At 53.7% G+C, this 57,387-nt stretch carries 55 protein-coding genes and 1 tRNA gene; 33 read left to right on the top strand and 23 right to left on the bottom strand.

Features of this window, described 5'->3' with window-relative positions; translation table 11 throughout:
* The 14 genes from B5D39_RS14215 to B5D39_RS14150 all read left to right on the top strand — a co-directional run.
* The coding region (locus B5D39_RS14215; RefSeq protein WP_139366729.1) for a transposase at positions 1 to 314 on the top strand (314 nt) is incomplete at its 5' end.
* 70 nt (positions 315 to 384) lie between these two features.
* The gene (locus tag B5D39_RS14210) at positions 385 to 1,395 is read left to right on the top strand and encodes a FecCD family ABC transporter permease (protein WP_078791114.1); all 1,011 of its coding nucleotides are present in this window, start codon (positions 385 to 387) and stop codon (positions 1,393 to 1,395) included.
* A complete protein-coding gene (locus B5D39_RS14205) occupies positions 1,395 to 2,162 on the top strand; it encodes an ABC transporter ATP-binding protein (protein WP_208610597.1) in 768 nt (255 codons plus the stop codon). The genes B5D39_RS14210 and B5D39_RS14205 overlap by 1 nt, the downstream gene beginning before the upstream one ends.
* Complete coding sequence (locus B5D39_RS14200; RefSeq protein ID WP_078791112.1) at positions 2,150 to 3,169, top strand: ABC transporter substrate-binding protein; 1,020 nt, start codon at positions 2,150 to 2,152, stop codon at positions 3,167 to 3,169. The genes B5D39_RS14205 and B5D39_RS14200 overlap by 13 nt, the downstream gene beginning before the upstream one ends.
* 182 nt (positions 3,170 to 3,351) lie before the next feature.
* A complete protein-coding gene (locus tag B5D39_RS14195; protein ID WP_078791111.1) occupies positions 3,352 to 5,622 on the top strand; it encodes a TonB-dependent receptor in 2,271 nt (756 codons plus the stop codon).
* Positions 5,623 to 5,844: 222 nt separating this feature from the next.
* Positions 5,845 to 6,831: an ABC transporter substrate-binding protein gene (locus tag B5D39_RS14190; protein ID WP_139366782.1), complete on the top strand. Its 987-nt coding sequence runs from the start codon at positions 5,845 to 5,847 to the stop codon at positions 6,829 to 6,831.
* Positions 6,822 to 7,508 (top strand): GTP-binding protein, encoded by a 687-nt coding sequence (locus B5D39_RS14185; RefSeq protein ID WP_078791110.1) that lies wholly within the window; start codon positions 6,822 to 6,824, stop codon positions 7,506 to 7,508. The genes B5D39_RS14190 and B5D39_RS14185 overlap by 10 nt, the downstream gene beginning before the upstream one ends.
* A gap of 5 nt (positions 7,509 to 7,513) precedes the next feature.
* A complete protein-coding gene (locus B5D39_RS14180) occupies positions 7,514 to 8,515 on the top strand; it encodes an ATP-binding cassette domain-containing protein (RefSeq protein WP_078791109.1) in 1,002 nt (333 codons plus the stop codon).
* A gap of 10 nt (positions 8,516 to 8,525) precedes the next feature.
* Positions 8,526 to 9,542 carry an ABC transporter substrate-binding protein gene (locus B5D39_RS14175; protein WP_078791108.1) on the top strand — a complete coding sequence of 339 codons (1,017 nt, stop codon included), beginning with the start codon at positions 8,526 to 8,528 and terminating at the stop codon, positions 9,540 to 9,542.
* Between the two features lie 255 nt (positions 9,543 to 9,797).
* Positions 9,798 to 10,661, top strand: a complete 864-nt coding sequence (nifH, locus tag B5D39_RS14170) for a nitrogenase iron protein (protein ID WP_078791107.1) — start codon at positions 9,798 to 9,800, stop codon at positions 10,659 to 10,661.
* 62 nt (positions 10,662 to 10,723) lie between these two features.
* Positions 10,724 to 11,092: a NifB/NifX family molybdenum-iron cluster-binding protein gene (locus B5D39_RS14165; protein ID WP_078791106.1), complete on the top strand. Its 369-nt coding sequence runs from the start codon at positions 10,724 to 10,726 to the stop codon at positions 11,090 to 11,092.
* Positions 11,086 to 12,741 carry a sigma-54 interaction domain-containing protein gene (locus B5D39_RS14160; RefSeq protein WP_078791105.1) on the top strand — a complete coding sequence of 552 codons (1,656 nt, stop codon included), beginning with the start codon at positions 11,086 to 11,088 and terminating at the stop codon, positions 12,739 to 12,741. Before B5D39_RS14165 ends, B5D39_RS14160 begins: the two co-directional genes overlap by 7 nt.
* A 20-nt stretch (positions 12,742 to 12,761) precedes the next feature.
* On the top strand, positions 12,762 to 13,550 hold the full coding sequence (locus B5D39_RS14155) for an NAD(+)--dinitrogen-reductase ADP-D-ribosyltransferase (protein WP_078791104.1): 789 nt from the start codon (positions 12,762 to 12,764) through the stop codon (positions 13,548 to 13,550).
* Positions 13,551 to 13,780: 230 nt separating this feature from the next.
* Positions 13,781 to 14,830, top strand: coding sequence for a virulence RhuM family protein (locus tag B5D39_RS14150; RefSeq protein WP_078791103.1), 1,050 nt, complete (start codon positions 13,781 to 13,783; stop codon positions 14,828 to 14,830).
* Positions 14,831 to 15,067: 237 nt separating this feature from the next.
* Here B5D39_RS14150 and B5D39_RS14140 read toward each other — a convergent pair whose 3' ends face one another.
* The 7 genes from B5D39_RS14140 to nifH (B5D39_RS14110) all read right to left on the bottom strand — a co-directional run bounded on the left by B5D39_RS14140 (position 15,068) and on the right by nifH (B5D39_RS14110) (position 21,235).
* On the bottom strand, positions 15,068 to 15,562 hold the full coding sequence (locus tag B5D39_RS14140; protein ID WP_078791101.1) for a pyridoxamine 5'-phosphate oxidase family protein: 495 nt from the start codon (positions 15,560 to 15,562) through the stop codon (positions 15,068 to 15,070).
* A gap of 18 nt (positions 15,563 to 15,580) precedes the next feature.
* Positions 15,581 to 16,162 carry a gamma-glutamylcyclotransferase family protein gene (locus B5D39_RS14135; protein ID WP_078791100.1) on the bottom strand — a complete coding sequence of 194 codons (582 nt, stop codon included), beginning with the start codon at positions 16,160 to 16,162 and terminating at the stop codon, positions 15,581 to 15,583.
* A gap of 33 nt (positions 16,163 to 16,195) precedes the next feature.
* Positions 16,196 to 16,933, bottom strand: a complete 738-nt coding sequence (gene anfO / locus B5D39_RS14130) for a Fe-only nitrogenase accessory protein AnfO (protein WP_078791099.1) — start codon at positions 16,931 to 16,933, stop codon at positions 16,196 to 16,198.
* Between the two features lie 104 nt (positions 16,934 to 17,037).
* A complete protein-coding gene (anfK, locus tag B5D39_RS14125) occupies positions 17,038 to 18,426 on the bottom strand; it encodes a Fe-only nitrogenase subunit beta (RefSeq protein WP_078791098.1) in 1,389 nt (462 codons plus the stop codon).
* Positions 18,427 to 18,440: 14 nt separating this feature from the next.
* Positions 18,441 to 18,779 (bottom strand): Fe-only nitrogenase subunit delta, encoded by a 339-nt coding sequence (anfG, locus tag B5D39_RS14120; protein WP_078791097.1) that lies wholly within the window; start codon positions 18,777 to 18,779, stop codon positions 18,441 to 18,443.
* A gap of 15 nt (positions 18,780 to 18,794) precedes the next feature.
* Positions 18,795 to 20,357, bottom strand: coding sequence for a nitrogenase iron-iron protein, alpha chain (gene anfD, locus B5D39_RS14115; RefSeq protein ID WP_078791096.1), 1,563 nt, complete (start codon positions 20,355 to 20,357; stop codon positions 18,795 to 18,797).
* A 50-nt stretch (positions 20,358 to 20,407) separates the two neighbouring features.
* Positions 20,408 to 21,235, bottom strand: a complete 828-nt coding sequence (gene nifH / locus B5D39_RS14110; protein ID WP_078791095.1) for a nitrogenase iron protein — start codon at positions 21,233 to 21,235, stop codon at positions 20,408 to 20,410.
* Positions 21,236 to 21,685: 450 nt separating this feature from the next.
* Between nifH (B5D39_RS14110) and B5D39_RS14105 the strand changes: the two genes are divergently transcribed.
* The 6 genes from B5D39_RS14105 (at position 21,686) to modC (ending at position 26,776) form a co-directional block, all read left to right on the top strand.
* Complete coding sequence (locus tag B5D39_RS14105; RefSeq protein WP_078791094.1) at positions 21,686 to 22,492, top strand: TOBE domain-containing protein; 807 nt, start codon at positions 21,686 to 21,688, stop codon at positions 22,490 to 22,492.
* Positions 22,493 to 22,604: 112 nt separating this feature from the next.
* Positions 22,605 to 23,453: a ModD protein gene (gene modD, locus B5D39_RS14100; protein WP_078791093.1), complete on the top strand. Its 849-nt coding sequence runs from the start codon at positions 22,605 to 22,607 to the stop codon at positions 23,451 to 23,453.
* 15 nt (positions 23,454 to 23,468) lie between these two features.
* The gene (modA, locus tag B5D39_RS14095) at positions 23,469 to 24,224 is read left to right on the top strand and encodes a molybdate ABC transporter substrate-binding protein (protein ID WP_078791092.1); all 756 of its coding nucleotides are present in this window, start codon (positions 23,469 to 23,471) and stop codon (positions 24,222 to 24,224) included.
* A gap of 54 nt (positions 24,225 to 24,278) precedes the next feature.
* Complete coding sequence (modA, locus tag B5D39_RS14090) at positions 24,279 to 25,031, top strand: molybdate ABC transporter substrate-binding protein (RefSeq protein ID WP_078791091.1); 753 nt, start codon at positions 24,279 to 24,281, stop codon at positions 25,029 to 25,031.
* An 8-nt stretch (positions 25,032 to 25,039) separates the two neighbouring features.
* Entirely contained in the window at positions 25,040 to 25,717 is a 678-nt protein-coding gene (modB, locus tag B5D39_RS14085; protein ID WP_078791090.1) for a molybdate ABC transporter permease subunit, read from the top strand.
* 6 nt (positions 25,718 to 25,723) lie between these two features.
* Positions 25,724 to 26,776, top strand: a complete 1,053-nt coding sequence (gene modC / locus B5D39_RS14080) for a molybdenum ABC transporter ATP-binding protein (RefSeq protein WP_078791089.1) — start codon at positions 25,724 to 25,726, stop codon at positions 26,774 to 26,776.
* 5 nt (positions 26,777 to 26,781) lie between these two features.
* Here the strand turns inward: modC and B5D39_RS14075 are convergent, their stop codons facing one another.
* Both B5D39_RS14075 and B5D39_RS14070 read right to left on the bottom strand, forming a co-directional pair.
* The gene (locus tag B5D39_RS14075) at positions 26,782 to 27,825 is read right to left on the bottom strand and encodes a potassium channel family protein (protein ID WP_078791088.1); all 1,044 of its coding nucleotides are present in this window, start codon (positions 27,823 to 27,825) and stop codon (positions 26,782 to 26,784) included.
* Positions 27,826 to 27,951: 126 nt separating this feature from the next.
* Entirely contained in the window at positions 27,952 to 28,530 is a 579-nt protein-coding gene (locus tag B5D39_RS14070; protein WP_161947514.1) for a thermonuclease family protein, read from the bottom strand.
* 93 nt (positions 28,531 to 28,623) lie between these two features.
* Between B5D39_RS14070 and B5D39_RS14065 the strand changes: the two genes are divergently transcribed.
* The 7 genes from B5D39_RS14065 to mqnB are packed head-to-tail and all read left to right on the top strand — an operon-like array spanning position 28,624 to position 35,823.
* A complete protein-coding gene (locus B5D39_RS14065; RefSeq protein WP_078791086.1) occupies positions 28,624 to 29,787 on the top strand; it encodes an aminotransferase in 1,164 nt (387 codons plus the stop codon).
* A 13-nt stretch (positions 29,788 to 29,800) separates the two neighbouring features.
* Entirely contained in the window at positions 29,801 to 31,624 is a 1,824-nt protein-coding gene (locus tag B5D39_RS14060) for a FlgO family outer membrane protein (protein ID WP_078791085.1), read from the top strand.
* A 23-nt stretch (positions 31,625 to 31,647) separates the two neighbouring features.
* Complete coding sequence (locus B5D39_RS14055) at positions 31,648 to 32,532, top strand: FlgO family outer membrane protein (RefSeq protein ID WP_078791084.1); 885 nt, start codon at positions 31,648 to 31,650, stop codon at positions 32,530 to 32,532.
* Complete coding sequence (locus tag B5D39_RS14050; protein ID WP_139366781.1) at positions 32,529 to 33,647, top strand: hypothetical protein; 1,119 nt, start codon at positions 32,529 to 32,531, stop codon at positions 33,645 to 33,647. The genes B5D39_RS14055 and B5D39_RS14050 overlap by 4 nt, the downstream gene beginning before the upstream one ends.
* 54 nt (positions 33,648 to 33,701) lie before the next feature.
* Positions 33,702 to 34,304: a ribosome biogenesis GTP-binding protein YihA/YsxC gene (gene yihA / locus B5D39_RS14045; RefSeq protein ID WP_078791082.1), complete on the top strand. Its 603-nt coding sequence runs from the start codon at positions 33,702 to 33,704 to the stop codon at positions 34,302 to 34,304.
* Positions 34,305 to 34,312: 8 nt separating this feature from the next.
* On the top strand, positions 34,313 to 35,101 hold the full coding sequence (folE2, locus tag B5D39_RS14040) for a GTP cyclohydrolase FolE2 (protein WP_139366783.1): 789 nt from the start codon (positions 34,313 to 34,315) through the stop codon (positions 35,099 to 35,101).
* Positions 35,098 to 35,823 (top strand): futalosine hydrolase, encoded by a 726-nt coding sequence (gene mqnB, locus B5D39_RS14035; protein ID WP_078791080.1) that lies wholly within the window; start codon positions 35,098 to 35,100, stop codon positions 35,821 to 35,823. Before folE2 ends, mqnB begins: the two co-directional genes overlap by 4 nt.
* A gap of 6 nt (positions 35,824 to 35,829) precedes the next feature.
* On the opposite strand, the gene B5D39_RS14030 is transcribed toward mqnB, so the two are convergent.
* The 5 genes from B5D39_RS14030 to B5D39_RS14010 are packed head-to-tail and all read right to left on the bottom strand — an operon-like array spanning position 35,830 to position 39,323.
* Positions 35,830 to 36,372, bottom strand: a complete 543-nt coding sequence (locus tag B5D39_RS14030; protein WP_078791079.1) for a DUF4124 domain-containing protein — start codon at positions 36,370 to 36,372, stop codon at positions 35,830 to 35,832.
* A gap of 19 nt (positions 36,373 to 36,391) precedes the next feature.
* Positions 36,392 to 37,081, bottom strand: a complete 690-nt coding sequence (locus B5D39_RS14025; protein WP_078791078.1) for a YggS family pyridoxal phosphate-dependent enzyme — start codon at positions 37,079 to 37,081, stop codon at positions 36,392 to 36,394.
* Between the two features lie 2 nt (positions 37,082 to 37,083).
* Positions 37,084 to 37,668, bottom strand: a complete 585-nt coding sequence (locus B5D39_RS14020) for a Maf family nucleotide pyrophosphatase (RefSeq protein ID WP_078791077.1) — start codon at positions 37,666 to 37,668, stop codon at positions 37,084 to 37,086.
* Complete coding sequence (locus B5D39_RS14015; RefSeq protein ID WP_078791076.1) at positions 37,655 to 37,933, bottom strand: hypothetical protein; 279 nt, start codon at positions 37,931 to 37,933, stop codon at positions 37,655 to 37,657. Before B5D39_RS14015 ends, B5D39_RS14020 begins: the two co-directional genes overlap by 14 nt.
* Positions 37,923 to 39,323, bottom strand: coding sequence for an FAD-binding oxidoreductase (locus B5D39_RS14010; RefSeq protein ID WP_078791075.1), 1,401 nt, complete (start codon positions 39,321 to 39,323; stop codon positions 37,923 to 37,925). The genes B5D39_RS14015 and B5D39_RS14010 overlap by 11 nt, the downstream gene beginning before the upstream one ends.
* Positions 39,324 to 39,503: 180 nt before the next feature.
* Between B5D39_RS14010 and B5D39_RS14005 the strand changes: the two genes are divergently transcribed.
* Positions 39,504 to 41,807: a sigma 54-interacting transcriptional regulator gene (locus tag B5D39_RS14005; RefSeq protein WP_078791074.1), complete on the top strand. Its 2,304-nt coding sequence runs from the start codon at positions 39,504 to 39,506 to the stop codon at positions 41,805 to 41,807.
* Positions 41,808 to 42,021: 214 nt separating this feature from the next.
* Complete coding sequence (locus tag B5D39_RS14000) at positions 42,022 to 42,204, top strand: ribbon-helix-helix protein, CopG family (protein WP_078791073.1); 183 nt, start codon at positions 42,022 to 42,024, stop codon at positions 42,202 to 42,204.
* 96 nt (positions 42,205 to 42,300) lie between these two features.
* Here the strand turns inward: B5D39_RS14000 and B5D39_RS13995 are convergent, their stop codons facing one another.
* The 5 genes from B5D39_RS13995 to B5D39_RS13975 form a co-directional block, all read right to left on the bottom strand.
* On the bottom strand, positions 42,301 to 43,812 hold the full coding sequence (locus tag B5D39_RS13995; RefSeq protein ID WP_078791072.1) for an Rne/Rng family ribonuclease: 1,512 nt from the start codon (positions 43,810 to 43,812) through the stop codon (positions 42,301 to 42,303).
* Positions 43,813 to 43,851: 39 nt separating this feature from the next.
* Entirely contained in the window at positions 43,852 to 46,341 is a 2,490-nt protein-coding gene (locus B5D39_RS13990) for a TIGR03960 family B12-binding radical SAM protein (protein WP_078791071.1), read from the bottom strand.
* Positions 46,342 to 46,405: 64 nt separating this feature from the next.
* Positions 46,406 to 46,492, bottom strand: a tRNA-Leu gene (locus B5D39_RS13985).
* Between the two features lie 123 nt (positions 46,493 to 46,615).
* Entirely contained in the window at positions 46,616 to 48,106 is a 1,491-nt protein-coding gene (locus tag B5D39_RS13980; protein ID WP_078791070.1) for an ammonium transporter, read from the bottom strand.
* 42 nt (positions 48,107 to 48,148) lie between these two features.
* Positions 48,149 to 48,487 (bottom strand): P-II family nitrogen regulator, encoded by a 339-nt coding sequence (locus B5D39_RS13975; protein WP_078791069.1) that lies wholly within the window; start codon positions 48,485 to 48,487, stop codon positions 48,149 to 48,151.
* Between the two features lie 357 nt (positions 48,488 to 48,844).
* On the opposite strand from B5D39_RS13975, the gene B5D39_RS13970 reads away from it, so the two are divergent.
* The 4 genes from B5D39_RS13970 (at position 48,845) to B5D39_RS13955 (ending at position 53,450) form a co-directional block, all read left to right on the top strand.
* A complete protein-coding gene (locus B5D39_RS13970; RefSeq protein WP_078791068.1) occupies positions 48,845 to 49,144 on the top strand; it encodes a Rieske (2Fe-2S) protein in 300 nt (99 codons plus the stop codon).
* A complete protein-coding gene (gene cls, locus B5D39_RS13965; protein WP_139366780.1) occupies positions 49,131 to 50,582 on the top strand; it encodes a cardiolipin synthase in 1,452 nt (483 codons plus the stop codon). Before B5D39_RS13970 ends, cls begins: the two co-directional genes overlap by 14 nt.
* A gap of 100 nt (positions 50,583 to 50,682) precedes the next feature.
* Entirely contained in the window at positions 50,683 to 51,279 is a 597-nt protein-coding gene (locus tag B5D39_RS13960; RefSeq protein ID WP_078791067.1) for a peroxiredoxin, read from the top strand.
* Between the two features lie 110 nt (positions 51,280 to 51,389).
* Entirely contained in the window at positions 51,390 to 53,450 is a 2,061-nt protein-coding gene (locus B5D39_RS13955; RefSeq protein ID WP_078791066.1) for a 3'-5' exonuclease, read from the top strand.
* Positions 53,451 to 53,502: 52 nt separating this feature from the next.
* On the opposite strand, the gene B5D39_RS13950 is transcribed toward B5D39_RS13955, so the two are convergent.
* The 4 genes from B5D39_RS13950 to B5D39_RS13935 form a co-directional block, all read right to left on the bottom strand.
* Positions 53,503 to 53,730, bottom strand: coding sequence for a hypothetical protein (locus tag B5D39_RS13950; protein ID WP_078791065.1), 228 nt, complete (start codon positions 53,728 to 53,730; stop codon positions 53,503 to 53,505).
* A 174-nt stretch (positions 53,731 to 53,904) separates the two neighbouring features.
* A complete protein-coding gene (locus B5D39_RS13945) occupies positions 53,905 to 55,749 on the bottom strand; it encodes a polysaccharide biosynthesis protein (protein WP_244161423.1) in 1,845 nt (614 codons plus the stop codon).
* A gap of 65 nt (positions 55,750 to 55,814) precedes the next feature.
* A complete protein-coding gene (locus B5D39_RS13940) occupies positions 55,815 to 57,044 on the bottom strand; it encodes an O-antigen ligase family protein (protein WP_078791064.1) in 1,230 nt (409 codons plus the stop codon).
* Between the two features lie 54 nt (positions 57,045 to 57,098).
* On the bottom strand, positions 57,099 to 57,387 hold a 289-nt coding region (locus B5D39_RS13935; protein WP_139366779.1), incomplete at its 5' end, for a transposase.

The following is a 57,387-nucleotide window of genomic DNA, read 5'->3' as shown; positions in this document are numbered from 1 at the left end:
TACCTGAGCTTGGCACGCTGAACCGTAAAAAAATCAGCGCACTTGTCGGTGTCTGCCCCTATAACCGAGATAGCGGACACTTCAGAGGCAAACGCTGTATCAGTGGTGGCAGAGCCGATATACGAAGCGTACTTTACATGGCCACTCTTGCGGCAACACGTTTCAACCCGGTTATCAAGGCATTCCATAAGCGACTGAAAGAGGCTGGCAAAGTGCCAAAAGTAGCGATAGTAGCATGCATGAGAAAGCTACTGACCATTTTAAACGCCATGATTAAAACCAGTCAAAAGTGGAAGCCAGCTATGGCTAACTAAATGTTACTACTTGACAGAGAACACAGTTGCTCTGTGGCAAAGTTTTTATGGAATTAAAACAGGAGAGTCGATGAAACCATTGCCGTTACTCCTTTCCCTGGTGGGGCTGCTGGCCATCATGGTGGTCTCGCTCTGTCTGGGTAAATACCCGCTGCAGCTGGCAGAGATCAGCAGTTTCTTCCGCCAGGAGTGGTTTGGCGGTACGGCACTGCCAACAGAACGGATGGAGCTGCTGCGCAACCTGCTACTGGAGATCCGGTTGCCGCGCATTCTGGCTGCCGCCCTGATCGGGGCTGCCCTGGCAACCTCCGGCGCTGCATATCAGGCTATGTTTGTGAACCCGCTGGTCTCCCCAAGTTTGCTGGGGGTGCTGTCCGGTGCTTCCTTTGGTGCAGCACTGGGGATGGTCTTTTTCAAAAACTGGTACGAGGTGCAGCTGGCCAGCTTTCTGGGTGGCGTGGCAGCGGTGCTGGTGGCGGTGGGGCTGGCCAGGGTCTACCGGATCAGCGGCACCATCATGCTGGTGCTGGGCGGGGTGATCAGCGGGGCGCTCTTTGCAGCACTGTTGTCGTTGGTCAAGTATCTGGCTGATCCCTACAACCAGCTGCCTGCCATTGTTTACTGGCTGATGGGAAACCTCTCCCTGGCAGACCGGACCACGGTGTTGCGGGTCAGCCTGCCGATCTGTCTGGGGCTGGGCATTCTGATGCTATCGGCCCGTAAACTTAATGTGCTCAGCATGGGGGATGAAGAGGCCGCAGCACTGGGGATCAACGTACAACAGGTCAGGCTGCTGGTGATCACCGCCGCAACCCTGATCAGCGCCCTGACCGTGGTGATTGCCGGTGCTGTGGGCTGGGTTGGGCTGATTATCCCCCATATTGCCCGGATGCTGGTGGGGCCGGATAACACCACCCTGCTGCCGGTGTCGGCTCTGCTGGGTGCCGGGTACCTGATTGTGGTGGATGACGTGACCCGGCTGGCCTTTGCCTTTGAACTGCCGATCGGGATTGTCACCGCCCTGGTGGGGATTCCGTTTTTTATGCTGGTGCTGGGCAATGCCCGGAAAGGCTGGCAGTGATGGCGCTGATTTCACTTGAAAATATCTCGTTCCGCTATCGCCGCCAACAGGTGATCCAGCAGCTTGATCTTGAGCTTGACGACGGTGGCGTGCTGGCCCTGCTGGGCCCCAACGGCAGCGGCAAGACCACCCTGCTGAAGCTGATGCTGGGCATCCTGCATCCCCATGGTGGCACGGTCCGGCTTGATGGTCAGGATATCCGCCGGATTCCGGCAAAGGAGCGGGCCCGGCGGCTGGCATATGTCCCCCAGGTCCACCGCGAGGCGTTTGGTTACCGGGTCTTTGATGTGGTGCTGATGGGACGGATGCCCCATGCCGGGTTTTTGGGACGTTATGGCGCTGAGGATCGACGACTGACCGACGAGGCGCTGGAGCGGATGGGGATCAGCCACCTGAGCGAACGGCCCTACACCGAGATCAGCGGCGGTGAACGTCAGATGACCCTGATCGCCCGGGCCCTGGCCCAGGGGGCACGGGTACTGGTGCTGGACGAACCGACCAACGGGCTGGATTACGGTAATCAGCAACGGCTGCTGGATCGTCTGATGGCCCTGAAACAGGACCACTACACCTGCCTGTTCACCACCCACCACCCGGACCATGCCCGCCGGGTTGCAGACCGGGTGGTAATGCTGCAGCAGGGCGCCATTCTGCGGGACGGCTCACCAGCAGAAACAGTTACCCCGGCCAATGTAGCCACGCTGTACGGCCTGGAATCATGCACTGAACATCACCATACCCAAGGAGAACACCTATGCTGCCCTTAACAACTGCACCAGACAGCTATGACACCCGTTTTGGCGACCTGGACCTGTTTGCCGGGTTTCCCTGCCCCCTGAAGGTGCCAATGGAAACTGAGCTGGCGCGGTTGCTGGCAGATCAACAGCAACAGGGGATTGCCCTGCAAACCACCCTGGATGCCTGCGATCAGCTCTCGCTGGTTGATCAGGCCGACAGTATCGAGCAACTGAATGACCTGCCTGACCTGATCTTTTCCGGCGGTCTGAACGGTTTCCTTTCCCAGCCATTCCGTCAGCGTTTTCTTGATACCGGCCTGTTCCACCGTTGGGAGAATACGCCGGTACATCCTCGCCTGGCTTCACTGGGGCTGACCGATCCAACCGGTTTTTTCAAGGTGATTGCAATCAATCTGTATGTGCTGGCCGTGGACAAATCCCGCATTGGTGACCTGCCGCTGCCCAAGCGCTGGGCAGACCTGCTGGACCCCTGCTACGGCGGCACCACCGCCATCTGCGCCCACGGCGGCAGCTTTAACGAAAGTGCCCTGCTTTCCCTGCATGCCTTGTTTGGCGATGACGGCCTGCGTGCCCTGGGGCGCACCATCGGCTATGGCCTGCATCCTTCCCAGTTTGTCAAACATTTGGGGTTGGCCAAGGCTGATACCCCGGCCATTGCCATGCTGCCGCTCTTCTTTGCCAAGACTGCCAAGAATCAGGATGACCTGACCATTATCTGGCCAGAAGAAGGGGCCCTGGCCACGCCGCTGTTCATGCTGGTGAAGGAGTCGGAACATCAGCGGTTGCAGCCGCTGATTGATTTCTTTGCCGGCACCAAGGTGGCCAACATCTGCAGCGGCGCCATGTTTCCGGCCCTGCATCCAGAAGCGCAACAGGCCATACCGGATGACGCACCACTCAGCTGGCCCGGCTGGCCGTTTCTGCTGGAACATGATCTGGCTGTACTGCGGCAGGCCACCCAGCAGATCTTTGTGGAGGCGTGGAAGGCTGAGCATCAGGGCAAGCAGATCCCCTGAACAAACCTGAAAACCGGTCGCACGCAAGACGCGAAGAGCGCGGAGGAGAGGTAGCAGACAAGTGCGATAAACAAGACGTTCAGCAGATCTGTCGTCACATTCAGGTTGTCTTGCTCCGCGGCACCGCGACTCCGCGTGAATGACTCTTGTTGTAAGGATTATTAACCCAAGGAGGTTATAAGATGCGATTAACCAGCAAAGCAGTGATCCCGTTGCTCCTGTTAAGCAGCGGGCTGGCCTATGGTGCAGAAGAACAAGGTGCGGTCACCATGGAAAGCCTGGCGGTCAAGGCAAGCAAGGAGGCAGACTTCGTTGAACAACCAACAGCCGAGACCGCCAGCAAGAGCGTGATGCCGAAAAAAACGGTTGATCTGCTGACTGGACCGTCCCGCACCAACCCGTACAAGGCGCTGGATCTGTTGCCGTCGGTGCATACTGAGGGCACCGATGCCTTTGGCCTGAGCATGGACCAGAATCCGCTGCGGGTCAGAGGCCAGATCGCTGATACCTTTACCCGACTTTCCCGTACCATTGAAGGACTGCCACTAGGGGTTAACGTGGGCCAGGGGGCCATGGGCAACCTGATCGATCTGGATAACCTGTCCGAGCTGTCCCTGATCCGTGGGGCCATACCGGCCGATAAAGGTCTTGGCTTCGGCAACACCGCCGGCGCCCTGGAGCAGTCACTTGATTGGGGTAGCAACACCATGGGCCTAAGCCTGCTGCGCAGCGATGGCTCAGAACATTTCAACCGCACCTTTGTGCGGCTTGATTCCGGCGAACTACCCACCAAGACCAAGCTGTTTTCTTCCGCCTCCTACACAGGGGCTGACAAATGGCGGGGCGCCGGTACCGGCGAGCGGAGCAACGTCAGTGTGGGCATTACCCAGCCATTGCCCGGCAACACCACGGCCTCTGTCTTTGGTGTCTTTAACACCTTCCGCCAGCATGCCTACCGGCCGCTGGATTATAGTCAGACAAGGTCTGGCAGCTATTACCGTGGGTATGATTATAACACCGCACTGGTTACGCCAATCGGCAATCCTACGCTTCTACAGAATATCAATTACTATGACTACAACCGTCAAAAATTCAATGAGTACGCCATTCTGTCAGTAATCGAGTTCAAACCGACCGATACAAGCACCCTGACCTTCAAACCGTACTTTGCCGGCACCGAAGGATACCGCTATGCTGCCAACGGCAGTACGGTTGCAACCGCATCTGTTACCCGTTCAGACATCACCCAGGAGCAGATCGGTTTCACCGGCGAATATGCCGTAAAGCTGGGTACTGCCCAGGTCAAGGTGGGCTACTGGTACCAGGATGCCGACACCATGCCGCCCCCCACCAGCCAGAAGGCCTACAACATCACCAGCAGCGGTCTGGCCTTTAAAAGCTGGATGATGTTGAGCAAGGTGGAGGATCGTATCTTCCATGAACCGTACCTGATGCTAAGTAACACCTTTGGCAAGCTGAAACTGGATGTAGGGGTCAAGTACGTGCGGATTGAACTGCCGTCAGTAACCGGCTACAACACCACCGGCCTGGGTGATATTTCCTACGATGCCGCCATAGCAGCCAGTTCCGGCCCTGCTGTCGGCCTGCATGCCGATGGAGCAACACAGGATGCCCTGCTGCCCAACATCGGCTTCCGCTATGACTTTGACGAGTACACCAATCTGCGCTGGACCTATGGCCGCAACTATGCTGAAGGCTGGCTTGGGCCGTTGTATTCCACCTTTAAGAGCAATCAGGCTGCCTTTACCTCAAAGGGGATCACCCTGCAGAACCTCTGGGACGATGTGAAGCTTGAGATCTCGGATAATATCGATCTGGGGGCTCGTTTTGGCAGCAGTACCTGGCATATTGCACCGACCCTGTTCTACGGCAAGTTTTATGACAAACAGGTCATGATGTATGACCCGGTGGTGGGTGTCAGCTATTACCGCAGCAATGCCACAGCAGAATCCATGGGGGCTGAACTGGAAGTCGGTATCAAGCCCCTTGAGTGGCTGAGTCTCTTTGGCTCTGCTTCCTACAACAGCTTCAAGTTCGACAGCAACATCCGTACAAAATCAGGTACGACCGTGCAGTCTCAGGGCAAACAGGTGGCTGATGCCCCGGAATGGCTGGGCAAGATCGGCGCTACCGCCAGTTTTGCCGGTTTCAGCGTAACCCCGGTGATGCGCTACGTTGGTGAGCGGTATGGCGATATCGAGAATAAAGAGAAGATCAGCGACTACGAGGTGGTTGATCTGACCATTGACTACCGCAAGAAAAAGGTCTGGGGCTTTGATGAGCTAAGCGTCAGCCTGAACCTGATGAACCTGTTCGACAAAAAATATATCAGCACCATCAAGAACGATCAGGATGTTTCTGAGGCATTGTCCACCAGCTACTATCCCGGTGCCCCGTTTACGGTGGTGGGTAGTGTAGGGGTGAAGTTTTAGCAGACTTACCTGATTTGTCGCCTCCTGTGGACAGCAGATTCCGCACCGTTGTCCGCAGGAGTGCTGCATTTATGATCAGAACAAAGCAATACGTGTTGCCAAGTCAGGATAGATAACAGGTTCCTGCTTGAAATTACAGGCGGTTATGTCTTGCTTGGTTTTGGCTTGTGTTATGCACCCTTCACAGAGCTATGAAAACTCTCAGCGAAGAGGGAGTACCCCATGATTGGTGCTGGATTGAATCTGCTGGCATTACTGCCTTGCCCGGTCAAGGTGCCGATAGAACAGGCCTTTGACGAATACCTGGCCACTTTGCCACCTGAGCGTGCAACCGCGCTGCGCTGCCAGCTGGAAGGAAATGCCAACATTGAGTCGGATTATTACGACACGGTGGAGCAACTGACACAACTGGAACAGTTCCCGGACATTATCATCTCCCCCGGTTTTAACAGCCTTTTTGAACCGCCTTTTGTGGAGCGGTTTATCAAGACCGGCCAGTTTGTCAGTGTCAACGAGTATGCCGGTGACCGGCACCTTTCCGCGCTGGGGGTCTGCGACCCAACCGGGCATTACACCATGCTGGCCATGAACCTGCTGGTGCCGGTGGTTGATCACCGCCGCCTGGGTGATCGTCCCGTGCCCCGCTGCTGGGCTGATCTGCTGAAGCCGGAGTATGAAAACAGTCTGGCCATCCGTGGCCACAAGGACGGCACCTTTTGTGAAACCCTGCTGATGACCATCTACAAGGATACCGGTGTTGCCGGGTTGCGCAGCATGGGCAGAAATGTGCGGTATGGCTGGCATCCTTCCCAGATGATCAAGGCAGCCCTGGGCAGCAGCCCTGACGCACCGGCCATCAGCGTTATGCCGCTCTTTTTTGCACAAACCCTGGTTGGCAAGGAACAGTACAGCATCATCTGGCCCGATGATGGTGCCCTGATCAGCCCGGTTACCATGTTGGTCAAGACAGAGAAACGGGCAGAACTGGATGACCTGCTGGCCTTTTGGGCTGGCCCCCGGGTGGCGGCCATCTTTAGCGGGGCCTTTTTCCCGGCAGTCCATCCCCAGGTGGATAATCAGCTGCCAGAGGCTGCCACCTTCAAATGGATCGGCTGGGATTACATCATCAACAATGACATCAAAAAGCTGATCAGCGCCATAAACGCCGCATTCCGGCAGGGACGGGGAGAGAACATCCGATGCGCCTGATAACCGTGGCAGGGCCGCCCTCTTCGGGCAAGACCGCCATCATCTGCAAGACTGCCGAGGCGTTGCAGGCAGATGGTGTTTCCGTTGGTGTGATAAAGTTTGACTGCCTCTCTTCAGGGGATCAGGTGCTGTATGAGCGGCGCGGCATACCGGCCCGCACCGGTCTGTCCGGCAACCTCTGCCCGGATCATTTTTATGTCAGCAACATTGAAGAATGTCTGGATTGGGGCCTGCAAAGCAATTTTGATCTGCTGATCAGCGAGAGTGCCGGCCTCTGTAACCGTTGCGCGCCCCATATCAAGGATGTCTGCGCGGTCTGCGTGATCGATAACTTAAGTGGTGTAGAAACCCCGCGCAAGATCGGGCCGATGCTGAAAATGGCCGATATCGTGGTGATTACCAAGGGGGATATTGTCTCCCAGGCAGAACGGGAGGTCTTTGTCCACCGCATCCGCCAGGTCAACAGCAGCGCGGTGATCATCCATGTCAACGGCCTGACCGGCCAGGGTGGCCATGAGCTGGGGCGGTTGCTACGGGATGCTGCTGCGGTTGATTCGCTGCAGGGCAAGCTGCTGCGCTTTTCCATGCCAGCCGCACTCTGCTCCTACTGCCTGGGCCAGCGCCGGATCGGTGCGGACTTCCAGATGGGTAACGTTAAGAAGATGGAGTTGGGGTAATCGCTATGGAAAGCACTTATGCTGATATGACCCTTGACCAGTTGTTTGGTGAACATCCCCATGCCCGTGAGTTCTTTTCTGCCCTTGGGCTATCATCACTGCCTGAAGGCCAGACACTGGGCAGAACCGTGGCAGCACTGGATGAAGAACTGCTGCTGGATGTGGGAATTGAACGCCAGGACCTGCTGGGGCAGTTCTGCGACTACATGGCAGGGATAGAGCGGCTGCGCAACCAGCAGCAGGCGCTGGTCTCATCGGTCACCGTGCTGGGTGGACGTGACAAGAGCGGCAATCCGGAAAACTTCAGGCTTGAACTGCGGCCTGGTGAGGTAACCTGCATTGTCGGCCCCACTGGATCAGGCAAGAGCCGCTTTTTGGCTGATATTGAATGGCTGGCCCAAGGGGATAGCCCCACCGGTCGGACGGTCTTGATTAATGGTGCAGCCCCTGATCTGGCCCGGCGCTATGCGGTGGAGCAGAAACTGGTGGCCCAGCTTTCACAGAACATGAACTTTGTGATGGACCTCTCGGCGGAGGAGTTTATCCGGCTGCATGCAGAAAGCCGGATGGTGGCTGATCCGGCTGCCATCACCGCCACCATCCTTGAACTTGCCAACAGCCTGGCTGGTGAGCAATTCACCCCGGTCACGCCGGTCACTGCCCTGTCCGGCGGACAATCCCGCGCCCTGATGATCGCGGATGTGGCCTGTCTCAGCAGCTCACCAATCGTCCTGATTGATGAGATAGAAAATGCCGGGATCGACCGCAAGCGGGCACTGTCACTGCTGGCTGATCAGGACAAGATTGTGCTGATGTCCACCCATGACCCGATATTGGCCCTGATGGGGCAACAGCGGCTGATCTTTAAAAATGGCGGCGTTTCCAGCATCCGCAGCACCAGCCCCGCAGAACGGGCCAACCTGACCCTGTTTGAGGAGATGGATGCCCGCCTGACTGCTGTGCGCCATGCCCTGCGTAATGGGGAAGAGATAGCTGGGGAATTTTAAGGTGGCTACCATGTTTCTTCGCATCAGCATGTTTGCACTTTTTTTGCTGTTATCTGTGGGGCAGACGTATGCTGCACCGCCAACCCGCACCATAACCGATATGGCTGGCCGTCAGGTCCAGGTACCAAGGTATATCCGCCGGGTGGTGACTGCCGGTGGTACTCCGGCAATTAACGCTTTTATTGTGGCACTTGGGCGGGCTGATCTGATTGTTAACGGCCTACCGCAACCGATGCGGGGGCGCTGGAAGCTGCAACAACTTTTTGTCCCAGCAGCTAACGGCCCGGTGGTGTCCGGCATGGGGCCATCCTGGACACCGGATCTTGAGGCGTTGCGGGCCCTGCCCCATGACCTGGTGCTGGTGGACAATGAACAGACTGCCCGTATGCTGGAGCGCAGGGGATTTACCGCATTTTGCCTGCTCTGGAAAGGACCGGACAGCGTACCAGCCACCATGCAGGTTCTGGGGGATTTGCTGAACCGCCGAGACCAGGCTGCAGCCTATGAGCGCTATTACCGAAAAAATCTGGAGCGGGTACGGGCCGAGGTTGGCGCACTGCCAGAGACGCAACGTCCCCGCGCCCTGTTCTGCCGCCTTGAACCACTGAGCCTGCCGATGGTCAGCACGGCACGGATGCTGATTGAACGCAGTGGCGGCAGATATGCCGCTGTGGGCACGTTGCCTGCTGACCATGCCACTATCTCCCTTGAAACGTTGCTGGTCTGGAACCCGGATATTCTGTTTGTCTGGAGCCCGGAAGATCTGAAACGGGCCTACACAGACCAACGCTTTGCGTCATTGCGTGCAGTCAAACAGCGGCGGGTCTTTGCCATGCCGATGGGACTGCATCCCTGGAGCAACTACACCCCTGAACAGGCCCCCGGCATTCTCTGGATGGCAAAAATGCTGTATCCAGATCGCTTTCACCAGATGTCTCCTTCTGAAGAAACAAGGGCATTTTATCGCCAGTTTTGCGGCAAACAGCTCTCCTGTCAGCAGATCAGTACGATTCTACAAGGAAGCTAAGCAGCGACAGATCAGGCTCCTGTTCTCCCGCCTGTTTTGGTCATAAATACGGCAGCGGCACTGTTTTTATGCACCCACCCGGATTCAAAACAACTTGAGCGCCGACATAACAATTCAATATAATTGCCATTTATTTCAATTATCAACGTTGGCATGCGTTATGTATTAAATTATATAACGACTAAAAACAGCAGTAACTCAACGCATGCAGGTATGCCAACGGCCCGGACATGACGGGCGAAAGGAGTAATACAGATGAGGCAGGTAGCTATTTACGGCAAAGGTGGCATCGGCAAGTCAACCACAACACAGAACACGGTGGCAGGCCTGGCCTCCATCGGCAAGAAAGTCATGATCGTCGGCTGTGACCCCAAGGCAGACTCCACCCGTCTGATCCTGCATGCCAAGGCACAGAATACGGTGATGGACCTGGTACGGGAATTGGGTACGGTTGAAGACCTTGAAGTTGATGACGTGATGAAGATCGGTTACGGCGATGTGAAGTGTGTCGAATCCGGCGGTCCTGAGCCGGGTGTTGGCTGTGCAGGGCGCGGTGTTATTACCGCCATCAACTTCCTGGAGGAAAATGGTGCCTACTCTGATGATCTTGATTTTGTCTTCTATGATGTTCTGGGCGACGTTGTCTGCGGCGGGTTTGCCATGCCGATCCGTGAGGGCAAGGCTGAAGAGATCTACATCGTCACCTCTGGTGAGATGATGGCCATGTACGCTGCCAATAACATTTCCAAAGGCATTCTCAAGTATGCCTCCTCTGGCAAGGTTCGTCTGGGCGGCCTGATCTGCAACTCCCGCAAGACTGACCGCGAGGATGAGTTGATTGAGGCACTGGCCAGAAAGCTGGGCACCCAGATGATCCACTTTGTGCCCCGTGACAATCAGGTGCAACGGGCCGAGCTGCGCCGGATGACCGTTATCGAATACTCCCCGGAGCATAAGCAGGCTGAAGAGTATCGTACCCTGGCCAGGAAGATCCTTGAAAACAAGATGCTGGTGATTCCTACTCCGCTGGAGATGGAGGAGTTGGAAGAGTTGCTGATGGAGTTTGGTGTGATGGAGATTGATGACGAAGAGAACGTGGGCAAGGCTGAAACAGCCTGATGGTTGTACATGCGGGGCGGTGTTCGCTGCCGCCCTGTTTTACTGCTACAGAGGAGGCCCCTATGGAAGTAGCCTTTTCAACCTCAACCGGTGTCCTGATTGATCAGGATTTCCACGCGACAACCCGCTTTTCAGTCTGGCACATCGGGGCGGATGAGGCTTGCTATGCCTATTCCGTACCGGTCAAGGAACTGGAGCGTAGCCGGGATGACAGGATCAGTGCCAAGGTCAGTGCCCTGCAGGACTGTGCCATTGTCTGCGCCCGGAGCATCAGCGGTCCGGCCATTGCAAAAATGGCCGCCAGTAAGATCCACCCGATCAAGACCGGTGGGTCGGTATCGATTGAAGAGATGATCACCCGCCTGCAGGAGGTGCTGCGCAGCAATCCTGCACCCTGGCTGCGTAAGGCAGAGGCACAACCGGCATGGTAGCAAACAGGTGGGAAGAGGCTTCGGCAACAGGAAAACCTGACCTGAAGGTTATCTTCAGCAGTGACAAGCCGAAGCCCAATGCGTTGCGCCTTAACCTGGCAACCGTTGGCAAGTGCCGCAACCTTGAATGTCGGGCCAAGGTCTTTCCGCTACTCTACCAGATGAGCCAGGTCATTGCTGAAAGCGCTAACCTTGGCGATACGTTGAGCATTCTCCTGCAGATCATGCAACAGGAGATGAACATCGTCTGCGGTATGATCTGTCTCTACCATCACAAGTCTGGCAGGATCAGCATCCATAAGAGCTTCGGCATGACTGCAGAGGAGGCTTCCCGCGGTGTCTACACCCTGGGCGAGGGGATTACCGGTAAGGTAGTGGAAACCGGCAAGGCGATTATGCTGCCGTGCATCAGTGAAGAACCGGCCTTTCTTCACCGTACCCGTAGCCTTAAATATGGCCTTGATCAGGAACTCTCCTTTGTCTGCGTGCCGGTTATGCGAGGCCGCAAGGTGCTGGGGGTGATCAGCGCCGAGCGGATTTATGACAGCAACAAGCTGTTGGAGCAGGATGTGGAGTTGCTCTCAACCTTTGCCGCCATGATCGCCCCGGCGGTTGAACTCTATCTGGTGGAGCATTTTGACAAGGCGCAGCTTGAACGGGAGAACCGCCGCCTGCATGACGCTCTGAAGCAGAAATTCAGACCGGGCAACATCATCGGCAACTCCAAGGCGATGCTGGAGGTGTATGACCTGATCCATAAGATAACCAAGACCCGGACCACCGTCCTGATTCTGGGTGAAAGCGGTGTCGGTAAAGAGTTGGTGGCAGGCGCCATTCACTACCATAGCCCGCTGGCCAACGGGCCACTGGTGAAGTTCAACTGTGCTGCACTGCCGGAAAATATTATTGAGAGTGAGCTGTTTGGACATGAAAAAGGTTCCTTTACCGGAGCCACAAACCATCGAGTCGGTCGTTTTGAAGAGGCGGACGGTGGCACCATCTTTCTGGATGAGGTTGGCGAGCTGTCACTTGCCATGCAGGCCAAACTGTTGCGGGTGCTGCAGGAAAAAACCTTTGAGCGGGTGGGTGGCAATCAGCCGATCAAAGTAAACATCCGCATTATTGCAGCCACCAACCGTGATCTGGTTGAGATGGTTGCACGGGGACAGTTCCGGGAAGACCTCTATTATCGTCTCAATGTCTTCCCGATCACTATTCCGCCTCTGCGGGATCGCGGAAGTGACATCATCACCCTGGCTGACCATTTTGTGGCCCGCTTTGCAGCAGAGAGCGGCAAGGAGATCAGGCGTATCTCAACCCCTGCCCTGAACATGCTGATGAATTACCCCTGGCCGGGCAACGTACGGGAGCTTGAAAATGTGATTGAACGGGCCATTATCCTGACCGAGGATGAGGTAATCCACGGTTATAATCTGCCACCATCGCTGCAATTGCCAACCTTGCCAGCTTCCGGTCAAACCGGCGGGCTGGAGACAAAGCTGGCTGCCATTGAGTACGAATTGCTGGTGGAGGCGCTGAAAACTCACCACGGCAATGTAACGGAAGCAGCCCAGGAGCTGGGCCTAACGCGGAGAATCATGGGACTCAGGATGTCTAAATTCAACCTAGACTACAAGCGTTTCAGATGACAGCAAAGGAGATCTGACACCTGAAATACGGATCATTCAACTCGTGCAATCTGCCGCCCTGGGTTATTGCCTCCCACCACTTTAATGCTAATCCCCAGCTTTTGGAGATTCAGGGAGTCAAACAGGCGAACCGCTTTCTGTTTGACAAGTTGCGGGCAGTTGCCAGCCAGCAGGAGCGCGCTGCTATTTTCATGGATTTTATGTCGGTCAAATTTCAACTGCACCATTGGGAACAACAGTCCACCGTTCCTGCCAGAAACAGCATCAAGAATAACTATCTTCGTTTCTTAAGCTGCTGGATGATTGATTCAAATTCAATCTCCGGCGCGGTCCTCAAGCGATGGGTCGAGAGCCGGATCGGCATTACCCCCACCTTTCACAAAGAGCGAATCAGCGATATCAACAGCAAGGCCTATTTCAACTATTCCGTTGATGTCATGCAGGGTAGTGCCTGTACCAGCGCCATTCAGTCGCAGCTGGATATCCTGTTTGAATACGGGCAGTTTGAACTACGCAGAAAATATCATTGCCAGGATGTGATCACCCTCTATCGGGGCACCCACGATGCCGAGGAATACGATATTCTTGAGGATATGGGGGACCGACAGCAGATTGTGCGCCTGAACAACCTGGTCTCGTTTACCCTTGAAGAGGAGCGGGCCTGGGAGTTTGGCCGCACGGTCTGGAAGACCCAGGTGCCACTGGCCAAGATCTTCTTCTACAATGACCTGCTGCCGGGCAGCATCCTGAAGGGTGAAGATGAGTATATGATTATCGGCGGGGAGTATCGGGTGGAGCGGATGCGGTAGCCACTCTGTTCTCTGTCACCTTTCTGCTGTTTGCTTGGTTTAAAATTCCAGCTTAACGTATCCAGATGACAATAGGCTCTCATCTTTGGTAAGAACTGAGAGTATAAGTGATCATGACGAGTGTATTAAGACAATACTGGTCAGGATACTCAACTCTCTGAAACGTTTTGAAGGGATGACGCTATGACGAAGCTGTTGAGCCGTGAGGTCCAGGTGACGGAGGCATTGTCATGAGTGACAAACGTTTGCCCCAATCTGAAATCATCCTATATCAGACCGAGGATGGCCGGACGCGTGTCCAGTGCCGGTTTGAGAATGAGACGCTGTGGCTGTCGCAGATCCAGATGGCGGAGCTATTCCATACGACGGTTCCGAACATCAACCTGCACCTGAAGGCGATTTACGCAGAGGGCGAGCTATCGGCAGAAGCAACTATTAAGTCCCACTTAATAGTTCAATTAGAGGGCTCCCGACAGGTTTCTCGGCCAGTCATGCACTACAGCCTACCCGCTATTCTTGCCGTCGGTTTTCGTGTGCGCAGCCACCGTGGCACGCAGTTCCGCCAGTGGGCGACGGCGCGTTTAAGCGAGTATCTGGTGCAGGGTTTCACCATGGATGACGAGCGGTTGAAGAATCCAGCGGGTAGAGGGCAGACGGATTACTTCGATGAGCTACTGGAGCGTATCCGGGACATCCGCTCGTCCGAACGGCGGTTCTATCAGAAGGTGCTCGATATTTATGCGACTAGTGTTGACTACTCGCCGGATACGGAACTGGCCCAGCAGTTTTTCGCCACGGTACAGAACAAGATGCACTGGGCTACACATGGCCAGACAGCGGCCGAAATCATCCACGACCGGGCGGATGCGGCAAAGCCGCTGATGGGGCTGCAAACGACGCGACCCGGTGGTATCGTGCGGAAAGAGGATGTGTCCATCGCCAAGAACTACCTCACGGAAGATGAACTCCAGGTGCTGAATCGCATTGTGAACCTCTACATTGAGTACGCCGAACTGCAGGCTCTGGAGCGGAAACCGATGACGATGCGCGACTGGATCACGAAGCTGGATGAGTTCCTGAAAATCTCGGGGCGCAAGTTGCTTGATCATGCCGGAAAGATTTCCGCCGAGACGGCCAGGGCCAAGGCGGAGCAGGAGTATGCGCACTATCGCGCCTTGCTGGATGCACAACCGCGCGCGGTGGATATGGATTTTGAGAAGGCGGCGAATGAAATGAAGAAGCTGCCGAGATTCAAGAAAAACAAACAAACGAAGCCATGAGAATCATAAAAACGATAACGCTTTAGGATGGATCACTCAATGAATCTTCACGAGTGTCGAGTCAGTGAAGCAAGCGTGAAATATGACGCAGCCAAATCTTCTGTTGGGCATGAGGTTGCCCGCCTAAACGGCCTTGAGGTTGATGATGCTGGTGAAAGAGCCGGGCTGAATACCGTCCATGAATCTGCCTCCTCGCCGCAGTCTCAGCTTTACAAAATTTAGCCCGGTACTAACAAGTTACAAGCCGTGTTTCTTGCCTTTAACCGATACAATATCAATCCGAAGAACTGCGGTGCGGTCCAGATTCGATTTCGGGTATTCAAATTTCTTCTCGGTAAAGTGGGCAACAATCAGATCAAGTGCCTTAATTTTATCAGCTGTATCCTCGACAAACACAGCCTTACCGATGCCGATGACCGTGCGGTGTTTTGCCTCAAAGTCGCAGGGTTCTTCACTTTCAATAAAGCCGTTATCAATACTGATCTCAAAGCAGACGTTATTGTTCCGCTTTATAATCTCAATTTTTGAACCGGCCTGGGCTGAATGGAAATAGAGCGCTGTGCCGTCAAAGGCGTAGAAAACCGGCACCAAAAACGGCATAGCGCCATCAACCAGCGCAATACGCATCAGATTGGTTCCGTTGATGATGGCATCGATTTCTGTTCGATCGGTAATTTCCCGGTCTTTACGCCGCATCAGACCGTGGGGATGATGATCTGTTGATCCCTGCATGGTATAAATCTCCTTGTTTTAGTTTTCTGGTGTCTTTAATCCGCCGCAATCACAGCTATTTGCGCCAAAGGATGACGTGCATTCATGGTCAAAGATACGCGGCACCGGAAAGGCTGCTTTCTTCGTCTTGATTTCACGCAATTTTTCAATATATGCAAGAGGCAGACCGTGTGAGCCAGCACCGGACAGGATTGTTTCGAGATACTCTTCACTGGGCATCTGTTGGGGACCGCCGTGGTAGTACTTTCTGTAGAGCAATACCGGATAGATCTTGCCATCAACCCCAACCACCTCCGTTGGGAGCAGAAAATAGTCACCAGTGCCGTCTAAACGGACATCCTGCCAGGAATCAAGCCGTTCGGTATCCCAAAAGGAGAGCTTGTACACCACCCCCCAAAGATCTTCACCCGGGCTGCTGATCAGGGTTGCGGCACCACCATCCCAACGTTTGGAATAGCCGAAAAAGGCAAGGCTGTGGTCAGCCAGATGCGCAACTGTAAGGGGCTCCGGTTTAGAACAGCGTGAAGAGATCAGCCCGGGGTTCATGTTGGAGCCGTAGAAGAAAATCAGGTGATGCGTCTTTTTGTTGCGATCACTCATGGTGTGGCCCTTTTTGTTGTTGGATGTTGTGCGCTAGCAGGCTTGCATTGGAACAACCATGACCTTTAGCCCCGCCCCTGTGCTGTCAGGCAGTTCTGATGCAACGGTCAGGTTCAGTTTGCCCAGCTCATTGGAAAACCAGCGCGGTGGATGGTCGCAGAGCACTTCAAGCTTTTTAAAAGCAACCCCGGACATGAACGGCACCAACACCTGTTTTGAGTTGAGGCTGCTATCCTTTTTAAGGATCTCTGCCAGGTTGATCTGATAGTACCCGTCACAGCTGTCGCCCACCGGCACCGGTTGCGGCAGTGGCTGGGCTGGAGCAGATGGCGCAGCCCCCCTTTGCGGACGGCGTGAAGAGCAGCCGCCCCCGCAGTTGGAATGACTTTCTGAGCTGCTGCAACTGTGGCCTGCGGCAGCCAGGGCCGCCTGTGCAGCAACAAACTCCCTGTCATGCCGGGCAACATACTCCAGTTGTTCCAGCAGGGTCCCTTCTGATTTCCAGGTACGAAACCCGAACTCTTCCTTTAGCAGGGCATGGAGCAACCCCCTGAATTCCTGGACAACAAACACCTCGCAATCGTCCAGCTGCGCAATGGCGGCCTTTATTCTGACCTTCATCTCTGAAAGCGACAGATCCAGATCCATTTCAAGTGCAATTTCTTTTATTGCTGTCCAGCTGTCTTCCGTCTGTTCGTAGACGCATATCCGGCCCTTTTCATGACAGCCGGCAATAGCGCCTTTTGTATTGAGATAGGTTGCAATTTCCATAGGGCTTCCTTTCGTCCCTGCTTGTCAGAGAGCAGGCAGCAAGGCATCCGCATCTGATCCTGCGGACACCCCACACCATGTTGAACAGATTCCTTCCGATTCGATTACCAAACGTTCAGAATCCACTCCTTGTTTTTCTTATATTCCATGTCGGCAAACAGGGTGTTTGCCATCTGCTCAGCCAGCCAGGTTGCTCCGGCATACCCAACCACCGGATAGCGATGCAGCCCTGCGCGGTCATAGGTGGGGAAACCAACCCGTAGCATCGGGATGTTGTAGTCAATGGAGATAAACCGGCCTTTGGAGTGGCCCAGGATCAGGTCCAGCTCAAGTCCTTCATTCTTGATCCGGTTCTCAAGTTCCCAAAAATCTGCGTTCATGATGATCTGCATATCGTAATCAACGTTTTCCTGCAGCGCCTTGATCCGTGGGTCATCCTTGTAGGCGCTGTTGTCGTCACCCAACAGCAGCACCATCGGCTTCATTTCAAGGTCCAGACAGAATTCAGCCAGGCCGATCACCAGATCAGCATTGCCGTAGATGGCAACCTTTTTGTCGGCCAGGAACAGGTGGGTCAGGTCGGTCAGTGCATCAATGGCAAGCCCCCGTTCACGCACCAGTGATTCAGGAATCGGCTTTCCTGTCATGGTCTTCAGATTTTGCAGGAAGGTATCGGTGTTGCGGATACCGATCGGTGTGGGTCCGATGATCGCCGGTACATCCCAGCGCTTTTGCAGAAACTTGGCTGCTTTGCCGCCTTCATAACGGTTCAGGGCGATGGTACCCTGGGCATCGGCGGTGCCGATCAGGTCTTCAATGGTGGTGTTACCGTGGGAGACGTGGTTGCCGTCCGGCATTACAGGAGAATCAAAGTTTTCGATCTCAAACAGCACGGTGGCGTCAATCTGCATTTCTGCCAGCAGGTGCTTCAGTGCGGTCACATCCCCCGGATTAACCCAGCCGGTGATCAGGTTGATCTTTAGGTTCGGCTTATCCTTCTTTGAGAAGTATTTTACGAAGTCATGTACCGCCACGTCGTAACCACTGACCATGCTGCCCACAAAACTGGGGGAATGGATCGGAATCAGATGCACTTCACGATCAGCATATTTTTCCTGCAGCAGCCCTTCATTCAGCTTGATGACCACCCCGTCGATATCGTCTCCGATAATCTCGGTTGAGCAGGTTGAGATGATCGGTATGACCTTGAGGTGGGGATAGCGCATCAACAGCACATCCACGCCGGTTTCCACCCGGTTGAGCGCACCAAACACCGCCCCTTCTTCATGGACGGAGGTGGAGGCCAGCTCAAAACTCTCTTTAAAATGTTGTGAGAACAGCAGCCGGACAAACATGACACAACCCTGTCCTCCGTGAACAAGCCCGATACAGTCTTTAATGCCGATGCTGGCAAATTGAGCGCCGCAGGGCTGACAGGTGAATATCGGGTTGATAACACCCACACGCTCTTTATTCATTACTTCACAGGACATATCGGTACTCCTTCCTAATATTGCTTGTCAGTAAGCTCTTTGTTCAGCGACCCTGAAATGGTCAGGTGATCAATCCGCTCTTTCAGTGCTTGCATCAGCGTTTTCATCGCTGCCTTGTCCATCTCGGCCAGCCAGCTGTAGCGGCTCTTGAAGGCATCTGCCAGACAGACTGCATCCACCCAGTAGCAACGATCTTCACGGGTCTCGTTTGCCACCGGCTCGTCACACAAAATATTCATGGTGGTGCCCAGCACCCCTGCATTCTGGCGTTCACGGTCCCAGGTCCGGGAGTGAAACTGCCAGAGACAATGCTTCATGATGTAATCTTCCAGTTGAGCAATTTTCTCTTTCATCAGATCCTCTCCCTCCTAGTTCTCGCTGGCAGGCGTTTTTTGCATGTACGGATAGGTTTTGTTCAGATAGTCAGGAATGCAATCATAGTTTCCGGTGTACTGCCGCATCTCCCGGGAGGAAACGACCTCTTCCGGCAAGGTTGTGTCTGAAAGCATCTGCTGTGTTGCAAAGCCCTGGTTGGTCGGGATCTCATCCTTGCTGATGTCCAGAAATGAAAGCTGGTGGATCGGCGAATAGATGGCGTTGTAGATATCCCGTGCAAAGCGGACCCAGCCTTCGTAGCCTTTGTAGGGGCCATTGTGATAGGCATGGGCATTGAGGTACGGCACCCGGATTTTTTTGGCAACTTCCCCCGGACGTTTGCCGGTAAAGATGATGTCCGGTTTTAGCTTCAGCATGGCCTCGACCGACTCAAGCTCGTTGGGATCGTCAATGGCAAGGGCGCCTTCTTCACAGCGGGCAATCCCTTTTTCCATATCCTGCTGGTGGCCGAACTTGGTGTATACCGACACAACATCAAGCCCCATCTCTTCGTGGATCACGTGGGCCCAGTGCCAGAGTTTGGAGCCACCCGGCCAGAGGCAGACTTTTTTGCCCATCAGGCGCTCTTTGTACCAGTCAAGCTCCGGTTTCCAGCGGGCGGTTTCTTCCTCAATAATCTTCTGTGCCCGGTCCTCAATTCCAAAGAACAGGCCGACTTTTCTGAGCGATTGTGCGAGCGGTTCAAAGCCAAAGCCGTCAATATCCAGCCGTGGTATGCCGTAACGGACCCGTAGTTCGTTGCAGATGTACTCGGCTGACCGGGCGCATTCCAGCACGTTCAGGTGGGCGCCGTGCATGGCCCTGAGATCATCGTAGGAACCGTTGCCGGTGAAGGTTGACAGCACCTGAATTCCCATCCGCTTGAAGTAATCCTGCATGATCACTTCATCGCCCTGGATGTTGTACTCACCAACATAGTTAATCACGTAATCACCGGTGATCTTGGGTTCAATCGTGCCGACCTTGTCTTTAATCCAGGCGATGTTGATGGTGTGGTGCCCGCCGGATTGGCTTGGTCCCCTGAAGCCGGGAGAGTTACAGACAAAGATATCCACCTCCGGCATCTCATCCATTACTTCCTGGGCCACGGCGTTAATGTCATCACCGATCAGGGCCGAAGCGCAGGTTTGGTAGAGGGTCATCCGCTTGATCTCAGGAAACGCCTTGAACGCTTCAATGATGTTCTGCTTAAGCATCTTCTCTGCGCCAAATACGATATGCTTTTCCTTCATATCTGAGGCATAGGTATATTTCAGTTGGAAGTTGTCGTTATCGCTGATGTACCGTTTGGTCTGCCAGGTGTCATAGGTGCAACCCACCGGTCCGTGACTCAGGTGGATAACGTCCTTCATGGGGGTGCCGATAACATGCTTGGCACCGCAGTAGGCACAGCCGCGCTCGGTGATCGAACCTGGAATTGTATTTAGATACCCTTCAGGCAGGGCTGAGGTCAGATCCTCGCCAGGGCCTTTTATGACCGCATGTTTTTTTCGCTCCGGTATACAGGTACTGCATTCAAACTCATGATAGGGCATGGTGTCGTTCTCCTTATGTAAAGTGGTTCCTTGATCGGTAAATGCCGGAATCAGTCCATAAGCCCGTACTTGACTACCATCGCCTCAAGCTGATCCATGGTAAGCGGTTTGGGGATCACAAAGTTTTTGTTTTCAATGATCTTGCGGCCAAGTTCCCTGTACTCCTGGGCCTGATTACAATCGGGATCAAATTCGGTGACGGTTTTCTTGTTGAATTCAGCCTTCTGCACGATGTTGTCGCGCGGTACAAAGTGGATCATATGGGTACCGATTGATGCGGTAAACTCTTCCAGAAACTCCTTTTCACCGTCAACATTCCGGCTGTTGCAGATAATGCCGCCCAGACGCACACCGCTCTGTTTGGCGTATTTCACCAGCCCTTTGCAGATATTGTTGGCAGCGTAAATTGCCATCATCTCGCCCGATGCCACGATGTACACTTCCTGAGCCTTGCCGTCCCGGATCGGCATGGCAAAACCGCCGCAGACAACATCGCCCAGAACGTCAAAAAAGACGAAATCCAGATCATCGGTATAGGCACCCAGGTCTTCCATCAGGTCGATGGCAGTGATAACGCCACGACCGGCGCAGCCGACACCAGGCTCAGGTCCACCTGATTCAACGCAGAGGATGTTCTGGTAGCCATTCTTGACCACCTTTTCGATGGTAATCTTTTCCGCCCCTTCCTCGCGCAGGACATCCATCAAGGTTTGCTGCATGTTGCCACCAAGAATCAGACGGGTTGAATCTGCCTTGGGGTCACAGCCATGTATAAAGATTTTCTGGTTCTGGAAATGGGCCATTGCGCCTGCTGTGTTTTGGGTGGTGGTTGATTTGCCGATGCCGCCTTTGCCATAAATTGCAATTTTTCTGGTCATGATAAGACTCCTTTGGGGTCAAGCAGGAAATGGGTGGAACCGGTTCATCAGCGCTGAAATCCCCTAGAGCAGAGAGCGTGCCAGAGAAAGATATTTTTACGGATTGCGGAGCACCAGACATGTTCTGGCAGAAGGCACTTGTTTGATATAGATATATAAATACAGATTGTTAGATGATGTTGCGAAGTGGATTGAAATTAGTTAAAAACCTTGTGTGGGATGTTTTTTTCGGTGTTGCCGGTCCCTTCTGGCTTCTCTTTAAAGTACCGCAACGTAGCTTTTAAAGCGGATAGTTCCAAAATGTACGAAAAGAGCGGTTTTGTTTTCATCATCTGAGCGATGCATGGTCTAAACGGGAATTTCCAACTACACATAACGCCAAAATCGGGTATAGTTTGGCCAAAGGTTGCACCAGCAACCAATCACAAGAAGACCCGACGGGGTGTACCAATGGGTAAGGCACAAGCTGTAGAGCTGGACGGTAGCCTCTGGTTTAATAGGGCTGAAAGCAAGTTTCTGGGTGGCGACCGGATCGCTCTATTAGAGAAGATTGACGAACTTGGCTCCATCACCCAGGCAGCCAAGGCGGTGGGGATCAGTTACAAGACCGCCTGGGAGATGGTAAACCAGATCAACAATCTGGCTGCCGCACCTCTGGTTGACCGTGCCACCGGGGGCAAAGGCGGTGGCGGAACCACCCTCACCACTGCAGGCCGCGAGGTGCTTGAGCAGTTTCGCGTGGTGCAGGAAGAACATCGCAAGTTTTTGAAGAACCTGGACCAGCGTCTGGGCGACACCGGTAGTCTCTACCAATTCTTAAGGAGGATCAGCATGAAAGTCAGCGCACGTAACGTATTTAACGGCACCGTAGCATCCATTAGTAAAGGGGCAGTCAATGCCGAGGTAACCCTGGCATTAAAAGGTGACACCGCCATTACCGCAGTGGTAACCAACGGCGCCATTGATAACCTGGGGCTTAAAGAGGGGATGGCTGCCTATGCCATTGTTAAGGCCAGTTCAGTAGTAATCGGCACAGATCTGGCAGGAGCAAAGTTAAGCACCCGCAATCTGCTGACCGGCACCATAGCCAAACTGGTTGAAGGTCCGGTCAGTTGTGAAGTTGATCTGGAGCTGCCAGGTGGTAATACCATCAGCGCCGTGATTACCGATGGCAGCGCCAAGCGGCTGGGTTTGAAGGTTGGTGGCAGCGCAACCGCACTGTTTAAGGCTTCCAGCGTGATTCTTGGGGTCAGCTGATTACACCGTGATTTAAAATTGGATTAATCGATAGAGGGACATCAACGGAGCTGTCCCTTTTTTCATCAGTAGCGTTATATTTTAAGCACTATAACGATAGACGAGGTTCAGTATGATTACCTGCCTGCCGGATTATGAAATTGAACGATTTCTGGAAGAGGATATCCCCTATGGCGACCTGACCACCCATCTGCTGGGGATTGGAGGGCAACCGGGTGAGATCCGTTTCAGTACCCGTCATGAAACCGTGCTCTGCTGCACGGAAGAGGCTGCACGGCTGCTGGAAAAATGCGGTTGCAGCATCACGCAGCAGACACCCAGCGGCACCCTGTTGGGGGCAGGCGAGATCTTTCTGAAGGCCATTGGTCCGGCCCAGGCATTACACGCCGGTTGGAAGGTGGCCGTGAATCTGCTGGAGTACGGTTCCGGCATCGCCACCCGTACTGCCAGAATTGTCACTGCTGCGCGGGAAATCAACCCCTATATTGCCGTGTTGACCACCCGCAAGACCTTTCCCGGCACCAAGAAGTTGGCCATTAAGGCGATCTGCGCTGGTGGTGCATTGCCCCACCGTCTGGGGCTGTCGGAGACGGTGCTGGTGTTCAAGCAGCATACCGTGTTTATGGGTGGGCTGGAGCCGTTTTTACGGCATGTTGAAACATTGAAGCGCGAGGCGCTGGAGACCAAGATTATTGTGGAGGCGGATTCACCGGAAGAGGCACTGCTGATCGCCCAAAGCGGTGTTGACGTCGTGCAGGTGGACAAGCTGCCACCGGATCAACTGAAGGCGCTGGTGGAAGAGATCAGACAGATTAACCCGGCGGTCAAGGTCTCTGCTGCCGGTGGGATCAATGAACAGAACGCCGCTGAATATGCCGCAACCGGCGTGGATATCCTGGTGCTGTCATCAGTCTACTTTGGTAAGCCTGCTGATATCGGCGCCAGTATTGTCCCTGTCTAAAAAAGGAGTTTGCCGATGAAAACAGTTGTCACCTTTATGCTAATGGCCGGTTTAAGCCTCTGCTTAACCATCTCTGCGTCTGCTGCTGATCTGCATCTGGCTGTGGCAGCCAACTTTACGGCACCAATGGAACAGCTAAAGCCCCTCTTTGAGAAGACCACCGGCCACAAGCTGATTATCTCATACGGCACCGTGGGGAAGTTCTACGCCCAGATCAAGAACGGCGCTCCGTTTGAACTGCTGATCTCAGCCGATGACGAGACCCCGATCCGCCTGGAAAAAGATGGGCTGGCCCTGCCTGAAACCCGCTTCACCTATGCCATTGGCAAGCTGATGCTCTGGAGTACCAAGCCGGGGCTGGTTGATGCCAAGGGTGAGGTGTTGAAGCAGGCAGAGTTTAAACGGCTGGCCATTGCCAGCCCTAAACTGGCGGTCTACGGCGCTGCCGGGGTTGAGGTGATGAAAAAGCTGGGGGTCTATGAACAACTGCAGTCCAAATTGGTGTTCGGCGAGAATATCTCCCAAACCTACCAGTTTGTTGCCACCGCCAATGCTGATCTGGGGTTTGTGGCCCTGTCGCAGATCTATAAGAATGGCCGCTATGCAGCCGGTTCCCACTGGCAGGTGCCAGCCAGCCTCTACCCCCAGATCAGACAGGATGCCGTGTTGCTGACACGGGGCAAAGATAATCCGGCAGGCAGAGCACTGCTCACATTCCTGAAGGCACAGGAGACAAAGAAGATCATCCGTTCGTACGGCTATGATATCTAATTCCGCTTCCGTCCTTAAACTGGAATCGGAATACACCCAAAAGGAGCCAACAAAATGAAACTGTTGAAACTGCTGATTGCTGCATCCTCCCTGTTGATGCTGTCATCCCTGGCCCAGGCTGCAGAAGTAAACGTGGCGGTTGCGGCCAACTTTACCGCACCGATGAAACAGATTGCCGCAGATTTTGAAAAGGCCACCGGCCACAAGGTGGTGCTTTCATTCGGTGCATCAGGCAAGTTTTACGCACAGATCAAAAACGGTGCACCGTTTCAGCTGATGTTGTCTGCTGATGATGAGAAACCGATTCAGCTGGAAAAAGACGGTCTTGCTGTTCCTGGTAGCCGTTTTACCTATGCCATCGGCACGCTGGTGCTCTGGTCTGCCAAGCCCGGCCTGGTTGATCCCAAGGGAGATATCCTGTCCAAGGGGACATTTAATAAGATCGCCATTGCCAATCCGCAGCTGGCCCCTTACGGCGTTGCAGCCATGGAGGTATTGGCCAAGCGCGGCCTGACAGCCGCAATCAAGCCCAAGATCGTGCAGGGGGAGAACATCTCCCAGACCTATCAGTTTGCCGGTACCGGTAATGCTGATCTTGGCTTTGTTGCCCTGTCGCAGGTCATGAAGGGTGGTAAGATCACCAGCGGTTCTGCCTGGATTGTACCGGGTAATCTGCATACTCCGATCCGTCAGGATGCCGTGCTGCTGATGAAAGGCAAAGGTAATCCGGCTGCTGAGGGGTTGGCAAATTATCTGAAAACCGATAAGGTCAAGGCATTCATCCGTACCTACGGGTATGAAATCTAGGAGTAACGATGCTGCTTGACCCAGCAGATTTACAAGCCATCTGGCTGACCGTACGGCTGGCCGCCATTGTTACCGTGATCCTGTTACTGGTGGGAACTCCGGTAGCTTGGTGGCTGGCCCGTACCCATTCCTGGGCCAAAGGGCCGTTGGGGGCGATGGTGGCCTTACCGCTGGTGCTGCCTCCGTCAGTGCTGGGTTTTTACCTGTTGCTGGCCATGGGCCCCAACGGGCCGCTTGGCTGGTTAACCACAAAACTGGGTGTTGGTCCGCTCCCGTTTACCTTCTGGGGCTTGGTGCTGGCCTCGGTCTTCTACTCTCTGCCGTTTATGGTGCAACCGCTGCAAAACTCCTTTGAGGCGATCGGTGAGCGTCCGCTGCAGGTGGCAGCCACCCTGGGTGCATCGCCACTGAACGCCTTTTTCACCGTTGCGCTGCCGCTGGCAAAGCCAGGTTTTCTGACCGCCTCAATCATGACCTTTGCCCACACTGTGGGAGAATTTGGCGTGGTGCTGATGATCGGCGGCAACATCCCCGGCGTGACCAGGGTTGCCTCGGTGCAGATCTACGACCATGTTGAGGCACTGGAATATGGACAGGCCCATCGGTTGGCAGCCGTTATGCTGATCTTCTCATTTCTGGTGCTGCTGGGGATGTATGCCTGGAAGCCACGGCCACAAAAGGGGTAAGGCAGTATGGAGTTGCACCTACAGCTACGCAAACAACAGGGTGAGTTTACCCTGGAGCTTGATCTGCAGGCCAGTGGTGAACGGATTGGTATCTTTGGTCCTTCCGGCAGCGGCAAATCAACCCTGGTCAGTTGTCTGGCAGGGCTTATCACCCCTGATAGCGGACAGATTCTGCTGGATGGTCAACCGATTTTCGACAGCAGTCGCAGGATCAATCTACCTTCCCATCAGCGCAGAATCGCCCTGGTGTTTCAGCAACATGGCCTGTTTCCTCACCTGACGGTACGCAAGAACCTGCTGTACGGGTACCAGCGCTGTCCTGTAACAGAGCGCAGGATAGAGCTGGCAGAGGTGGCTGAGGTGCTGGAGATAACGGATCTGCTGGGCCAGATGCCGGAGACGCTGTCCGGCGGGCAAAGCCAGCGGGTGGCGTTGGGACGGGCGATTCTCGCTTCACCACGACTGTTGCTGATGGATGAGCCGCTCTCTGCCCTGGATGATGACCTGCGCTACCGGATCATTCCCTACCTGAATCTGGTGTCTGAGCGGTTCAGGATTCCGTTTGTCTTTATTTCTCACTCATTGGTGGAGATGCGGCTGATGGCCGACCAGGTGGCGGTATTGGAAAAGGGGCAGCTGGCCGGTGTGGTTGTGCCGGAAGAACTGGCCCGCCAGCGGATGGGGCAAAGCTCAACCGGCTACATCAATCTGCTGGAGCTGGGGATACCACAGGAACAACAGGGGTTACTGGCCTTTCCCTGGGCCGGGCGGGAGCTGCTGCTGTCCGGCGGCGCCGGTACAGAATCCGGCACCTTTGAACTGTCTTCTAAAGATATCATCCTCTGCAAGCGCCACCCCGATGCCATCAGTGCCCGGAACCTGCTGCCCTGCATGGTGCGCAGCCTCTTTGAATCAGGCAAAAAAACCGGCATAGAACTGGACTGTAACGGCAGTACACTGGTGGCCGAGGTGGTGCCTGCTGCAGCGCAAGAATTGCAGATTACCCCCGGCAGCACGGTCTGGGCCGCCATCAAAGCATCGGCCTTCCGGCGGTTGTAGCGGCATCAAAGCGCATCTAATCTCGACGGCCCGATGGTAACCAGTCTGCAGCCTGCTGTGACAGGGGTTTCTGAAGGCGGGTTCAGGTTCACCTTGCCATCAGGGCAGCTGATGCCCAGTACCATATGGCCTTTGTTACGACAGCGTTGAGAAAACGATTCAAACGCCCCAACACTGCTAACCGGCACCAGATAGATCTGCTGCCCCTGGCCGCTGCTGAGCAGATCCCCCAGCACCTCCTGCACACCTGGGTTCAGCAGTTCCTGACTTAAGAAATGGGCGTCAAAGCGGCTGGTGCAGACGATCCGGTCACAACCGGCCTTACGCAGCAGTTCTTCCGAGGCGGGGTCAATACATTCCACCACGGTATTAACCTGCTTGCAGCGTCCTTCAATGGCCAGGGCGATGGCCACATTCAGGTTGTCTGAGGCCGGATCAGTGGGGTCGCGGGTCAGAATAACAGCATGCTGGGCCTGATCAATGGCGGCCCGTTGGAGGGTTTCATCACGGGTCGGATTGCCGCGCACATAATGGACCCCCCGTTTCTGCAGCTCAACCGGCAGCTCATCCAGCTGTTCATCCACCAGAATAACCGGCATGCTGGTCCCCACAGCCTTGTCCAGTGCCAGTTCCAACAAGATCCTCTCAACCTTAGCCAGACCTGCAAAATTAAATATCACCAGATGATCAGACAGTTTGAAGGTTGACATCCCCTTGATCTCCTTTGTTTTGGAGGTGACCAGCGCCGCAGCCACCATGGAAAGGGCGTAGCCCAACAGACCGATACCAAAAACCATGATCGGCCAGCCCACCAGAAACCGGCCGCCAAGGCTTTTGGGAAAGAAATCGCCATACCCCACGGTGGCGATGGTCACAATAGTGTACCAGAGCCCGTCAGCCCAGCTCAGATCAGGGTTGGCAGGCAGTTCAAAATAGAGAAAACCGGTGGTGCCGTAGATCAGCACCGCCAGCATCAGCACCAGCACCCGCAGGTATTCAGGCGGATTGCGAACCATGCTTTTCATGAAATACTGAATAACCTGAAACATATTATTAAATCCTCCATTCCGGCTTCAAATCAAGGATGAGAGCAAGGCGGCGAGGAGTTCGGCGACGGAGGCGTACAGCAGTACGCTGAGGAGCCAACGAAGCTATCGCCTTGAGTTGGAGCCGAATTACTGGTTCTGGGAGCGCCACTCACGAATAAGCGCCAGCGCCCGCTCCGTAGCGGTGGTGTTTGACCAGAGTCCACGCCGTCCGGCCCGGGCCTGTTCCTGTTCCTGCAGGTAACTCTGCATGGCTGGAAAGGGGTAGACCGTGTAGACCAGGGCCAAGCCCTGCCGCACCAACCGGATTGCAATATCTTCATCATCAACATAGAGGGTGGCCAGATAGCGGCCATGTTTATCCTTGGGGGTGGTGGCCAGCAGGACCCGCACCGGGCGATCAGCCATGCTGCGCTGGATGGTCTCCATGGCGGCCTGGGCAAAGGGGGTGACCACATCCTTTTCCACCTTGGCGTCAAAGGATTTGATCCCTACAATCCTGATGGTGACCGGTGGTTGCCCTTCCCGCGCTGCAACCAGACTGTCACCATCGATCACCTTGACCAGACGGACCAGATCGCCATTCTCAATCTTGCCGCTGGCGCTCTGTACGCTGCGGCGCTGCTTTTCAGCATTGATGCCGTAAAAGGCGGAAGCACCAACTAAAAAGATGATCACGGACCAAAAGGCAAGTGTCGGTCGATCCATGCGCGTTTGCCTCCCCATAAAGATGTGCTATATAGACCTGTAACGTCTTTTATACCAGCGAACATCCAATTGTACAGAGGGTCGGATTGTACCATGCGTTTTTCTCTGAATGAACATGTCAAGGCAGTGCATCCGCCCCCGATCAGCGAGGTAAAGGAATGGGCTACTCAGCGGCCTGAGTATGCTGCGCCGCTGATTGACCTTTGTCAGGCCATCCCTGATTATGCCCCCCCTGCAGAGCTGATCAGCCATATCCAGCAGGTAGCCCTTGATCCCCAGACCAGCCGCTACAGCCCGGATGAAGGGCTGGTTGAGGTGCGGGAGGCGGTCTGTCGCCGTTACCGCCGCCGCTATGCCGCCAAGATCAACCCGGAGCAGGTCTGCCTGACGGTCGGGGCCAGCGCCGCTTTCTGGCTGGCCATGTTGACCCTCTGCCATGCCGGTGATGAGGTGATTGTCCAGCTGCCCTGCTATTTTGACCATCCGATGGCCCTGACCAGTCTGGGAATCAGGCCGATCTACACACCGTACAAAGAGAAAGAAAAAGGGCTGCCCAACCTGGACAGCATTGCCAAACTGATCAGTCCGCGTACCAGGGCGATCCTGTTGGTCTCCCCCAGCAACCCCACCGGCACCGTCATCCCGCCTGATCTGTTGCGTCGGCTGTATTTTCTGGCCCAGCAGCACCGGATTGCCCTGATCCTGGATGAAACCTACAGCGATTTTATCGAAGGGATGCCCCATGACCTGTTTACCATGGAGGAATGGGGCAGCACCCTGATTCAGATCATGTCCTTTGGCAAGAGCTACGCCCTGACCGGTTATCGGGCTGGCATGCTGGCTGCGGCGCCGGAGGTGATCCGCCAAGCCCTGAAAATCCAGGATACCATGACCGTCTGTCAGCCTCGTATTACCCAGCTGGCGTTGCAGTACGGGCTGGATCATCTTGATCAGTGGGTGGAGATGAACCGGCGGATGATGACCTTCCGCCACAACCTGTTTACTGAGGAGTTCAGCCTGCCGGGTAACCGTTTCAGGCTGGCAGCCAGTGGCAGTTTCTTTGCCTGGGTCAAGCACCCTTTTTCCGGCAAGAGTGGTCGTGAAGTGGCCAAAAAACTGGCAATTGAGGCAGGCATTCTGACGCTGCCGGGTGAGGTCTTCGGCCCTGGGCTGGAAGACTACCTGCGGCTGGCATTTGGCAATATCAAAGAAAAATCGATCCCTGAAGCCATCCATCGTTTCCGGCGTTTTGCCTGAGGAGGCGTACTCCATGCGACTACTTGTAACCATCGCAGCCCTGCTCTGTCTGCTGGCATCATCGGCACTGTCAGTATCAGCTGCAGAATACCGTAAGATCAAGGTTGCCGTTCTTGATTTCCAGCAGCAGGGCAGCTTTGAAACGGCCGGTGTCGGACGGATTGCCGCAGAATGGTTAACCACTGGCCTGGTGGAGACCGGGCGGTTTGAAATCATCGAGCGTCGCCTGCTGCAGCAGATTGTTGATGAACAGAAAATGGGCGTTTCAGGCCTGTTTGATCCTTCCAGCGCCTCAAAACTTGGGCGTCTGCTGGGGGTCAAGACCGTGGTGACCGGCACCATTCAGCATTACGAAAACACCTTTGAGCTGAACGTCCGTCTGATCAACGTGGAGACCGGCGCCATTGTTACTGCCGACCGGATCAAGGCCGGTTCAGCCAGCGGCCTGCGGAATATGATCAGCCGGATCACCACCCGGATCGTACGGCACTTTCCGCTGCAGGGCTATGTGGTACAACGGACCGCTGACCGGGTGATGATTGATCTGGGACGACAATCCGGCGTCAGTCCGGGCTTGCAGTTCAGTGTTTTTCTGGAAGGGAAGCCGTTGCGGCATCCCAAGACCGGCGAAGTGCTTTCCATTGAACGGATTGAAAAGGGCTCCCTGAAGATTACTGAAGTCCGGGAAAAGACCGCACTGGCCACCATTACCACAGAGAGCTGTACCGGCTGTATCCAGGAAGGTCAGCAGGTCAGCAGCGTTTTTGTTGAAGAGGCCCAGCGCCGGGACGAGCTGCAGCAGCAACAGGATGAAGAGCGCAAGCGTCTGGAGCAGGAGCAGGACGATCAGGAAAAGCGTGACAAAGAAAACCGCAAGGCTGAGGAAGAGCGTAAAAAGCGGGAAAAAGAGGCTGCTGAGCGGAACAAACGGCAATCCGGGCAGGGACAGATCCTGAGTGGTCTTGTCTCGGTTATGTCCTTCCCTTCCCAGAAAGAATCACTGACCAGTCTGGCGGTTTCTCCCACCGGAGGCATTGTTGCTGCCGGGGATAATGATGGCAGGATCATGGCCTGGGATCTGAAAACCAGACAACAGCTATTTGTGCTACCGGCCCACAAAGGCGAGGTGACGGCCGTTGATATCAGCCATGACGGCAGGCTGCTGGCCTCGGCAGGCAAGGACAAGCGGGTCACGGTCTGGAATATCAACAAACAACAGCAGGTGGCAGTTCTTGAAATCAGAGACAAATCCACTGACATTGAGTTTTCACGCACCGGGCAGCAACTGGCTATCGGCCTGGATAACAAGGAAACCTGGGTCTGGAGTATAAGCAGCAACCGGACTCGAACTGTCAAAAGCGATGATGATGTCCTGGCGGTGGCCTTAAGTCCTGACGGCCATCTGCTGGCTACGGGTGGCAAAGACAAACTCATCTCGCTCTGGGAACCGGGAACCGGCAGGTTGCAGCGTCGTCTGAGCGGGCACCACAAGGATATCCGTATGCTGGCTTTTGTTGCTGGTGGTAAGCGACTGGTTTCGGTCAGCGACGACAAGCAGGCGATTCTTTGGGATACTAAAAACGGTACCCAGTTGCGCATTCTGGGCGGCCATGATGATCAGATTGTGCATCTGGCAGTCAGCCGTGACGGGCGCAAACTGGTCACCGGCGAACGTCGTCGGGGCGATGGCCTGATCATCCTCTGGGACCCTGAGACAGGTCGCGAGCTGCGGCGTTATCGGGCTGAAAAACGGGTGGATCTGATGGGGATGACCCCGGATGGCACGCTGCTGGTGATCGGCCATGACAAGGATCTTTCAGTCTACCAGCTTAACTGAGTGTAACCGTAAGGAGTAGTCCGATGAATCCTGTGCGATATCTACTGATAGTCGGCAGCATGATTTTCACCCTTGCCTTGGCCTTGCCTGTCCAGGCTGATTTCAAGAAGATCAAGGTTGCCGTGCTTGATTTTCAGACCGAAGGTAACTTTGAAGACAAGGATGTCGGCAAGATTGTGGCTGAGTGGCTGACCACCGGACTGGTGGAGGCAGGGCGTTTTGAGATTGTGGAACGCCGGCTGCTGAAGAAGATTATTGATGAGCAGAAAATCGGCGCTTCCGGGCTGGTTGACCGGGACAGCACAGCCCGGCTGGGGCGGGTGCTAGGGGTGCAGACCGTGGTTTCCGGCACGGTGATCAAGCTGGATAACAGTGTTGAAATCAATGCCCGGCTGCTGAATGTGGAAACCGGCACCATCCTGGCCGCAGAAAAGATCCGCTCCCAACGTGCCACAGATCTGTCAGGCATGGTTTCCCAGATAACGGACAAGATCATTCAGGCCTTTCCGCTGCAAGGGTATGTGGTGCAGCGGGAGGGTGAAAAGGTGATCATTGATATCGGACGCCAGACCGGCACCCGCAATGGTTTCCGCTTTATTGTCTTTAAAGAGGGCAAGGTGGTCAAGCATCCCAAAACCGGTGAAGTGCTTGATATCGAGACCATTGACCTGGGCGAGATTGAGCTGCAGGAGGTCAAGGAGCGCACCTCAACCGCACGGATTATCAGCGAAGCGGTGAGAGGCTCCATTACCAGCGGCGCCATGGTCCGCAGCAGCCAGGATGCTGGGGCAGAGGCAGGTAATCAGCCGTCTGAATCCGGGCAACGCAAGGGCTGGTGGCGACGCAACTGGGAAACGGTGCGAGATTCGGTGAAGGGTGGCTTCAGTTCAAAGGAGGGAAGCAAGTGAGATACCTGCTACTTGTAATGGCCATGATCGCTGCAGCTACTCCTGCTTTTGCAAAACCGGTCTGTGTCGAGACTGAGGGAGAGGGGGCTCTGGTGCGGGGAGACCGGGCGTCCGCCAAGATGGAGGCGATCAGCCGGGCCAAATGGAGCGCGGTTGAGCAGGTTGCCGGTGTTGACCTGAAAAGCAGAACCATTGTCAGCGACTCAGTGCTGCTGGAGGATATGATCAGCAGTCAGGCCCGCGGCGTGGTCACCAGCCTGCAGGTGATTCATGAACAGCAGGGCAGTGATAGTTTTCGTGTCCGGGTCAAGGCCTGCGTTGAACCATCCCAGGCCAGAGAAGCGGTCTCACCATTGGCCCTGCACAGCACAGTAGCGGTCTTTGTACCGTCCCGTAAACTGTCTGGCGGTAAGGCAGCGGCCAACTCTGATGACAGCGGCCCCTTTACCGAGGCGATCAACAACGCCCTGATCCAGCGTGGCTTCACCGTGAAAGATCTGGCCGAAGGGAACGGCTCACTGCGTGCAGCTGATCTGGAACGGGCCATGAAGAGCGACAACTTCCTTTCCCTGCGATCCCTGGCCTATCGCTTCAAATCCAACACCATCCTGATCGGACGGATTGAACCGACCCTCTCCACCAACAAGGGGGATGATGTCGGGTACGGAATCAGCATGCCGTTCAACAAGGTCACGGTCCGCCTGACCTACCGCCTCTTAACCCGTGATGCCAAGGGAAGCTTGATCATGCTGGCAGCCGGAACAGACGAGGCGGTGGGCCTTGCCCCCCATGCCGAGGATGCCCGCAATGCAGCCCTGAAAAACCTTGCAGAAAAAACCGTACCGGTCCTGATGGACAAGATTAATCTGCGGATGAAAGAGCTGGCCCATAAAGTCATCATAACCGTTGACGGGATCACAACACCGGAAGAGACCTTTGCAGCCCGTGATCAGCTGCAGCAGATCACCTGGGTCAGCGATATTGAAGATGAAGGGATCGGCCGTTTCAGGCTGACCTTTCCGGAAAACCCCCTGTACCTGGCCAACGGCCTGACCCAGAAAGGCTTTCGCATCATCAGCTTTGCACAGGACGCCATCAAGGTCAGACGACGCTAATGAGCGGAGGATTATCCCTTGCCGCCAACCGTAACAGCACCTATACTGCAAACTATGCACATTCACCAGACAACGTTTATTAAAAGTGCCGTTAAACCGGCCGACTATCCACCAATCGACCTGCCGGAAATTGCCTTTGCCGGGCGTTCAAATGTGGGCAAGTCATCCCTGATCAACGTCATTGTTGAACGCAAGGCACTGGTTCGCACCAGCTCCACCCCAGGCCGGACCCAGTTGATCAACTTCTTTCAGGTCACCGGCGTCCCGTTCTCCCTCAACCTGGTTGACCTGCCCGGCTACGGCTATGCCAAGGTGCCGCTGGATGTCAAGCGCCAGTGGGGGCCGATGATGGAGCGCTATCTGTCAGGCCGGGAGTCGCTGAAGGGTGTGGTGCTGATCCTGGATATCCGCCGGATTCCCTCGGATGAAGACCTGCAGATGCTGAGCTGGCTGCGTTCCTACAACCGTCGTCCGATTATTGTGCTGACCAAGTGCGACAAGGTGACCAAAAACGAGCGTGCCAAGCAGACTGCCGCCATTGCAGCCAAGCTGCAGATGGACAAGTCGCAGCTGGTCCACTTTTCCGCCCTTTCAAAGGATGGTCGGGATGCAGTCTGGCAGGCGATTCAGGATGCAGTGGAGGCTGATGCGCCATGACCAAGACCATGCCTGATCTGCAGCAGAGTCGCGATCACCGCAAGATCCCGATCCGCAAGGTGGGGGTCAAGAATATCTCCTACCCGATTGTGGTGCAGGACAAGCACCGTTCCCTGCAGCACACCGTAGCCACCGTGGATATGTATGTGGACCTGCCGCACCAGTTTAAAGGCACCCACATGAGCCGCTTTGTGGAGATCCTGAACCGTCACCGGGAGCAGATTGCCCTGGATCGGCTGGAGGAGATCCTGCAGGAGATGCGTCAAAAGCTGGGAGCAGAGACTGCCCACCTGCGGGTGGAGTTTCCCTACTTTATTGATAAGGCTGCACCGGTCTCCAGGGCCCGCTCCCTGATGGAATACACCTGTGAGTTTGACGCCTGTCTCAACGGTGATCAGCTTGACTTTGTGCTGGGGGTCAAGGTGCCGGTCACCTCGCTCTGCCCCTGCAGCAAGGAGCTGTCACAGTTTGGCGCCCACAATCAGCGCAGCATCATGACCGTCAAGGTGCGCTACAAAGAGTTCATCTGGATTGAAGATCTGGTGGAGTTGATTGAACAGTGCGGCAGCAGTCCGCTCTATGCGCTGCTGAAGAGGGCTGATGAAAAACATGTCACCGAACAGGCCTACCAGAATCCCCGTTTTGTGGAGGATATGGTGCGGGAGGCCTACCTGCGGCTGGCAGCCTCAGAGAACATCACCTGGTTCTCGGTTGAGGCAGAGAACTTCGAGTCAATCCATAACCATTCGGCCTATGCGGAGGTGGAGCTGGACCGGCGGGACACGCAGCATCCATGAAGCCGATCCTGATTATGGCCGCCGTGCCCCGGGAGCTTGAGCTGCTGGTCAATACACTGCAGGATCCCTATTGTGACACTGACGCCACCTTTTCCGCAACCGAAGGAAACATCGGGGCTACCCGGCTGGTCTGCTGTGCTGGGGGGGTCGGCAAGGCTAATGCCGCATCAGCAGCCACTTCACTGGTAGAACGGTATCGTCCTGAGTTAATTATTATTACCGGCTGCGGCGGTGCCTATCCGGGCAGCGGGCTTTCAGTGGGTGATCTGGCCCTTGCAAGCGATGAGATTTTTGGTGATGAAGGGGTGGACACTCCAACCGGCTGGCTGGATCTGGGCCAGATGGAGCTGCCGCTGCTCACCAAAGGTGTACGTTCCTGGTACAATAGTATTCCACTGGCACGACATGAGGCGCAAAAGGCGATGAAACTGGCAGGCAGCCATGGCATACAGCTGGTGCGAGGACGTTTTGTAACCGTATCAAGCTGTAGTGGCACTAAAGGGCGTGGTCAGGAACTGGCCCGGCGCTATCAGGCGGTTTGCGAAAATATGGAGGGGGCATCGATTGCACTGACAGCACTACGTTATGGTATCCCCTGCCTGGAGATCCGTGGCATCAGTAATCTGGTGGAAGACCGGGACATGTCCCGTTGGGATATCAGCCGGGCCGTGGAAGCGGCCCAGCGCTTTGTGATCAAGATAGTTGAAGAGGTAAGCAGGTAGCAGAGGTTACTGCCCAAACTCCGGCGGCAGACCCACCTTGTTTGCCTGTTCCACCAGCTGATTCAGCTGAACCCTTATATTGTCGTATTCTTGATTAAGTTGACGGCTACGGCTATTAAGCTCGGCAATCTTTTCCCGACCAAGCAACTTCTTGCCGTCTCCCCCATCCAGTTTTAGCTGCTCCATCTGCTGTTCAATCGTTTTAAGCTGCGCCCGCAGTGCCTGAAACTGCTGTTGCCATGCAGCTGCACTGCGATCACCAAATTTGGTGGACGGGGTTACTGTCCCCTGAGCAGATCCAGCTTGGAGAGTTGCCCCGGCAGGAGCTGCCGCAGTCTTGGAGTCATTCTTTACTGCAACCGGTTGTGCATCAGGGGGTGACTCTTCGTCTGCTGCCTGACGCAGCGCCTTGGCCCGATACTTTGCAGGCACAGCGCCGAGATCATCGGTAAAATGCATGGTGCCTGCAGGGTCAGTCCATGAATAACTTGCTGCCCCAGCGGTTATTGGCAGTAGCAGCACAAATATCACCAGTACCAGATGTTTCATTGTAATGTTCCTCCTCCAGCTAACGTTCGCCAAAAATAGCCGTACCGACCCGTACCAGGGTCGCCCCTTCTTCAATCGCCACCTCAAAATCGCCGGACATCCCCATGGAAAGTTCCGCCATCTCAACACCGGGAATCTGTTCGTTCCTGATCTGCTCAGCCAATAAACGCAGTTCTTTAAAATAGGGGCGGGCTGCTTCAGGGTCATCAAAAAAGGGCGGCATGGTCATCAAACCGCGTACCCTGATATTAGGCAATCGGGCAATCTGACGGACCAGCTCAACAGCCTCAGTTGCAGTGGTGCCGGACTTTGTGGCCTCACCGGAGACATTGACCTGTACCAGAACAGCACAGCTCGTATCCTGTTTGTTGCGCCACTGCCGATCAATCTCCTGTGCCAGTGATAGCCGGTCTACGGTATGGATCATACTGACAATGCCGGGCAGGTACTTGACCTTGTTGCTCTGCAGATGGCCGATCAGATGCCACTCGATCGGATCGTTCAGCTGCCCTGCCTTGTCGACCAGTTCCTGGACATAGTTCTCTCCAAAGATCTGTTGGCCTGATGCCGCTGCTTCGGTAATAACCGAGGCTGGATGCAGCTTGGAAACTGCTACCAGACGCACTGAAGCAGAATCTCTGCCTGATAGGACACAGGCCTGCCGGATACGCGCCTGAACCGTTGCAAGGTTGTCGGCGATCCTGGACATGCTTATAAAGCCCCTAGTTGGTGCAATGTCTCCACCAGTTCGCAGGTGGGCAGTCCCACCACGTTGGTGTAGGAACCGTGGATCTCTTGCACAAAATGGGCAGCACCGCCCTGAATGGCGTAGGCACCGGCCTTGTCCAGGGGGCACCCGGTCTTGACGTAGTTGAAGATCTCTTGTTGTAATAACAGTTTGAAGACCACCTGTGTCCGCACCGCACGTTTGATACAGACGTTGTTCTGCTTATCCAGCACAGCGTAGGCGGTTACCACTTCATGGGTCTGGCCTGACAGATCAGACAACATATGAACCGCATCTGTCTCATCCACCGGTTTGCCCATAATCCGGCCATTGAGTACCACAATCGTATCAGCGCCAACAAAAAAACGCCCTGATGATTCACGTTCTGCGGCAGTGCGAGCCTTTTCCTCAGCCAGCCGCAGGGCATGGGCAACCGCTTCTTCATCGGGCAACGGTTCCTCAGGAATATCTGCCGGCGCCACTCTGAACGGAACGCCTGCCAGCTCCAGCAGTTCTGAGCGGCGGGGTGAGGCAGAGGCCAGCACTATGGCTGGATCAGTGGTCGCCACGTCTGCGCTCCTCTTCACGCTCTTCCTGACGGCGTTTCTGCTCTTCCAGCTCAGCCCAATGGGCCTTCCAGTCCTTCTTCTTGACCTTGTGCAGGACAAACACCCCTGGAATGATCAGGATGCCAAAGAAGATATTTGATTCGATATGGTTCATCAGACCATAGATCAGTGATGCCACGCCCATCAGGAACAGGGCCACTTCCAAAGAAAATAGTCTGCCGATCAGTGAGCTTTCCTGCCGTTCTTTTGCATCATCATGCTGCATGAGAAAATTCCTTCCAGGGGAATATTTTCCCCGGATTTAATATATTATTGGGGTCCAGCGCCAGTTTGATTCCCTGCATGGTCTTGATCTGTGCCGGAGTCAGTTCCATCTCGATATAGGGCTGCTTGGCAAGTCCCACTCCATGTTCGCCGGACATGGTGCCATTCAGGTCCAGGGCAGCCTGGAAGATCTCCTTGATCGCCTCATGGGCCTTTTCTTCCTGACCAGGGATCTCTTTGTTGATCATGACATTGACATGGATGTTGCCGTCACCGGCATGGCCGAAGTTGACGATCGGGATGTCATACTTCTGCTGGATCTTTTCAATCTGACGGATAACGGTCGGCACCTTGCTGCGGGGCACCACGATATCTTCGTTAAACTTGTGCGGGTTCACATCCCGCAAGGATGGCGACACCAGACGTCGCACCTTCCAAAGCGCCTCGGATTCGGCAGTATCCTTGGCAGCCCGGAACTGTACCAACCCCAGCGGCTTGATCAGGTCATGGATACGGGCAGCCTGCTTTTCAATCAGTTCAGTATCACCATCAACCTCAATCAGCAACACTGCCCGGCCTTCCGGGGGGATCCCCAGGTTAAACCGTTTTTCAACACATTGCAGGGTGGCGTAGTCCATAAATTCAAGGGTGGTGGGGATGATCCTGTTGCCGATGATGGTGGAAACCGCCTGTGCAGCGCCATCAATGGAATCAAAGATGGTCAGCATGGTTTTCTTTGCTTCCGGCAGCGGCAACAGTTTGAAGATGATCTTGGTGATCACCCCCAGGGTGCCTTCACTGCCACACAGCAGGCGGGTCAGGTCATAGCCCACCACCGCCTTGTAGGTCTCGGTTCCGGTGCGGATGATCTCACCCGTGGGCAATACCAGCTCCAACCCCATCACAAAATCCTTGGTAACGCCATACTTGACACAGCGGGGGCCACCGGCGTTTTCCGCCACGTTGCCTCCCAGGGTGGAAAACTTCAGTGAGGCTGGGTCAGGCGGATAGAACAACCCCAGCTTCTCCACCGCCTTTTGAAAGTCCTCGGTCACCACCCCTGGTTCCACCTCGGCAATCAGGTTTTCCGTGTCAATCCGCAGGATTTTGTTCATCCGGGTGGTTACCAGTACCACGCCACCTGCCTTGGGCAGGGCGCCGCCGGTAAAGCCGCTGCCTGCGCCACGGGGAAAGACCGGAAAGTTTCTGCTGTTGGCAAGCCGCAGGATCGCTGCGGTTTCTTCAGCATTGGCCGGATGCACCACCGCTGAAGGGAGAAACTCCATCTGGGTGGCATCGTAGCCGTAACAGATCAGGTCCTGCTTTTCAGTGGCAATATTTTCAGGACCAACAATGTCTTGCAGTTCCTGAATAATTATCGGGTCTAACATGCAGCACCTCTACGGATAAGTTTAGGCCCAAATCTTAACCGATGCACTCGCTTAATAGCAAGTGAAAGGGCAGCACTACATGGAGGCGTTGAAATATGGCCAACACACCTTGTGCCAAAAGTTGCACACTTCAATTTCATGCTGTACAATGGAAATCAAATCTCTCTTGGAGAACAAAATATGCAACCGATTATTACCTACAAGGAACGCTGTCGCACCTGCTACTCCTGTGTTCGCACCTGTCCGGTCAAGGCGATCAAGGTTGATGGCGGGTATGCTGAAATCATCTATGAGCGTTGTATCGGTTGCGGCAACTGCCTGAACTGTCCCCAAAAGGCCAAGGTGGTGGTTGACCGGATGGTTAAAACCCAGGAACTGCTGGCATCGGGCGATCCGGTTGTAGCGGTACTGGGCTGTTCCTTCCCTGCTTTTTTCCATTCCTATACCCCTGGCCAACTGGTTGCAGGCCTGAAAAGCCTGGGGTTTCATGAAGTACATGAAGGTGCTCATGGCGCCCGGATGATCGCCCCCCATTATGCGGCAGAGATAGCCAAAACAGACCATACCTTGATTTCTACCCACTGCCCGGCCGTGGTTGATCTGATTGAGCGGCACTATCCAAAGTTGCTACCTAACCTGATGCCGGTGGTTTCGCCGATGCTGGCCATGGGGCGTTTTATCAAAGAGGCCCTGGGACCTCAGGCCAAGGTGGTATACCTCAGCACCTGCATTGCTGCCAAATTTGAGATTCAATCCCCTGAAGTAGCTAATTTTGTTGACGTGGTACTAACCTATGGCGAAATTGAACTGTTTTTTCGCAGGCGGGGCATCTCACCGGCAAATCTTACCGAGGCCGCCTTTGATGGTATCGATCCTGAACAGGGCCGCATGTTTACCCTCTCTGGCGGGCCGTTACGGGCACTGGATATTGCCACTGATTTTCTTGACACAGAGACCGTTGCCGCAGAGGGGGAAAGCCACTCCCTTGAGATTGTGCGTGACCTGGCAGCAGGCCGGATCAACCCCCGCTATGTTGATCTGCGCTTTTGTGATGGCGGCTGCGTTGACGGACCTGGGAAAAACCGTGATCTGACCAACTTTTACAAGCGTAATCTCATTATCCGCTATACCAACAGCACCATCCCCTACCGGACAGCAGCCCACTATCGCACTGCAAAACCGCCAGCCCAGCTTTCGCAGAGTTTTCAGGACAAATCAATCAAGCTGCCTGCACCTAAGCCGGAAGATGTACGCAAAATCCTGAACGCTACAGCCAAATTCAGCCAGGGTGATGAGCTTAATTGCCGTGCCTGTGGCTATGCCACCTGCCGGGAGCATGCGGTTGCCGTGTTTCAGGGGTTGGCGGACATTGGCATGTGTCTGCCCTATAACCTGCGTAAGATGGAGGAGGATCGCGGCATCCTGATGCAGAAGTATGAGTTGATGTCACGGGAGCTGGACAAGCAACTTGGCGAAGATATGATCATCGGTGATGATCGGGAAAATGCTGCTGTGGTTGAGCTGATCCGCCACGTTGGCCCAACGCCCACCACGGTGCTGATTCGTGGAGAAACCGGCACTGGCAAGGAGTTGACGGCGCGGGCCATTCATCGTTTGAGTACGCGGGCAGACAAGCCTTTGGTTACGGTCAACTGCACCACCCTGGCTGATTCATTGCTGGAGAGCGAGCTATTCGGACACAAAAAAGGTGCTTTTACCGGGGCCATTGCTGATCGTAAAGGTCTTTTTGAAGCTGCCGATGGTGGCACTATCTTCCTGGATGAGATCGGCGACATTACTCCCAAGCTGCAGGCAGAATTACTGCGGCTTCTTGATCAGGGAGAGGTGCGGCCCGTGGGGGGGACGTCGGTTAAAAGGGTAAACGTTCGCCTGATTGCTGCCACCAATAAAGACCTGGAACAGGGTGTGCGTGATGGCTGGTTCAGGGAAGATCTGTATTACCGCCTGAATGTGTTTTCAATCGACCTGCCTCCCTTGCGGGAGCGAACTGAATCAATCCCGATCCTCTCACGTCACTTCCTTGAAAAGGCGCGCAAGAAACTGAACAAGCGACTGACCGGCATTGAAGAGCGGGCCGTTACCGCCATGCGAAACTACCGCTGGCCAGGCAATATTCGAGAGATGCAGAATATCATTGAGCGGGCTGCCGTACTTTCGCAAGACGGTGTGGTGCGCCTTGAGAATCTTCCTTCCATCTTTCGTGAGATCTTTGATGAGCGGGCCGGCGTCCTGCCTGGTGTCAGACGCACGTCATTCAAGGCTGAGCGTGAAACCCATGTGGGCCGCCTGGAGAGAAACCTGATCCTGCGCTACCTTGAAGAAGCAGGCGGGAATGTATCAAAGGCGGCACGGCTGGCAGATGTGCCACGCCGCACTTTCTATCGCCTGCTGGAAAAAAACGGCATTGCTGTACAGCGCAAACTTGAGCATGCCTTTGGTAATGAACAGGATGGCGATCAGTAGCACGTTCTAGAATAGTGTATACTTTTGTCCTATATGTGCCACACTTGGCTCATTATGCTCATGAAGCACAAAAGGATTGAAATAGTCTAATTTTGCAAATAGCTTACATCATTATCCTTATTTCGATTTGCGATGTTTTGGCACGGTGTTGGCATATGTATACACTATTGCGTTACCAACAACAGTACAAAACATACATAAGGAGATTAAAACCATGGGCAGAATGAGAGAGAATCCTCGTTACAATGTTATTTCAATGCGTGTTAGCGATGAAGAGCGTGAACAACTTGAATCACTGGTACGCCGGACCCACAAGTCGGTATCAGACATCATGCGTGAGGCAATGGTTGCTTTGACCCTGCAACTTGACCATCGCGACCTTCGTAAAGCAGCTTAACAGCCAGCAAGCTAACTGGCTCCAGGCACACAAAAAGGCACAGGATCTTCCTGTGCCTTTTTGTGTGCTCTATTTGTGTGCCACGGTTGGCATTGACTAGCTGATGACCACCTCAAACTGTTCCTGATGAAAGCCCGGCTTGGCCCTGACCGTTACCCGTTTTTTAAATTTCTTCTCTAACTCTTCCAGCCCACGACGTTCTTCATCATAGAGCAGGTCAGCCACCTGTGGATGCACGCTGAGCAGCACTTTTGTGCCGCGAATATCCAGCATTTCTCTCCGCAGCTCCCGGAAGATCTCATGGCAGATCGTGGTCTTTGACTTGACATAGCCCCGGCCTTCGCAGTAGGGACAGGGCTCGCACATCATCCTGCCAATACTTTCACGCACCCGCTTACGTGTCATCTCAACCAGGCCCAGCTCAGAAATCTTCAGGATATTGGTCTTTGACTTGTCGCTCTTGAGCGCATCTTCCAGGGCAGCATACACCTTCTCACGATTGACCTCTTTCTCCATATCAATAAAGTCAATGATGATAATGCCGCCGATATTGCGCAGACGCAGCTGATAGGCGATCTCCTTGACCGCCTCAAGATTGGTCTTGAGGATGGTGTCTTCCAGATTGTGCTTGCCGACAAAACGCCCGGTATTGACATCAATAGCCGTCAACGCTTCGGTCTGCTCAATGATGATATAGCCACCAGACTTTAACCAGACCTTACGGCCCAGGGCACGACTGATCTCCACCTCTAGGCCGTACTGATCAAAAATCGGCTCCTCTTCATCATACAGCTCAATTGAAGACTTCATTTTAGGCATGAAAGTGGAGATAAACTGCACGATCCGGTCATGATCCGGCTTGGAATCGATCACAATCCGATTCACATCATCGGTAACAATATCCCGCACCACCTTCTGAACCACATCAAGATCAGCATGGATCAGGCTTGGCGCGGTTGCCTTCTCCTTTGTGCTGACAATGGCTGCCCATACCTTTGCCAGATACTGCATATCAGCACGCAGGTCATCTTCAGACTTGCCTTCAGAGGCTGTACGCACAATAAAGCCGCAGCCGGGCTGACGCACGCGATCAACAATCTCACGCAGCCGCTCCCGCTCCTCCTCATCTTCTATCCTGCGGGAGATACCAACATGGTCAACGGTTGGCATATAGACCACATGACGGCCAGGCAGTGAAATATGGGAGGTGATCCGGGCCCCCTTGGTGCCGATCGGCTCCTTGGAGACCTGCACCAGCAGTTCCTGCCCTTCTTGCAGGAGATCTTCAATCGGATGCAGTACCTTGAACTCCTGATTACTGCCATCGTCGTGGTGATCTTCCTTCTTGCCTCCGTCCATCAGGTTTTCATACTCTTCAATGGCGTCAAAGACATCAGCCACATAGAGAAACGCAGCCTTTTCAAGTCCGATATCCACAAAAGCGGCCTGCATGCCGGGCAGCACCCGCACAACCCGCCCTTTGTAAATATTGCCAACGATCCCTTTTTCCCGGGTCCGCTCAATGTACAGCTCAGCAATGGTCCCTTTCTCAATCAGCGAGATGCGGGTCTCGTGGGCAGTGACGTTGATAACCAGTTCTGATGCCATGGTGATACCTCTATGAAAAAATAATGTTGTATGTTCGATTTAGTATGCCACAAAAATGACAGATGTCTTCTGAATCTGTGCAGTTTTTAGCTCATCTGGCAACAGACCGGTTACTGCAGCAGTCAACTCGATTGCCTTTCCGCGGCCGATCGTCAGTTCAAGACAGCTGCCATTGGCTGACAGTTCACGGGTTTCCTGACGCAAATCAATGGTTTGCTGCTGCCCCTTTTTCTGACGAACCAATACCCAGGAATCTTGTGCCATAAATTGCACACATTGTTTTTGTAACAGCTCTGGATCATACCCCGGCAGTGTTATCCGATAGCGGGTGGCCTCAATTAAGGGAGAAAGAGACTCAGCCTTGAGCGGAACCTCGGTTGCCTCCAGTATTGAGATGCCATCAGGCAGAACCTGATTCAGACAAGCAAGTGCCTCATCCGGCCCCATAGCACCCACAAACATATCCATATATTCTGCCTGTGATTCAACCCCCACTGATGTGGCTGTTGCAAAGGAGAAACGGGGATGGGGGTGAAAGCCCTGGCTGTACAGAATCGGTACACCGCCGCGCTGGACCGCCCGGGTAAAGAGATTGATCAGCTCAAGGTGGCTCAGGTAACGGATGTTGTCGGTTTTGGAAAAGCGCAACCGCAGGCGACGTTGAATAATCTCTTGTGTCGCTTTTTCATCATTCTGTGCCGCGTCAGACTGCTCCTGTTGCGCAACCACCCGGTTAGCCAAACGCTTAAAGTCGCAGACACCGCAATTGGAGCAGGCACCAAAACGGCAGTCAGGTGTTGCAGCCTCAGCATGAGCCCGCTCCAGCTCCTTCAGCAGGAATGTCTTTTCAATGCCGGCATCCAGATGATCCCAGGGCAGCAGTTCATCCGTGCTACGCTCCCTAAGATACCATGCGGGATCAATCCCGCAATCACTAAACGCCTGCAACCAACGGGGAAGCGAAAAATGCTCGTTCCAGCCATCAAAGCAGGCCCCCAGCTCAACAACCCGCTGGAGTACATCAGCCAGACGACGATCGCCCCGCGCAAAGACCCCTTCCATAAATGACAGCTCTGCATCCTGATACTTGAAGTTCAGTTTGCGCCGACGCATCTCATCCTTCAGAAAACGCTGACGTTCACGGGTTTCGTCAAGCGATAGCTGGCGTTGCCACTGAAACGGGGTGTGGGGCTTGGGCACAAAGGTGCTGACCGCCACATTCACTTCACCCTGTCCACCTGAACGCCGCGCCTGATTTTTAACCTGACGGGCAAGTTCAGGAATTGCCTGAAGGTCTTCCCTGGTTTCAGTGGGAAGCCCCATCATAAAATAGAGCTTGATTGAGCGCCATCCGGCTGCATAGATGTTCAAAGCGCCTTCCAGCAGATCCTGCTCCGTGATCCCTTTGTTAATAACCCTGCGCATCCGTTCACTGCCAGCCTCTGGGGCCAGGGTAAAGCCGGTCTTGCGCACTTTACGAATCTCGTCAATCAACCCGGCGGTCAGTGTACCGACTCGCAACGACGGCAATGAAATGGCGACCCTGCCGTTGGCATGACGAGCCATCAACTCCTGCAATAACGGCCCAATACAGCTGTAGTCTCCGGTGGAAAGCGACAGCAGCGAGATCTCTTCATAGCCGGTATTTTTTAGCGATGTCTCAATCAGTTGGCTGATTCGTTGCGGAGAACGCTCACGCAGGGGGCGATAGATGTAACCGGCCTGACAGAAGCGACAACCACGGGTACAACCGCGTGCAACTTCAATTGCAACCCGGTCATGAATGGTCTTCATAAACGGTATGATCGGACTATCAGGAAAGGCGGCTGATTCAATATCAGGCAAAAAACGTCTGCGTACGGCTGTGTAGCCAGGCTTCAAAGGCTGAACTGCAGCCACCCGACCATCAGCATGGTACTCCACCTTGAAAAACGAGGGGACATACACGCCATCAACAGCAGACAGTTTTTCCAGCAACTCCTGCTTGTTCCTGCTATCTGACGTCTTCCAGTCTCGCACCAGATTTGCAATCTCAATGACCGCCTCTTCACCATCGCCCAGCAGGAACGCGTCAAAAAACGGGGCAAGCGGTTCAGGGTTATAGGCGCCGGGGCCGCCGCCAATAATCAATGGCCAGCTTTGATCTCGATCGGCAGACCGCAAAGGAATGGCAGCCTGACGCAGCATGGTCAGGATATTGGTACAGGATAGTTCATATTGCAGGGTAAAGCCGATGATGTCGGTTTCAGCAAGTGGGGTTGATGTTTCAAGGGTAGCCAGGGCAATCTGCTCTGCCGCCAGCTGGGCAGCCATGTCGGGCCAGGGGGTGTAAACACGTTCTGCGGCAATGCCATCCAGGGCATTGAGAATTTGATAGAGAATCCGAAGTCCAAGATGGCTCATGCCAACTTCGTAGACATCGGGAAAGGCTAATGCAATACGCAGATCAGCCTTTGGCTTTGCCACTGATCCCATTTCCCCACCCATATAGCGGGCCGGTTTTTCTACGCTTAACAGATCCAAAGGCATGGAGGTTCCTTGCTAAAAAAGAAAAACCCCCGAAGTCTACACTTCGGAGGCATTTTCTTTTGAATGGTGCCCAGGACTAGACTCGAACTAGCACACCCTTGCGAGTACAAGCACCTGAAGCTTGCGTGTCTACCAATTCCACCACCTGGGCAAGGACAAAATCTTTATCACTGAGGGCGATAAAAAGCAACCATTTTTTAACAAGGCGCAGTAAAAAAATCCCGGCCACCATGCTGCGGGTGGCCGGGATTTAAGAAGCACCATCAGACTCTGATTACATATTGTAGCCTGATTCGCTGTGTTGTGTCTGGTCAAGACCCATGATTTCGTCTTCCTTCTCAACTCGCAGACCAATGGTCTTGTCCAGGATGAAGGTGATGATCAGGGTTACGACTACTGCGTAGGCACCAGCTGCCAGTACTGCAATCAGCTGGATCATCAGCTGCTTGGCGTTACCAGCCAGCAGGCCGGTTGCACCGACAGTGGCAAATACACCGGTGATGATTGCGCCGAAGGTACCGCCGATACCGTGTACACCAAAGGCATCAAGGGAATCGTCATACTTCAGCTTGGCCTTGAGCAGGATGCCGCCGTAGCAGACCAGACCTGCAGCCACACCCATCAGCAGGGCAGCACCTGGCTGTACAAAGCCGGCAGCAGGGGTGATGACAACCAGACCGGCAACAACACCAGATCCAAAACCAAGGGCAGAGGGCTTGCCGGAATGAATCCACTCAGCAATCATCCAGGAAAGACCGGCTGCTGCAGGAGCGATAGTGGTGGTGGCAAAGGCAAGACCAGCCAAGCCGCCTGCTGCATCAGAGGTATTAACACCCACGATTGCAGAGCCTGCGTTGAAACCGAACCAACCAAACCAGAGCAGACCAACACCAAGCAGGGTCAGAGGCAGGTTGTGGGGAGCCATCCGCTCAGTGGGGTAGCCGTGACGCTTGCCAAGGAAGGCCAGGAATACCATTGCCGAGATACCGGAAGAGAGGTGAACAACCGTACCGCCGGCAAAATCCAGAGCGCCTTTTTTGAACAACCAGCCTTCAGTCATCCAGACCCAGTGAGCCAGGGGATCATAGACCAGGGTGGTCCAGAGCAGCACAAACAGGCAGTAGGCAGAGAACTTGACCCGCTCAGCCATGGCGCCGGAGATCAGGGCCACGGTGATCATGGCAAACATCGCCTGGTACATGGCAAACACCAGCTCAGGGATAGCGCCGGGCTCCTTGGTGTAGTTCTGGAATAATGCCCACTCAACGGTACCTGAAGCGGCATCCTTCATGATAATCAAGCCATTCAGCATGAATTTGCTGAAGTTACCGATCAGACCCATACCGTTCAGGTCAGGGGCAAAGGCCAGTGAATAGCCGATGACGGCCCACTGAACACCAACAATACCCATGGCAACAAAGGAGTGCATCATGGTTGACAGAACGTTTTTCTGACGGACCATACCGCCGTAGAACAGGGCCAAACCGGGGATCATCAGCAGTACCAGAGCTGAAGAAACCAGCATCCAGGCGGTGTCACCGGTATTCAGTACCGGCTTGACATCCGGTGGGGTAGCTGGCGCTGCTGCGGCAGGAACGGCAGCCGGTGCAACAGCGGGAGCCGCGGCATCAGCAGCCTTGGGAGCCTCTGCTGTAACTGCAGCGGCAGGAGCAGCATCCTTTTTCTCTTCAGCCATGGCAGAGACACCTACCAGGGCGGTAAAGAGGGTTACCATAACAATAATGAGTGAGTGCTTCAGTTTCATAACCAACCTCCTGACTATTTAAATTGCTTTCCTGATAGTTTCCTAGATTGCTTCGCCGCCGGTTTCGCCGGTGCGGATCCGAACTGCCTCTTCCAGGCCGATCACAAAGATCTTGCCATCACCGATCCGACCGGTTTTAGCGGTATTCTGGATCGTCTCAACGACCTTGCCAACCAGCTCATCGGAAACGGCAATCTCAATTTTCACCTTAGGAATAAAATCCACAACGTACTCTGCACCACGATACAGTTCGGTATGGCCCTTCTGGCGCCCAAAACCTTTTACCTCGCTGACGGTGATCCCCTCGATACCGATCTCGTTCAGGGCATCCTTGACTTCGTCCAATTTAAACGGCTTGATGATCGCTTCTACCAGTTTCATGGTGTCAGCCTCCTTTCGGTCCTTCAGATGTCGAATATGTAATGTTGCTACGTTAAGGCTAAAAAGCCCGGGGGCCTGACGCCCCCGGTAAAAGAAGGAGGACAGCGGCGTTTGTTGTGCCTGCGCTCTATGGCGCCTGTCGTGACTTTCTTATAGCAGTGTGCGTGCCATAATTATTAATCATGTAAAAACAGCCCCTTACATACAAGTATGGGTATCTATTAATCAATTAATGTCAAAAAAACAGGCACTGTTTCGGTGGGGCAGCCTATAACTAAGGCAGTTGTTGTTGTTTTTTGACCACCGCACGAAATGTGGTAGGCTTAGGTAGAACCGATTACGAAAAGGAGATACATCATGCCGATTGTTGCCCGTATGGAAGAACTGCCAAATCAGGGGAAGAAGCTGGTTACAGTTGCCGGACAGGAGATCCTGCTAATAAACCTAAAGGGGGTGATCTACGCGGTTGAAAACGAGTGTCCTCATCAGGGTGCGCCAATGACCGGCGCCCTGCTCAAAGATACCTACCTGGCCTGCCCGCGCCATGGCTACCGTTTTGAGTTAAAGGATGGCAGCTGCAAGGAGCATCCAGAGCTTACCCTTAAAACCTGGCCGGTCCGGGTTGAAAACAATGAGATAATCATTGACCTGGCGTGACAAAACCATACTTGACGATCTAACCCTGCTTGTGCTGCTGGGACTTGCCGTAGCTGCAGCGATCTGGGCGGTTATGCATGCGCTGTTACACAAACGGGATCCTCGTTCCGCACTGGTCTGGGTCAGCCTAAGTATTACAATTCCTGTTCTAGGGCCGTTATCCTATTGGCTGCTGGGGATTAACCGGATCACCAGACGTGCGCATCATTGGCATAAAAGCGGCCGTCGCCTCGACCTCAATGAACTTTTCCCGCAGAGTCAGGCACAATCGTCTCTTCTACCCGATACCTATCAGGGGCTGCATAATCTTGAAGTGTTAACTGACCGGGTCGTCAGAACCCGCAACCATGCCGGTAATCGGCTTATCCCCCTGATTAATGGCGAGGAAGCCTACCCGGCAATGTTGGCGGCCATTAAGCAGGCGAACCACTCAATCCATCTCTGCAGCTACATCTTTGATGGGGATAAGATTGGTGATCGTTTTGTGCAGGCTTTGACTGCAGCCGTACAACGCGGGGTTACGGTTCGGGTAATTGTTGACGCCATGGGCGAACGCTATAGCTCTGTTACCGCCCGTGCTGCTTTAAAAGGTAGCGGTGTTGATATACGTCACTATCTGCCGCTCTACAAAGGGCCGTTTATCAACCTGCGCAACCACCGAAAACTGCTGGTCGTTGATGGAGAGCTTGCCTTTACCGGCGGCATGAACATTCGCAGCAACCATTGCGTGGTCACCGCTGGCCCCTTGCATGCAGCCAGCGATCTGCACTTTCAGGTACAAGGCCCTGTGGTAGGAGATTTACAGAGGATTTTTTTAGAAGACTGGTATTTTGTCAGTGGTGAGCGCCTTGATGATCCGCGTTACTTTCCTGCGCTTACTCCCTGTGGCACCGCGCTGGCGCGGGCCATTGCCGATGGACCTGACCGGGAATTTCGCAAGCTGGAATGGATTGTGATGGGCGCCCTTTCAACCGCAAAACAGCGGGTTTGTATCATGACGCCGTACTTTATCCCTGATCGCCCCATGGTGACGGCACTTATAACAGCTGCGCTACAGGGGGTGCAGATTACGCTGATATTACCCCAACGCAACAACCTGCCTTTTGTCGCCTGGGCATCACGGGCAACCTACTGGGAGCTGATTAAAAATGGTATTCATATTCTGGAGCAGCCGCCACCCTTTGCCCATACCAAACTGATGCTGGTGGATGAGATCTGGACCCTGATCGGCTCTGCCAACCTGGACACCCGCAGTTTCCGCCTTAATTTTGAACTGAATCTGGCAGTGTATGATCGGGACGTTACCGCCAATCTGAACAGGCATTTTGAAAGCATACTGGCTGTTTCCCATACAATGTCCCTGCAGGAGATGGATGCACGGCCACTTCCAATCAAGTTGCGCGATGGAGCGGCACGACTTTTTTCACCCTATCTATAAAAAAGATAAAAAGACTCTTTTTATCCTCTTGACAGAAGTCCGATTGCTTGGTAAAAATTTTCTACAAACTTAACACCCCATCCCACAAGGAGAAAACACTATGTCAACCTGTACTCTTGTTACTAAGGCTGCTCCTGATTTTACCGCTGATGCCGTTATGGCCGACAACTCATTTGGCCAGGTCACCCTTTCCAGCTATCAGGGCAAGTACGTCTATCTGTTGTTCTACCCACTGGACTTCACCTTTGTCTGCCCTTCAGAAATCCTGGCATTCAATAAAAAGCTGGATGAATTCAAGTCCAGAAACTGTGAACTGCTCTCTATCTCAATTGACTCCAAGTTTACCCACCTGGCCTGGAAAAACACCAAGGTTGAGGATGGCGGCATCGGCAATGTTCAGTTCCCCATGGTGGCAGACCTTAACAAGGAGATCACCAAGGCCTACGGCATTGAGCATCCTGCCAGCGTTGCACTGCGCGGTCTGTTCCTGATCGACCCTAAAGGTGTTGTACGCCATTGTGTAATCAACGATCTGCCCCTTGGTCGTAGCGTTGATGAGGCGCTGCGGATGCTGGACGCACTCCAGTTTACCGATACCCACGGCGAAGTCTGCCCGGCCAACTGGAAGCAGGGCGATGAGGCGATGAAGCCCACAGCTGAAGGTGTTGCTTCTTATCTGGCAAAACACAGCAAGTAAGCCACACAAGCCAGACCATTAAGCTGTTTTCAGGAGGGCGCTACCAAGGTGGCGCCCTCTTTTTTTATGTAGCTGCATGACAGCAGCCTATTTACGGTTATACTGGTGCCATGCACCGTACCGGACGACCTCACCAATCCTTTCCCTATACCTGCACAACCATTGACGGCGTTGTGGCTGTGGAGCCTGTTGGCCAGTCCTATCGTGTCTTTGTGCGGGACAACAGCGGCATTACGTTCCACGACTACCCCTTTTCTCCCTTTATCCTGCTGTCTGACCCTGGGCTGGCAGCAGATGCCCCTGTTATCGTAAACCACCATCATCTGGCAGGCAGCGGCAAGCTCTGTTGGCTTACAGAACTAGCAAACTGGCATGATTGGTATTTGCTACGTGATTATTTGCACCGGCTGGGTAAACCAGACGCATGGTTTGCCATCCAGGACGGTTGTCAGCAATTTTTAATGACAAGCGGGATTACATTTTTTCAGGGATTGGCTTTCAAGGATCACCGGTATATCTGTATTGCCATCCAGAAAGACGCACATTCCCTGCACGCCATTGCGGTCACCAATGGCTTGGACTACCAGGAGTTCGTTAGCAGCAGCCATCAGACTGAAGCAGAAATGCTGACCCACCTCACACAGATTATTCAAGACCAAGACCCGGACGTCATAGCCGGTTATCAGCTAAACAGATCAGCTCTGCCGTACCTTGTTCAGTTGGCCCAGAAGCACAAGGTCAGCCTTGCCTGGGGCAGAAACGGATCAGTGCCCTATCAGCACCAGGCAGTTGATCATCGTACCCTGCAACAGTATGCGGTTTTCGGACGATCTGTGGTCGATGTTGAGACATTGGTTAGCCACTACAACCGCCATAGACAACCATTGTCAGCCACTGCCCCAGATCAGACGTCCGTACTACTGGGCAGCCCCGAACAGACCATTGCAGATAAAGAAACAGACATTGCCGCTGCTGGACAAGCGAGTGCGCTCTATCAGCTACATGTAGAGTTTTGGTACCTGCACGCTCAATCCTACCCAGTCAATTTTCAAAATGTCTTTTACAAACCTGAGGCAACTTCGATTGACGCTCTCCTGATCCGCGAATACCTGCAGCAGCAGCATGCACTGCCAGCTCTGTCAGCAGCACAAAAACAACACAAACATGCTGATGAACAGCTGCTGTTCCAGGGACAGGCCGGGCCTGTTATCCGCTGCGACCTATCCCGGCTATCTGCCTCGATTATGGTTGCCTACCGGATAACACCCCGCTCAGACGAGCTGGGCATTTTTTCAAGACTGCTTACCCAAACAGCTCAACACTATGCAACTCGTCACTCAAATGACTCTAATCCTGGAATATCAGCCTGGCTTGAACTATTGGGCACCAGCTGCTGCCTGTTCTCAGACGCAGCCGCTGCCGCAGAGGTGGAGCGTTTAAAACATGTCATTACCAAAGACCTGCTCAGTTGGCTCAGAGATGCAGGTGCATGGCCCATTGCTGTTAACAGCCAGGAGCTCTACTTTATTCCACCTGATGGTCATGAGGATGGCAGCAGAGAAATCAGCATACTACTCCAACGCTTAGGCAGCATTCTGCCAAGTGGCGTCGCCTTACCTTATACAGGGCCTTACCCCTCAATGTTTATTTACAAGGCGAACCAATATGCCGTACTTACAGACTCGGGGCAGGTGTTTTTCAAGGGGGCTATTTTCCGTTCCCGCAGCATGGAACCATTTTTACAAGAGTTTATCAGTGAAGCGGCCAGATTGTTCCTGACTGGTAACGGCATGGCTATTGAGCAGCTCTACGCCAGCTTTGTACGTCGATTAACAGCCGCAAGCTGCCCAGTGGACTGGATCATGCGGTGTGAAACCTTGGCAGACTCACAAGAACAGTATTTACAGGCGGTTCAAAGAGGTGCCAGAAATCGTGCAGCTGTGTATGAATTGGCACTGAGGGAAAAGGAGAATTGGCGGGTCGGAGAGAAAATCAGCTATTATGTGACAGGTGTTTCAAAAAACTGCGTAGTACACGCAAGCTGCAAGCTGGCAAAAGATTTTGATCCGCAGTATCTAGACCTGAATAAAGCCTGGTATCTGGAACGCCTCCATCAACTCTTTAAGCGACTTACACCTTTTCTGCCTGCTGAACCGCTGCTGTTCAGATAAAAAAAGGCCGCATCCCGAAGGATACGGCCTTTTAAGCTTAGCTAAGAAACAATTACTTAGCAGGAGCAGCAGCAGGAGCAGCAGCTTCTGCAGGAGCAGCAGCGTCTTTCTTAGCTGCTTTTTTAGCGGCTTTCTTCTTTGCAACTTTCTTCTTTGCAGGTGCCTTCTCAGCAGCAGGTGCCTTCTCAGCAGGAGCAGCAGCAGGAGCAGCAGGCTCAGCAGCGAAAGCGAAACCAGCGAAAGCAACAGTTGCGATCAGGGAAGCGATAATCTTTTTCATGGGGTACATCCTCCTAATGGAATTTAGATGTTTTTGTTATAGCAGGAGTCGTGCCAAAGCCTGTCGTCATTAATTTTATCAACAGAATAAGCATGTTACGACTAGGAGCAATTTTAGGTCAGCCTGAAGCCCATTTACTATACCGCAAATAAGGTAGCTGGTTCTTGATTTGGGTTATTTAACGAATATGTCTGGCCTAAGCTTCCGTAGTGTTTGTGTGACAGAGTCAGGGGAGTATTGAGGAGAAAACTCAGGTACAAGCTGCTGTAAAGAGTCCATAACCTCCCGCGTGTCTGCGCTAGCAGCTGCGATCACCAACTTGTCAACAGCAGCTACAATTGTCCCCAGATCATACTCAACTGACTCCAGTACCTTGATTTTATGATGGACGGTCGGTTTGACTCCTTCACCCGCTACCAGAAGCTCTTCATACAGCTTTTCACCTGGACGAAGGCCGGTAAAGACAATCTCTATATCTTCATGGGGTGTCAGACCGGAGAGACTGATCAGCTCCTCAGCCAGATCAACAATTTTGACCGGCTCCCCCATATCCAGCACAAATATCTCACCACCATTACCGATGCACCCAGCCTGCAGTACCAGTTGGCTAGCCTCAGGTATGGTCATGAAATAGCGAATGACATCAGGGTGGGTAACTGTCACCGGTCCACCAGCAGCTATCTGCTCCTTAAACAGGGGGATAACACTGCCATTACTGCCCAACACATTGCCAAATCGGACGGTAGTAAAGTTAGTTTGACTTTCCCGTGCCAGCGCCTGCACAAAAAGCTCTGCGGCACGCTTGCTGGCCCCCATAATATTGGTAGGATTTACGGCCTTGTCAGTTGATATCATGACAAAGTTCTGGACACCAAACGCGCTGGCCTTTTCAGCTAACAAGCGGCTTCCCATGATATTGTTAGTTACCGCTTCTACCGGATTATACTCAATCATCGGTACATGCTTGTAAGCCGCAGCATGAAAAACCACTTCAGGCAAAAAAGTCTCAAAAACATAGTCCAAACGTCCTGCCTGCCGGATGTCAGCCAACACCGGTGCCAACCGCATATCAGGGTGGGTCTCTGACAACTCTTTCTCAATCTGATAGAGCGGTGTCTCTGCACTGTCCAGCAACACCAGCTTTGCCGGGTTGAAACGAGCAACCTGACGACAGATCTCACTGCCAATACTACCGGCTGCGCCGGTTACCAGTACCCGTTTACCCTCCAGATAGTTACGGATCGCCGCTTGATCAAGCTCAATGGGATCACGCCCCAACAGGTCACAGATATCCACATCTTTTATCTGCGAGATCGATATTTTACCTTCAATAATATCGCTGATTGCAGGCAGGGTTTTGAAACGCACCTTGCAATGCTCACAGGACTTGACGATATCCCGCATAGCATTGCCAGCAGCAGTTGGGATGGCGATAATGACATCTTCAATTGAGTACGAACCGATCAGCCTTGCAAGCTCTTTTGTCGTTCCGAGTACCGTAATACCGTGCAGCTTCATACCCGTTTTTTGCGGATCATCATCAACAAACCCTACAATGTTAAAAGCTGAATCCTGCTGGCGTCGGATCTCCTTCAAAAGCAGACTTCCCGCCTCACCGGCGCCAACAATAAGCGTACGCTGACCAACAGTATTACGTCGAGGCATAATCACGGTCTCGCGGTAGACACGCCAGACAAGGCGGCTTGACATTATCAGCGCCAGCAGCAAAAACCAGTCAAGTATGAATATGGAGCGGGGGTAGGGGGCAAAGTGCCGTAGATACATCAAGACAAATCCTGAAATAACCGTGGAGGCTGTTACGACTTTGGCAATTTCAACACCATCCTGCAGAGAGGCATAACGCCAAAGATTACGATAAAGACCGGAAAACAGAAAAACCAGCGGTTTAATCATAAGAGAGACAAGTAAACCTTGTCTGAATAACGGCAGTAATGCTGCCGGGACAGTAAAATCAAAGCGCAGCAAAAAGGCAAAAACAAAGGCCAATCCGATTAGCACGACATCTAATCCAAATACCAGAAGCCGTCGGCGGCTGAAGGATATTGTGGTAGAGAATTTCAAGCTTAATCCTTACTTGTTACTTCATGAATTTCTTTGATTTTAAGGCCGCTGGCCATACCGGCAATGAGTGCCAGCCATGCCAGATAAAAGTCGCCGGTAAGCATGGTGTTAGTAAGACCACCAACTACAAAAACAATCAAAAATGCTCCAGTGGCAGCTCCAGCAAGCGTTTCTCTGAAACGCCAGGCTGTCACAGCAAGGCGCCAAAGAAAGAAAACGAGAACAGCAAAGCCTGAAATTCCATAGTTGCCAAGTAAATGAAAATATGTACTGTGCGGGTTGTTAAATGCGTATGGGATCTTGCTGTACCCTTCTCTCATCCAGCGAGGGCTGAATCCATTTGTGCCTGAACCGATCAAGGGGGTTTCTGTAAAATTGCGCCAGGATACTTTCCACATTTCAAATCTGGCCCCCATTGAAGTGGTAACGGTACCTCCACTGTACAGCTGTAGATCTGACTTGCCAGCAGCTATGCGTTGTTTGAAAACAGATGAATTTAGCACGAAGGCCGTGACTATAAGTACCAGGATTACAGCGAATACACGGCTCAGCTTGGAAAGGTTGTAAAGCATGAAGCCCGACATAACAAGGAATGCAAGGTATCCGGTTCTTCCAGGTACAACCAGAAATAGATCTGCAATACATATTAATAGGCCGACGCCAGCCAATGCTCTTGAAAAAATGGTTTGCGAATACCGAATTACAAACGTGAGAAGCCCTGCCGTAAAAACGAGTAGAAGGGAAAAAGCACCTGTAAGGGTGCCGTTGTGAAGCCCCAAAGATGATCCGGCATCTTTTTGAGGTATTAGACTAAAGTGTTGCATCAAAGAGATACTTGCAGAAAACACAGTGCCTGCAAGAAGCAGATACACAGCCTTTGGCAACAGATCAGGATGGTTCCTGGTCCAAAAAGCCATGGCCAACATATAAAGACCGAAAAGTGTATCCTTCAAATAGGCGCCATAGGGACCGGGGCCTGGATGTAAGAACCAGATAGCAGGCAAGAGCATCAGCAGCAAAGCAGCAATGGTATTTTTTTCTCGGAGTGGGTTGACGCTGCTGGCTTTTGTTATGGACACTAATGCAAACAGTGCCATCAGCGTTACCAGAACCGCCGCTATATTTGAGGGTGCTTTTGCTATTGGAAATAGTAGACACCAAAGCAGTCCGCTGACGCTGAAAAGAGTTGCACCAAAACTGTCAAGCTTTTCTGTGGTTAAGGATTTAGTCATTGTTATAGGCCCAAGTCACAGAATTATTTTTCTGATAGTTTTAACTATGGCTCTTCAGCAGAATCTGTGGGTAGCCTCAGGTTCTGGCAGGTTGCCAAGTGTATGATACAAGGCGATTTTCATCACTTCAAAGTTTCTGAAACCGTATGCTTTACGTGACGTCACTTTAGCCTTGTTGTTGAATCCTTCTACGGCCCCCAAGGCAACCTGCCCTTTGGTCCGAAACCAGTTGAGTAACAGCTCCCGATGCGAGCGCAGCATCTTGGCAATCTTCTTCATCGGGATGATGCGTGACCTCATGGTTCTTTTGCACCAAGCATCCAGAAATCTGGCAGCCCAGCCC

It is taken from the genome of Trichlorobacter thiogenes (assembly GCF_900167465.1).
Taxonomy (GTDB): Bacteria; Desulfobacterota; Desulfuromonadia; order Geobacterales; family Pseudopelobacteraceae; genus Trichlorobacter; species Trichlorobacter thiogenes.
Note: the sequence above shows the minus strand (reverse complement) of the source record. Positions and strands in the feature narration are given on the sequence as shown.

Bases quoted from the DNA above. Each gene is read 5' to 3' on its own strand.
- B5D39_RS14210 (WP_078791114.1), top strand. From the start codon at position 385: ATGAAACCATTGCCGTTACTCCTTTCCCTGGTGGGGCTGCTGGCCATC.
- B5D39_RS14205 (WP_208610597.1), top strand. From the start codon at position 1,395: ATGGCGCTGATTTCACTTGAAAATATCTCGTTCCGCTATCGCCGCCAA.
- B5D39_RS14200 (WP_078791112.1), top strand. From the start codon at position 2,150: ATGCTGCCCTTAACAACTGCACCAGACAGCTATGACACCCGTTTTGGC.
- B5D39_RS14195 (WP_078791111.1), top strand. From the start codon at position 3,352: ATGCGATTAACCAGCAAAGCAGTGATCCCGTTGCTCCTGTTAAGCAGC.
- B5D39_RS14190 (WP_139366782.1), top strand. From the start codon at position 5,845: ATGATTGGTGCTGGATTGAATCTGCTGGCATTACTGCCTTGCCCGGTC.
- B5D39_RS14185 (WP_078791110.1), top strand. From the start codon at position 6,822: ATGCGCCTGATAACCGTGGCAGGGCCGCCCTCTTCGGGCAAGACCGCC.
- B5D39_RS14180 (WP_078791109.1), top strand. From the start codon at position 7,514: ATGGAAAGCACTTATGCTGATATGACCCTTGACCAGTTGTTTGGTGAA.
- B5D39_RS14175 (WP_078791108.1), top strand. From the start codon at position 8,526: ATGTTTCTTCGCATCAGCATGTTTGCACTTTTTTTGCTGTTATCTGTG.
- nifH (WP_078791107.1), top strand. From the start codon at position 9,798: ATGAGGCAGGTAGCTATTTACGGCAAAGGTGGCATCGGCAAGTCAACC.
- B5D39_RS14165 (WP_078791106.1), top strand. From the start codon at position 10,724: ATGGAAGTAGCCTTTTCAACCTCAACCGGTGTCCTGATTGATCAGGAT.
- B5D39_RS14160 (WP_078791105.1), top strand. From the start codon at position 11,086: ATGGTAGCAAACAGGTGGGAAGAGGCTTCGGCAACAGGAAAACCTGAC.
- B5D39_RS14150 (WP_078791103.1), top strand. From the start codon at position 13,781: ATGAGTGACAAACGTTTGCCCCAATCTGAAATCATCCTATATCAGACC.
- B5D39_RS14140 (WP_078791101.1), bottom strand. From the start codon at position 15,562: ATGCAGGGATCAACAGATCATCATCCCCACGGTCTGATGCGGCGTAAA.
- B5D39_RS14135 (WP_078791100.1), bottom strand. From the start codon at position 16,162: ATGAGTGATCGCAACAAAAAGACGCATCACCTGATTTTCTTCTACGGC.
- anfO (WP_078791099.1), bottom strand. From the start codon at position 16,933: ATGGAAATTGCAACCTATCTCAATACAAAAGGCGCTATTGCCGGCTGT.
- anfK (WP_078791098.1), bottom strand. From the start codon at position 18,426: ATGTCCTGTGAAGTAATGAATAAAGAGCGTGTGGGTGTTATCAACCCG.
- anfG (WP_078791097.1), bottom strand. From the start codon at position 18,779: ATGAAAGAGAAAATTGCTCAACTGGAAGATTACATCATGAAGCATTGT.
- anfD (WP_078791096.1), bottom strand. From the start codon at position 20,357: ATGCCCTATCATGAGTTTGAATGCAGTACCTGTATACCGGAGCGAAAA.
- nifH (WP_078791095.1), bottom strand. From the start codon at position 21,235: ATGACCAGAAAAATTGCAATTTATGGCAAAGGCGGCATCGGCAAATCA.
- B5D39_RS14105 (WP_078791094.1), top strand. From the start codon at position 21,686: ATGGGTAAGGCACAAGCTGTAGAGCTGGACGGTAGCCTCTGGTTTAAT.
- modD (WP_078791093.1), top strand. From the start codon at position 22,605: ATGATTACCTGCCTGCCGGATTATGAAATTGAACGATTTCTGGAAGAG.
- modA (WP_078791092.1), top strand. From the start codon at position 23,469: ATGAAAACAGTTGTCACCTTTATGCTAATGGCCGGTTTAAGCCTCTGC.
- modA (WP_078791091.1), top strand. From the start codon at position 24,279: ATGAAACTGTTGAAACTGCTGATTGCTGCATCCTCCCTGTTGATGCTG.
- modB (WP_078791090.1), top strand. From the start codon at position 25,040: ATGCTGCTTGACCCAGCAGATTTACAAGCCATCTGGCTGACCGTACGG.
- modC (WP_078791089.1), top strand. From the start codon at position 25,724: ATGGAGTTGCACCTACAGCTACGCAAACAACAGGGTGAGTTTACCCTG.
- B5D39_RS14075 (WP_078791088.1), bottom strand. From the start codon at position 27,825: ATGTTTCAGGTTATTCAGTATTTCATGAAAAGCATGGTTCGCAATCCG.
- B5D39_RS14070 (WP_161947514.1), bottom strand. From the start codon at position 28,530: ATGGATCGACCGACACTTGCCTTTTGGTCCGTGATCATCTTTTTAGTT.
- B5D39_RS14065 (WP_078791086.1), top strand. From the start codon at position 28,624: ATGCGTTTTTCTCTGAATGAACATGTCAAGGCAGTGCATCCGCCCCCG.
- B5D39_RS14060 (WP_078791085.1), top strand. From the start codon at position 29,801: ATGCGACTACTTGTAACCATCGCAGCCCTGCTCTGTCTGCTGGCATCA.
- B5D39_RS14055 (WP_078791084.1), top strand. From the start codon at position 31,648: ATGAATCCTGTGCGATATCTACTGATAGTCGGCAGCATGATTTTCACC.
- yihA (WP_078791082.1), top strand. From the start codon at position 33,702: ATGCACATTCACCAGACAACGTTTATTAAAAGTGCCGTTAAACCGGCC.
- folE2 (WP_139366783.1), top strand. From the start codon at position 34,313: ATGCCTGATCTGCAGCAGAGTCGCGATCACCGCAAGATCCCGATCCGC.
- mqnB (WP_078791080.1), top strand. From the start codon at position 35,098: ATGAAGCCGATCCTGATTATGGCCGCCGTGCCCCGGGAGCTTGAGCTG.
- B5D39_RS14030 (WP_078791079.1), bottom strand. From the start codon at position 36,372: ATGAAACATCTGGTACTGGTGATATTTGTGCTGCTACTGCCAATAACC.
- B5D39_RS14025 (WP_078791078.1), bottom strand. From the start codon at position 37,081: ATGTCCAGGATCGCCGACAACCTTGCAACGGTTCAGGCGCGTATCCGG.
- B5D39_RS14015 (WP_078791076.1), bottom strand. From the start codon at position 37,933: ATGCAGCATGATGATGCAAAAGAACGGCAGGAAAGCTCACTGATCGGC.
- B5D39_RS14010 (WP_078791075.1), bottom strand. From the start codon at position 39,323: ATGTTAGACCCGATAATTATTCAGGAACTGCAAGACATTGTTGGTCCT.
- B5D39_RS14005 (WP_078791074.1), top strand. From the start codon at position 39,504: ATGCAACCGATTATTACCTACAAGGAACGCTGTCGCACCTGCTACTCC.
- B5D39_RS14000 (WP_078791073.1), top strand. From the start codon at position 42,022: ATGGGCAGAATGAGAGAGAATCCTCGTTACAATGTTATTTCAATGCGT.
- B5D39_RS13995 (WP_078791072.1), bottom strand. From the start codon at position 43,812: ATGGCATCAGAACTGGTTATCAACGTCACTGCCCACGAGACCCGCATC.
- B5D39_RS13990 (WP_078791071.1), bottom strand. From the start codon at position 46,341: ATGCCTTTGGATCTGTTAAGCGTAGAAAAACCGGCCCGCTATATGGGT.
- B5D39_RS13980 (WP_078791070.1), bottom strand. From the start codon at position 48,106: ATGAAACTGAAGCACTCACTCATTATTGTTATGGTAACCCTCTTTACC.
- B5D39_RS13975 (WP_078791069.1), bottom strand. From the start codon at position 48,487: ATGAAACTGGTAGAAGCGATCATCAAGCCGTTTAAATTGGACGAAGTC.
- B5D39_RS13970 (WP_078791068.1), top strand. From the start codon at position 48,845: ATGCCGATTGTTGCCCGTATGGAAGAACTGCCAAATCAGGGGAAGAAG.
- B5D39_RS13960 (WP_078791067.1), top strand. From the start codon at position 50,683: ATGTCAACCTGTACTCTTGTTACTAAGGCTGCTCCTGATTTTACCGCT.
- B5D39_RS13955 (WP_078791066.1), top strand. From the start codon at position 51,390: ATGCACCGTACCGGACGACCTCACCAATCCTTTCCCTATACCTGCACA.
- B5D39_RS13950 (WP_078791065.1), bottom strand. From the start codon at position 53,730: ATGAAAAAGATTATCGCTTCCCTGATCGCAACTGTTGCTTTCGCTGGT.
- B5D39_RS13940 (WP_078791064.1), bottom strand. From the start codon at position 57,044: ATGACTAAATCCTTAACCACAGAAAAGCTTGACAGTTTTGGTGCAACT.